Source organism: Burkholderia sp. Bp9142 (assembly GCF_003853415.1).
Taxonomy (GTDB): Bacteria; Pseudomonadota; Gammaproteobacteria; order Burkholderiales; family Burkholderiaceae; genus Burkholderia.
The window spans coordinates 171,759-229,429 of the sequence record NZ_QTPP01000002.1 but is presented as its reverse complement, the minus strand read 5'-3'; the positions used below and the strand labels follow the sequence as shown (position 1 = coordinate 229,429).

The following is a 57,671-nucleotide window of genomic DNA, read 5'->3' as shown; positions in this document are numbered from 1 at the left end:
TCAAGCGCACGCCGATTTCGACCGAAGCGCAGTACCTGCTGATGAAATACGCGTTCGACACGCTCGGCTACCGGCGCTACGAATGGAAGTGCGACGACCGCAACGAGCCGTCGCGCAAGGCCGCCGCCCGCCTCGGCTTCCGTTACGAAGGCACGTTCCGGCAGGCGATCGTCTACAAGGGCCGCAATCGCGACACCGCCTGGTTCTCGATCGTCGACGGCGAATGGCCGGCCGTGCGCGCCGCGTTCGAAGCATGGCTCGCACCGGAGAACTTCGATGCGAAGGGTGCGCAGCGCGAGTCGCTCGTCGCGATCCGCCACGCGCAGGCGCGTGCGTGCGAAGCGGCCGGCCGTGCGAACGACGCGACGCGCGTCGCGGTCCGGCCGCTCGTCGCCGCCGACGAAGCCGCATGGCGCCCGCTGTGGCAGGGTTATCAGCAGTTCTACGAGACCGCGCTGAGCGATGCCGTGTTCGCGACGACGTGGACGCGGCTGATGGATCCCGCCGAACCGATGTTCGTGCTCGGCGCATTCGACGCGTCGGATACGCTGGTCGGCATCGTGCATGCGATCTACCACCGCTCGTGCTGGACCGAAGGGCCGTACTGCTACCTGCAGGATCTGTTCACGGCGGCCGACGCACGCGGACAAGGCGCCGGCGGCGCGCTGATCGAGGCCGTGTACGAGCGGGCGCGCGAAGCCGGTGCGAGCCGCGTGTACTGGCTCACGCACGAAACCAATACGACGGCGCGCGCGCTGTACGACAAGCTCGCGAACAACGCGGGGTTCATCCAGTACCGGAAGGATCTCAAGTAACGCGCGGGTGCAACCGGTCGCGCTCAGCCAAGGGCGTCGACCGGATCCGCCGCCTCGCCGCGGGCGGGCGCGACGTGACACCCGGCGCCGGCCGCGCCCGGCACCGACGCCGGGCGGATCATCTCGTCGCCGTTGACGGGCACCGGCCGCCGCACCGGCCGGTACACCGGCTCGCCCGGCGCGATCGCCTGGCCCGAGATCGCGCAGCGGCCCGCCTGCAACGCGACGCGCAAGCGCCAGCGCTGCTCGCCGTAATGGCAGCGCCCGCTTTCGCTCCAGCGCACCAGCAAGCCGTCGTCACCAGCCTCCAGGACCGTCACGAACAGTTGCGGTCGCAACGGTGAAACGCCCGGTGCGACCGGCTCCGGAACCGGCGCGCGAGCGGCGCTCGCCGACGGCCGGACCATCCCGGCCTCTGCCGGCGACGGCATCGCGCTCCGCTCGTCGGCCACCAGCATGTGGTACGACACGTATTCGCAGATCAGGCTTTCGATGAAGTTCGACATGCTTGACGACATTCCGTGAAGATTGAAACGGGCCGGCGGCGCGGCGAGCGTGCCCGCGACGGACGATCCGGTCATGCTCCGCCACCGGTGACGCCGCCACGCACGGCACGCGATCGGACTGTCGCAGATGATACAAATTGAAGTTAACTTCAAGTAAAGAGGCAGCGTGCGCAATGATGCGTTTCACGGATCGGCACAATGGGCTGGCACGACGGCGGCGACGGCGACGCCGATCGAGCCACGCGTCTCGCGTTTCGTCTCAAACGGCCGAGACGAATGTCTCGGCGTCTCACCCGAACCACGTCATCGCAGTTGCAGCAAATTCCGCGCGCGATTCACGCGACACCGCCTGATGCCGATGCAAGGCGCCCTGCTGCACCGCACACCGCCCGCGCGACTCGGCCGCCACGCGACCGCCCATTCGAGCTGGCCCCGTTCCTGCGTGTCGGTCGCTCGCGCAATCGCGCGACGGACGCCCCGGCTGCTTGCCGCGCGTCCGACGACAACCTGACGGAGACAGCAACGTGAGTACACCGGCAACGAACACCGCACCCAGCATGAAGGCCGCCGTCTGGCACGGCCGCCACGACATCCGCGTCGAAGAGGTTCCCGTTCCGGCGCATCCGCCGGCCGGCTGGGTCCAGATCCGCGTGCACTGGTGCGGCATCTGCGGCTCCGACCTGCACGAATACATCGCCGGGCCCGTGTTCATCCCCGTCGACGCGCCGCACCCGCTGACGGGCCTGAAGGGCCAGTGCATCCTCGGCCACGAGTTCAGCGGCGAAATCGCGGCGCTCGGCGCGGGCGTGACGGGTTTCGCTGTCGGCGAACGCGTGACGGCCGACGCGTGCCAGCATTGCGGCACCTGCTGGTATTGCAGGCACGGGCTGTACAACATCTGCGAGAACCTCGCGTTCACCGGGCTGATGAACAACGGTGCATTCGCCGAATACGTGAACGTGCCGGCCGAGCTGCTGTACAAGCTCCCCGACCACTTCCCGACCGAGGCCGGCGCACTGATCGAACCGCTCGCGGTCGGGCTGCACGCGGTGAAGAAGGCCGGCAACATCGTCGGCCAGACCGTCGTCGTGGTCGGCGCCGGCACGATCGGCCTGTGCACGATCATGTGCGCGAAGGCCGCGGGCGCCGGGCGCGTGATCGCGCTGGAAATGTCGGCCGCGCGCAAGCAGAAGGCGCTGGAGGTCGGCGCAACGGTCGTGATCGACCCGAAGGCGTCGGACGCGATCGCGGAAGTCAAGGCGCTGACGGGCGGCTACGGCGCCGACGTATCGTTCGAGTGCATCGGGCACACGGCCACCGCGCAGCTCGCGATCGACGTGATCCGCAAGGCCGGCAAGTCGGTGATGGTCGGCATCTTCGAGGAGCCGACATCGTTCAACTTCTTCGACATCGTGTCGACCGAGAAGGAAGTGATCGGCTCGCTCGCATATAACGGCGAATTCGCGGACGTGATCCGCTTCATCGCGGACGGCCGCATCGACGTGCAGCCGCTGATCACCGGGCGGATCACGCTCGGCGACATCGTCACGCACGGCTTCGAGGAACTGGTCAACCACAAGGACCGGAACGTGAAGATCATCGTCCAGCCCGCGACGGCCTGACGAACCCGTGACCGGGCGATGACCGCCGCGCGACCTCCGGACGCGGCGCCGGGCGGCCCCGCGGCGGCCCTGGCGCGGCCCGCCGTCCGGCCGGCGCGCGTTCCCGCCCGTGTCCGGTGCGCGCACAACGGCGCCGGACGAGGCGCGCGGGGTCGGACTTCGATATACTCGAAGCGACATCACCGCCCCGCGCGCCACCCGCGCGCCCGCTTCCGTGAAACCACGAGCCGGCCTGATCCTCGAACTCGTCGTCAACCTGCTGCTGCCCTGGGTCGCATACCGGGTCGCGCACCCGTATTTCGGGGAAACCGGCGCGCTGTACGCGTCCGCGATCCCGCCCATCGTCTGGTCCATCGTCGAATTCATCCGCTCGCGCCGCATCGACGCAGTGGCCGCCATCGTGCTGCTCGGCATCGCGCTGTCGATCGCCGGCATGGCGCTCGGCGGCAGCGCGCGCACGCTGCTGATGCGCGAATCGCTCGCGTCCGGCGCGATCGGCATCGTGTTCCTGCTGTCGTTGTTCCGCGATCGCCCGCTGATCTTCTACCTGACCCGCGCAACGGTCGCCCGCGAGATGGCCGGCGGCGCCGCGCGTTTCGAGACGGTGTGGGCCGAGCAGGCGGGGCTGCGCCAGATGCTCCGGCTGATGACCTTCGTATGGGGCGCGTGCATGACGCTGGAGATGCTGCTGCGCCTGTGGATGGTCGTCACCTGGCCCGTCGAGCGCGTGCTCGTCGTGTCGCCGATCATGGGCTACACGGTCTTCGGCACGCTGCTGCTGTGGACCTTCTGGTACCGGCGGCGGATGCGCGAGCGCAACAGCGTCGACATCCCGACCCGCGACGGCGTCACCGAGATCGCCGGCCGCTGACCGCCCGCCCCGCGCGGCGGGCCCGGCGGCACGTCACGGTCGCTGGGGTATGATGCGCGGCGTCTCGTCCGACCCTGCATCGCCCCATGTCCCTCTCGCTTCTCCCGTGTGCCACCATCTGGCTCGCGCTGTTCGCTGCCGCCGCGTTCGCATGGCAGCGCCCGCTGCACGGCCTGAGCATCGCCCTTGCCGCGCTCGGCTATGCCGGCGCGCTGGCATTCGGCAAGCTCGAGCCGATCGTGCTCGCGCCGTTCGCGTTGCTCGCGGCCGCCGCCTGGGGCGTCGCGCCGGGCCGTCCAGTCGCGGTGCGGATCGTCGCGCACGTCGTGTTTGCCGCGCTCGCGATCGCACTGAGCCTGCACCTGATTCCCGGTTTCCACAATCCGCGCGTGATCGAGCCGACCCGGTTCACGCCGGATGCCGTGCCGTTCACGATGTACCTGAATTTCGACAAGCCGCTCGCCGGCCTGTGGCTGCTGTGGACGCTGCCGTGGGTGGCGCCTGACGTCCCGCCGGCGCGCGCGCTGCGCACGGGAGCCGTGGCCGGCGTCGCAACGGCGGCGGCCTGCCTGGCCGGCGCGCTCGCGTTCGGCATGGTCGGCTGGGTGCCGAAATGGCCGGCGTCGGGCTGGATGTGGCTCGTCAACAATGTGCTGCTCGTCACGCTCGCCGAGGAAGCGCTGTTCCGCGGCTATGTGCAAGGCGGGCTCACGCGCGTGCTCGGCCGGTTCGGCTGGGGGCCGTGGGCCGCGCTCGCGATCGGCGCCGTGCTGTTCGGCGCCGCGCACGCGGCCGGCGGCTGGCACTGGATCGTGCTCGGCACGGTGGCCGGCATCGGCTACGGCCTTGCATGGCGGCGTGGCGGGCTGCTCGCGTCCGCGCTCGCGCACGCGGGACTGAACGTGATTCACTTCGGGCTGTTCACCTACCCGATGCTCGCCGCCGCACGCTGAACGCGGCGTATGGCGGCGGCATCCCGCCGGTTTCGCCCGGCCGAGCTCAGTTGAAGCCGGCCACCGCGTGCGGCACGTACGGACCTTCGAGCGCCGCGATTTCGTCGTCCGTCAGCTTCAGCTGCAGTGCGCCGAGCGCATCGTCCAGATGATGCGGCTTCGAGATGCCGACGATCGGCGCGGTGACGCCGCGCTTGTGCGCGACCCATGCGAGCGCGACCTGCGCACGCGGCACGTTGCGCGCGGCGGCGATCGCCGCGACGGCCTCGACGACCGCGCGATCGGCATCGGCCGTCGCGTCATACATCCGCTGACCGACCTCGTCGCTCTGCTGCCGGCCGGACGACTCATCCCAGTTGCGCGTCAGCCGGCCGCGCGCGAGCGGGCTCCACGGAATCACCGCGATGCCTTCCGCCTCGCACAGCGGCAGCATTTCCCGTTCCTCTTCGCGATACAGCAGGTTCAGGTGGTTCTGCATGCTGACGAAGCGGGCCCAGCCGTTCTGCTTCGACGTATGCAGCGCCTTCGCGAACTGCCACGCGAACATCGACGACGCGCCGATATAGCGCGCCTTGCCGGCCTTCACGACGTCGTGCAGTGCCTCGAGCGTCTCCTCGATCGGCGTGCCGTCATCCCAGCGGTGAATCTGGTACAGGTCGACGTAGTCGGTGCCGAGCCGCTTCAGGCTCTGGTCGATGTCGGTCATGATCGCCTTGCGCGACAGCCCCGCGCCGTTCGGCCCCGGCCGCATCCGGTAGAACACCTTGGTCGCGATCACGACGTCGTCGCGCTTCGCGAAGTCGCGCAGCGCGCGGCCGACGATCTCCTCGGACGTGCCGTCCGAATACATGTTCGCGGTATCGAAGAAATTGATGCCGGCCTCGATCGCACGCTGGATGATCGGGCGGCTTTCCGCTTCCGGCAAGGTCCACGGATGCGTGCCGCGCGACGGCTCGCCGAACGTCATGCAGCCCAGCACCAGCTTCGACACGTCCAGCCCGGTCGACCCGAATTTCACGTATTCCATCGCTCGCCTCGTCATTGAAGTGGGGTTGCGGCCGGATGCGCGGCACGGTTCGGTGCGCCGGGCACGAACGCCGCGCCATGCATCCGCCGGACGTCGCATGGTATCCCGCAGCGCGCAAACGCGTATCGGTGCGCTGCCCGGCGGGGTCGAGCGGGCGAACGCGACCCGCAGCCCGAATGCAGGGCGCCGGGCCGGGTCATGCGCCGAAGGAGGAACGGGTTACTTGATCTGGTCGGCGATCGGCTGCAGGAATTCGGAGAATCCGGTCAGCATGATCTGCACACCGATGCACAGCAGCAGGAACGCCGACACGCGCTTCGCGACCTTGGTACCTTCGCTGCCGAGGTAGCGCGACAGCAGCGCGGAGCGGCTGTAGACCTGCCAGATCACGATCGCAACCAGTACGGAGACGGTAATCGACACGATGCTCGACAGCATGAATTCCGACAGCTTGTGCGTGCGGTTCGCGTTGAGCGCGATCGCGGTCGCGATCGAGCCAGGGCCAACGGTCAGCGGCATGGTCAGCGGGAAGAACGCGCGGGTCATGATCGCGTTCGCATCGATCGGCTTGACCGGCGTATCGCCGCCGCCCGCCGGCCCGTCCGGCTCGTTCAGCATCTGCCAGCCCGCGACGGCGACCGCGAAGCCGCCGCCGATCCGCAGCGCTTCCATCGAGATCCCGAAGAAATGCAGCACCGGCGTGCCGGCGAAGAACGCGACCATCAGCACGATGAACGCGTTGAACGCCACCTTCTTCGCCAGCAGGTTCCGCTCGTGCTCTGTCAGCGCCTCGGTGCGCTCGAGAAACAGGAACGCGATGCCGATCGGATTGATGATGCCGATCAGGCCGGTGAAGCCGAACAGGATCTCGGAGATAAGGCGGTTGACGATCATCGGGCGAGGAAGCGGTCAGGGCTGGGCCGGCGGCGCGCCGGGGGTCACGCATTGTAGAGCAAGCGCCCGCGCCCGAGACGCAAATCGCGGCCCGGTCCCGGCCGGCCGCGCCACGGCCTTATTCGGCGCCCGGCTCCCACGCCGGCGGCCGCTTCGCGAAGAACGCGGCGAAGCCCTCCTTCGCTTCCGGCGTCGCGCGCACGCGGGAGATCGTCCGTGCGGTGAACGCCGCGCGTTCGTCCGACGGCGGATACTCGCCGATCGCGTCGAAAAAGCGCTTGATCTCCATCAGCGCGTGCGGGCCATTGCGGCTCAGCTCGGCGAGCGTCTTGTCGAGCGCTTCATCGAGTGCCTCGAGCGGCACGGCCTGGTGGATCAGCCCGATCGCGACGGCTTCGCCGGCCGCGAGCTGTGTCGCGGTCAGCGCGAGCCGGCGCGCCTGGCGCTGGCCGACCGCCTCGACCAGATACGGGCCGATCACCGACGGCAGGATCCCGAACCGGGCCTCGCTGACCGAAAAGCGCGCGTGATCGCTCGCGATCACGATGTCGCAGGCCGCGCACAGGCCGACGCCGCCGCCGAACGCGTGGCCCTGCACGCGGGCAACCGTCGGCTTCGGGCACTGCCGGATCACACGCATCATCGCGGCGAACCGCTCGGCGTCGCGCAGGTTCGCGGCCGCGTCGTTCGCGCTCGCGCGCTGCATCCACTGCAGGTCCGCGCCCGCGCAGAACGCGCGGCCGTCCGAGCGCAGCACGATCGCGCGCACGTCGTCGCGCGCGCCGAGCGCAGTGAACGCGTCGGTCAGCTCGGCGATCATCGTCTCGTCGAATGCGTTGAGCACGTCGCCGCGCTGCAGCGCGACGGTCGCGATGCCGCGCGTATCGACGGCGACGGCCAGGGTCTTCAATCCATCCATCGAACAGGTTTCCTCGGGGTAGAACAGGGAATGGCGAAACTCGGTGGCGAAGTTCAGGCGGCCTGCCGGCGGTCGATCACGCGCCGGGCCTTGCCGGTCGCGCTCGCGGGAATGCCGCCCGCGGCCAGCACGGTCACGCCGGCCGACACGCCGATCATCGTCTTGATCCGGTGCTGCAGCTCGCGCGCGATCGCCGCGCGCTCGCCGTCGGTCACGCACGCGGCGGCCTCGGAGCGCAGTTCGACCGCGAGATCGAGCCGGTCCATGTGGCCGTCGCGCGAGATCGTGATCTGGAACTGCCCCGACAGCTTCGTCTGCGCGACGACGATTTCCTCGATCTGGCTCGGGAACACGTTCACACCGCGCACGATCAGCATGTCGTCCGAGCGGCCCGTGATCTTCGCGAGCCGGCGCATCGCGCGCGCGGTCGGCGGCAGCAGCGCGGTGAGGTCGCGCGTGCGGTAGCGGATCACCGGCATCGCCTCCTTCGTCAGCGACGTGAACACGAGCTCGCCCTCGCTGCCGTCCGGCAGCACTTCGCCGGTCGCGGGATCGATGATCTCCGGATAGAAGTGGTCTTCCCAGATCACCGGGCCGTCCTTCGTCTCGACGCATTCGCACGCGACGCCGGGGCCCATCACTTCCGACAGCCCGTAGATGTCGAGCGCGTCGATGCCCACGCGCGTCTCCACTTCCTCGCGCAGCGCCTGCGTCCACGGTTCCGCGCCGAAGATGCCGATCTTCAACGACGACTTGGCCGGGTCCATTCCCTGCCGCACCATCTCGTCGATCAGGTTCAGCATGTACGACGGCGTGACCAGGATGATCTTCGGCTCGAAATCGCGGATCAGCTGCACCTGCTTCTCGGTCTGCCCGCCCGACATCGGCACGACCATGCAGCCGAGCCGCTCCGCGCCGTAGTGAATCCCGAGGCCGCCCGTGAAGAGCCCGTAGCCGAACGCGTTGTGCAGCGTGTCGCCGGGGCGGCCGCCGGCCGCGCGGATCGAACGCGCGGTCACGTTCGCCCACGTGTCGATGTCGCGCGCCGTGTAGCCGACCACCGTCGGCTTGCCGGTCGTGCCGCTCGACGCATGCACGCGCACGACCTGCTCGCGCGGCACCGCGAACAGCCCGAACGGATAGTTGTCGCGCAGGTCGTTCTTGGTCGAGAACGGGAATTTCGCGAGATCGGCGAGCGTCGTCAGGTCGTCCGGGTGCACGCCCGCCGCGTCGAACGTCCGGCGATAGTGCGGGACGTTGTCGTACGCGTGGCGCAGCGACCACTTGAGGCGCTCGAGCTGCAGCGCCTGCAGTTCGTCGCGGCTGGCGGTCTCGATCGGATCGAGGGCGGCGGCGGGGTGCGTCGGGTGAGTCATCGGGGTGCTCCTCCAATGGAGTGATGTCGTTATCGTGATCGGGGTAATGGGGCCAGCGGCTAGCGGAACGTGCGGCCGGCGGCGTGCAGCGCGGCGATGCGCGGCGACACGCGGTAGCGGTCCTCGCCGTAGCTCGCCGCCAGGTTCGACAGCACGCGCTGCACGCGGCCGATGCCGATCGCATCGGCCCACGCGAGCGGGCCGCACGGGTAGTTCACGCCCTTCTCCATCGCGAGATCGAGATCGGCGGGCGAGCACACGCCCTGGTTGACCGTGTCGGCCGCCTCGTTCGCGAGCATCGCGACGGTGCGCATCGCAACCATGCCCGGCACGTCGGCGACGCCGACGACGCGGAAACCGGCGTGCTGGAACAGCCCGACCGCCTCCGCGTAGGCGGCGTCGCTGCACTGCAGCGCGCGCGTCAGCGCGACGAGCCCGGCCTGCGCGTAATCGCGCGCGAGGTCGACGAGCACGAGATCTGTCACGCCGGTTTGCGCGGCGCGCACCGTCGCGGTGCGGCCATCCGTCAGCGCGATCGACGCGCGGCCGGCCACGGCAAGCAGTTCGTCGGCATGCGCGCCGTCGTGCCGCGCACCCGCGATGCGTTCGGCGAAGCGTGCATGCAGCGCGGCGGCCGGACCGTCCTGCGCAAACAGCGCGACGTCGGCCGGCGCGGCACGCGGCGCTTCGAGCTCGGGCGCGGGTGGCGCCGCGCCGTCCGCATACGAATAGAAGCCGCGTCCCGACTTGCGACCGAGAAAGCCTGCGTTCACGAGCTCCTGCTGGATCAGCGACGGCGTGTAGCGCGGATCGTTGAAGTACGCGCGAAATACCGACTCGGTCACCGCGAAGTTCACGTCGTGGCCGATCAGGTCCATCAGCTCGAACGGCCCCATCCGGAAGCCGCCGGCCTCGCGCATCACCGCGTCGATCGAGGCCGGCGTGCCGCCCTGCTCGTTCAGCACGCGCAGCGCCTCCGCGTAATACGGCCGCGCGACGCGGTTCACGATGAAGCCCGGCGTCGATTTCGCCAGCACCGGCCGCTTGCCCCACGCGGCGGCCGTGTCGTACAGCGCCTGCGCGACTTCCGGCGCGGTCGCAAGCCCGCTGACCACCTCGACGAGCGCCATCAGCGGCGCCGGATTGAAGAAATGCAGGCCGGCCACGCGCTGCGGCGCGCGCAGCCCGGCCGCGATCGACGTGATCGAGATCGACGACGTGTTGGTCGCCAGCATGCAGGTATCGTCGACATGACGTTCGAGCGTCGCGAAGATCTCGCGCTTCACGTCGAGCCGCTCGGCCGCCGCCTCGACGATCAGCGCGGCGCCGGCGAAATCGGCCAGCGCGCGCACCGCGCGGATCCGGCTGCCGGCCGCGTCGGCCTGCGCCGGGTCCATCCGGCCCTTCTCCGCGAGCCGCGCGAACTGCGCGCGGATGCCGGCGAGCGCCTTGTCGCACGCCGCCTCGTTCAGGTCGTACAGCAGCACCGCATGACCGGCCGCTGCCGCGACCTGCGCGATGCCCGCGCCCATCGCGCCCGCGCCGATCACGCCGACGGCCGCCGTCGGCGCCAGCGCGCCCGAATTCACCGAATGTGCAGAAGAAACAGCCATCGCTTGCGATCCGTCATGAAGTGGAAGTGCGAGCTATTATAAACCGACCGGTCGGTAGATTTATGTCAGGGCGAGCCCGAATTTGTCGTGCAAGAGACCATTACGAAATCTGCAAAAGCAAAAAAATCGGATGATCGGGGCACTTTTTGTAAACCGAAAGGTCAATGAAAGTGTTCGAATATGGGATAGCGACCCCCGAACGCCTGATAAAATTCGACAAACCGCCGGATTTCAGGGGGAAACCGCGTGTCACGCCGCCGCTGCCGCCCTTCGCACGCCGCCCTTGCGGGGTCGGTTCCGGACTGCCGGGCCGCCTGCCGCCACATCCACGTGCGCCGCCATCGGCACCCGGTCGCATCGAACCGTTTCATCCAGCGACGGGCTTCGGCCCGCCCGCGCCCCTCGCCGCCTCATGGCGGCGAACCCGAGGCAGCACCATTGCGCGCTGCCGCCCGTCAGCTTCATCGTTCTCGTTCGGCGGATTATCCGGCCGGACTTCGTCAACCCGTGACGGCGCGTCGCGCGCCGCCACTCGCATAGGGAAACCGTCCATGCCGCTCTCGTCCAACCAGCTCCCGCGCTGGACCCTCTGGGCCCCGCTTGCCGCCTGGCTGGTACTCGCGCTGTCGCGCGTCGTGCCGGCCGAAGGCCTCGTCATCGCAGTGTTCGCCGCCGCGCTCGCCGGCGCCGTGTTCGCCGCCGTCCATCATGCCGAAGTCGTCGCGCACCGCGTCGGCGAGCCATTCGGCACGCTCGTGCTCGCGGTCGCCGTGACCGTCATCGAAGTCGCGCTGATCGTGTCGGTGATGCTCGGCGCCGGCCCCGAGAAATCGGGCCTCGCGCGCGATACCGTGTTCGCCGCCGTGATGATCATCTGCAACGGCATCGTCGGCCTCTGCCTGCTGGTCGGTGCATGGAAGCACGGCGAACAGGATTTCCAGGGGCGCGGCGCGAGCAAGGCGCTCGCGGTGCTCGCGTCGCTGTCGGTGCTGTCGCTCGTGATGCCGAACTACCTCAACGCGGCGCCGGGCCCGTTCTTCTCGAAATCGCAGCTCGCGTTCGCCGGCGCATCGTCGCTCGTGCTGTACGGCGCATTCGTATTCGTGCAGACCGTGCGCCACCGCGACTACTTCCTCACCGAGCACGACAGCGCGAACGAATCGGTGCACGCGGCGCCGCCGAGCGGCCGCACCGCGTTGATCAGCCTCGTGCTGCTGTTCGCGAGCCTCGTCGCGGTCGTGCTGCTCGCGAAGCTGCTGTCGCCGGCCGTCGAGCATGCAGTGAGGAAGCTCGGCGCGCCCGAAGCGGCGGTCGGCATCGTGATCGCCGCGCTCGTGCTGCTGCCCGAAGGGCTCGCGGCCGTCACCGCCGCGCGCGCGAACCGCCTGCAGACCAGCATGAACCTGGCGCTCGGTTCGGCGCTCGCGAGCATCGGGCTCACGATCCCGACCGTCGCGGCCGTGTTCATCTGGGTCGGCCAGCCGCTCACGCTCGGCATCGGCGCGATGGAAACCGTGCTGCTGTCGCTCACGCTGCTCGTCAGCACGCTGACGCTCAGCCAGGGACGCACGACGGTGCTGCACGGCGTCGTGCACCTGTCGCTGTTCGCGGCCTACCTGTTCCTGTCGATCACCCACTGATGTCCATCAACGCGCGGCACGACGGATCGTTTCCGCCGTGCCGCGCGCATCACTTCACCTGCACGGCCACACCTTCCCTGCTTCACGCCGCGGCTAGCGGACCGGAATCACCAGATGCTGGCCGGCCAGGATCAGGTTCGGGTTCGCGAGGTTGTTGCGGCGCTGGATCTCGCGATAGCGCTGGCCGCTGCCGAGCTTGCTCGCCGCGATCATGTTCAGCGTATCGCCCGCCTTCACCACGTACGTGTGCTCGCCCGACGCGGCTGCGGTCGTCATCGTCTGGTCGCTGACGAAATACTTGCGCAGCAGGTCGAGATACTGCGGCGACTGCTTGAGCTTCGCGATCGCGGCGTTCAGGTAGATCAGCAGATCCTGGTCGTCGGCGCGCACGCCGATCTTGTAAGCGATGTTCGAGCCGTCGAGCTTGGTCACCGCGAACTTCAGGTCGGTGCCCTTGATCGAACTGACCGCGAACGGGTAGTCGTAGATGAACGCGTCGACCGCATGGCCGTCGAGGCTCTTCGCGATGAATGCCGGATCGGAATCGTCGACCTCGACGAACCGGACGTTCGGATACTGACGCGTGACGAACGCACGCACATCCGGGTCGCCCTTCAGGATGCCGACCGTCTTGCCGACCAGGTCGTCGGCCGAGCGGATCGCGGCGCCTTGCCGCACGATCAGCGAATAGCCGAAATCGTCGACGTACGGCACCGAGTAGACAACGCCCGCCGGCGTGTTGTCCGGGAACGTCAGCCCGTCCATCGCGACGTCGACGACATGATTGCCCTTCGCGTCGGTGTCGAGCAGTTGCTTCGGCACGCCCGGGTACGTGTCGACTTCGTGACGCGTATCGACGACGACCGGCTTGCCGCCGTGCGAGAACGACGGATCCGCGAACAGCAGCCGCGCGAACTCGACGTTGAAGCCGCGCGGCGCGCCCTTGTCCTCGCCGAAGAACGGCTCGCTCGGATTCTGCACCGAGATCCGCACGATGCCGTTTTCGGCGATCGATTTCAGCGTGCTGGCCTGCGGCGTGAAGCCGGCCGGCACCACGTTGCCCGATGCCGACGGCTGCGCCGGCTGGCCCGCGTCGGCCGACTGCGCGGACGTCGCGCCCGGAGCCGTGTCGTGGTCGTGCGCGGGAATCAGTGTCGACAGGCCGCCCTGATGGACGATCCAGACGCCGACGAGCACCACCAGAAACGCGATTGCACCGAGAAGTTTTTTCATGGTTGCGTGCCTGCAGGAAGTTATCGTTGCTTCGACGGCAATGCGGCTGTGTGTGCCGCATCGGGGCCGGGCACGGGGGCGGGCGCGCCGTTCATCACCGCCTGCTGCTGCGCCTGCTTGACCTCGGGGTTATCCAGCAGCGACGTCTCCATTTCGGAGAACGCCTTGTTGACCGAGCGCATCACCGAATCGACGGCCACGTCGGTCTTGATCTGCTCGAACGTGTCGGCCGTCTGCCGGCCCGCGAGCTTGTTCATCTGCTGCGCCGCCTGCGACATGTCCCACATTGCCTTCGCGCGGTCGATCGCCGCCGCGAAATTCTTCAGTTCGGCCTGCACCTGCTTGTAGCGGCCTTCGCGGAACGCGAGCAGCTGCTTCATCGTGTCGAGCTGCGCGCGAAAGCGAGGCGCATCGTCCGGATACTGCTTCTCGAACAGCTCGGTCTTGTTCTCGAAGTTCTTCACCTCGGTGCGGAACGCGGTGATGCTGTCCGCGAATTTCTGCGCCGCCTGGCGCTTTTCCGCGAGCTGGTTGATCAGCGTCTCGATCGGATTCGACTGCGCTTCGTCGACGATCATATTCACCTTCTGGTTCGCGAACTTCATCGCGACGACCGGCGCGAAATAGATCGCGCCGAGGCCGATCACGGCCGCCGTGATCAGCGCGACCATCCCCTTCAGGATGAACAGCGCGGCCGGTGCCGCGATCGCGACGCCGGCGATGATGATCGCCCATTTGATCAGCCTTGCCTTGCCACTCCCCGAACTGCCGTTTGCTTCATTCGAAAGCTGCGACATGAGTTTCTCTCCTTGAACCTCGAACTGAACTGCGTGCGTGTGCTGCGCCATGCTCGATCGAAATGCTTCGGACTCCGGCGCCGCCGCGCGTGCGGGACAGGCGGCGGCGCGATGCGTGGACGGGCGCCGGCGGCGTCACGAGACGCCGGTGTAGCGTCATGTGCGATACGGTATTCGGGCGCGGCAGGCTGCCGCGCGACGCGGCGGTGCCGATCGGCGCCGTTCGTCGTCGCTGCCAGCGCGCGGACGGGAAAGTGTACCGATGCACGGTACGAAACGGGATGACGGATACGTGACGCGACGGGCGTCGGGAGGATCGTTGCTCCGGCGCGCCGATGAATGCGGCGCCTGGATTCCGGTACGAGTGCGTGAAGGCTCATCGTTGTTCTTTTGCGCGTCGCGGATGCAGGAACGCGCGGCCGGCGCGTCCCGCTCCAAATGCACGGACGTATCGTGCGCCGACCGGCATGCAGCGTCAAGCGGTCGACGCGGTGCAGCGAACCGCTGCGTTCGTGCGTTGGGAAGCAGGCATCGAAGCCGCTTTCAGGATCGCAAGCATTCGCCGGCTGCGACCTGTCTCGCTCGCTCAGGATCGCTTGGCATCGGATACGGCAAGCTTCCGGATTGAAAGCTTGTCACATCGTGCTGGCGTATCAAGTAGACGCGCCAGCCTGCTCCCGCGCGAGAAACTGCTCGACCATCGCGTTGAACACCGGCAGCGCCGGATTGTCGTTGTCCGCGCGCCACGCAAGATACAGCTCGGCCGCCACGTCGACGCCCGCGAGCGGACGGAACACCACGCCGTCGACGTGCAGCTCGCGCGCCGACGCCGGCACCATCGCGGCACCCAGCCCGGCGCGCACCAGGCCGAGGATCGTATGCGTCTGCCCGACGTAATGCAGGTAGTTCGGCAAGCGCCCGGCGCCGGCGAACATCCCCGAGATCATGTCGTGAAAGTACTTTCCCTCGTTCGGCGAATACGCGATGAACGGCTGCCGGTCGAGTTCGTCCGGGCCGATCCGTTCGCACGCGGCGAGCGGTGCGCCCTGCGCGACCGCGACGAGCATCGGCTCGCGCTGCACGAGCCGGTATTCGAGCGGATGGCGCGCGGCGCGCTGGCGCACGAAGCCCGCATCGAGCATGCGCGACGCGAGCGCGTCGATCTGCACGGTCGACACCATTTCGCGCAATTCGACATCGACGTCCGGCAGCGCGTGCGCCGCATGCGCGAGCAGCACCGGAATCATCCGGTACGCGCTCACGGCCGTGAAGCCGAGCGTGATGCGGCCGGCCCCGCCGTGCGCGACGCGCTGCGCGGCCTGTTCGGCTCGCGCGGAAAACTCGAGGATATGCCGCGCATCGCGCAGAAAGCGCTCGCCGGCCGCGGTCAGCCTGACTTGCCGGCTGCTGCGTTCGAGCAGCGCGATGCCGAGCGCGTGCTCGAGCAGCTGGATCTGCCGGCTGAGCGGCGGCTGCGTCATGAAGAGCCGCTTGGCCGCGCGCCCGAAATGCAGTTCCTCGGCGACGGCGACGAAGCAGCGAAGCTGGTTCAGTTCAATCATTCAATTCTTGAATCAATCAATAGTCTTTTGATGTTAGACCAACATCGATCCGATTCCTATACTCGGTTGCACCTGATGTGCGGCGCGCGCCGCGCACGACGACCGAGACCTTCATGACCATCGACATCCTGCTCACCCAGCCGCTTCCCGGCGCCATCGATGCCGAACTGTCCGCCCGCTACGCAGTGCATCGGCTGTATGCGGCCGACCGGCCCGACGCACTGCTCGATCGCGTCGCGCCGCGCATCCGCGGCGTCGTCACGGGCGGCGCGAACGGGCTGTCGGCGGCGTGGATGGACCGGCTGGGCGCGCTCGAAATCATCGCGATCAGCGGCATCGGCACCGACGCCGTCGATCTCGACCGCGCCCGCGCACGCGGCATCCACGTGACGACGACGCCCGACGTGCTGACCGACGACGTCGCCGACATGGCGATGGGGCTGATCCTGATGACGCTGCGCGACCTCGGCGCCGGCGAGCGCATCGTGCGCGCCGGCCGCTGGGGCAAGGTCGCGCAGCCGCTCGCGACGCAGGTGACGGGCAAGCGGCTCGGCATCGTCGGCCTCGGCCGCGTCGGACGCGCGATCGCGCAGCGCGCGCAGGCGTTCCGGATGCCCGTCAGCTATTTCGGTCCGCGCGAACACCGCGACAGCGGCTACCGCTACGTGCCCGACCTGGTCGCGCTCGCCCGCGACAGCGATGTGCTCGTGCTCGCGGCGTCGGCCGATCACGGCAACGTGCTCGTGACCGCCGACGTGCTCGCCGCGCTCGGCAACCAAGGATTCCTGATCAATGTCGCGCGCGGCAAGCTCGTCGACGAAGCCGCGCTCGTGCGCGCGCTCGCGGCCGGCACGATCGCCGGTGCCGGCCTCGACGTGTTCATCGACGAACCGCACGTGCCGGCCGCGCTGCTCGAACTGGAGCGTGTCGTCGTGCAGCCGCACCGCGCGAGCGCCACGCACGAGACGCGCGAAGCCATGGGCCGGATCGTGCTCGCCAACCTCGCCACGTGCTTCGCGGGACAGCGCCCGCCGACCAGCGTCACGAGCTAAGCGACGCACACCCGCCCCCGACTACGACACCAAACGAAACGCCTCCGCACGACGGAGGCCAGGAGACTCGCATGCCCAATCGACCCAGCGGCGGCGCAACCGTCGCCGCCTCGCCCGCCTCATCCACCGCATCGCGCACGATCGGCCGCGTCCGCTACACGGTCCTCGCGCTGATCTTCGCGGTCACCGTCGTCAACTATGCGGATCGCGCGACGATGTCGATCGCCGGCACCGGCGTCGCGCACGACCTCGGGCTGACGCCCGTGCAGCTCGGCATCGTCTTTTCCGCGTTCGCGTGGGCCTATGCGATCGACCAGGTCCCGGGCGGCTGGCTGCTCGACCGCTTCGGCGCACGCCGCGTGTACGGCCTGAGCCTGCTGCTGTGGTCGGTCTTCACGATGCTGCAGGGCACGGTCGGCTGGTTCGCCGTGCAGGGCGCGGCCGCGACGCTCGCGCTGTTCGCGATGCGCTTCATGCTCGGCCTGGTCGAATCGCCGGCATTCCCGGCCAATTCGCGGATCGTCGCGTGCTGGTTCCCGACCGCCGAGCGCGGCACCGCATCGGCGCTGTTCAATTCCGCGCAGTACATGGCCGTCGTGCTGTTCACACCCGCGATGGCGTGGCTCACGCATGCGCTCGGCTGGGAACACGTGTTCCTGTGGATGGGGATGCTCGGCGTCGCGCTGTCGGCGCTCTGGTTCGCGTGGTATCGCGAGCCGCACGGCCATCCGCGCGTGAGCGACGCCGAGCGCGACTACCTGCGTGCGCACGGCGCGCTCGTCGATCTCGAGGCGAACCGCGTCCGGCACCGGCAGCGCGTCTCGTGGCGCGACGCGTCGCAGCTGTTCCGCCACCGGAACCTGTGGGCGATCTATATCGGCCAGTACTGCATCACGGCGCTCACCTATTTCTTCATCACGTGGTTCCCGATCTACCTGATCAAGGGACGCGGGATGACGATCATGGAGGCCGGCTGGGTCGCCGCGCTGCCGGCGCTCTGCGGCTTCACGGGAGGGGTGCTCGGCGGCGTGCTGTCGGACTGGCTGATCCGGCGCGGCGTGCATGCGTCGCGCGCACGCAAGGCGCCGTTCGTCGCGGGAATGGCGATGGCGACGCTGCTCGTGCTCGCGAACGGCGCGTCGTCGAACGCCGTCGTGATCGCGCTGATGACGATCGCGTTCTTCGGCAAGGGGCTCGCGGCGGTCGGCTGGGCCGTGCTCGCCGACACCGCGCCGGAAGGCATGGTCGGCCTGAGCGGCGGCGTGTTCAACGGCCTCGGCAACATCGCGGGGATCGTCACGCCGCTCGTGATCGGCTACTTCGTCGCGCACACGGGCTCGTTTGCGGGCGCGCTGTGGTTCGTCGCCGCGCACGGGCTGATCGGCATCGCCGCCTATGCGTGGCTCGCCGGCCGCTTCGAGCGGATTCGCGTCACGCCGGCCGTATGACGCCCGGCGCCGCCGGGCCCGCGACCGCCCGCGGCGTCACGCGCGCTGGCGGCTGCCCGGCGCCTGCCCGACCGCGAGCCGGTCGAGCTCGCGCAGGTCGTTCTCCAGCGCGGGGGTGAGCGTCGTGCGCAGATGGTCGAGGAAGGTGCGGATCTTCGCGTCGAGATAGCGGCGCGTCGCATAGACCGCGTACACGCTGACCGTCTGCAGCCGGTACTCGGGCAGCACGCGGATCAGCCGCCCCTCGCGGATGTCGTCGAGCACGGTGTACAGCGCGACGCACGCGATGCCGCGCCCGGCCCGCACCGCGACGCACAGCGCATCCGGCACGTTGACCTGGAACGGCGCCGGCTGCAGTTCATAGACCGTCTCCTCGTCGTCGCCGCGCTCGAGCCGCCACTCGCTGGCCGGCGATGCGGGCGTATCGAGCCGCAGGCACACATGGTTCGGCAGGTCGTCCGGCGTCTTCGGCGTGCCGTGCCGCGCCAGGTACTCGCGCGATGCGACCAGCACGCTGCAACTGGTGCCGCAGGTCTGCGCGACGTAGCCGGAATCGGGCAGTTGCGATGCGGTCACGATCGACACGTCGTAGCCTTCCTCGACGAGGTTCGGCATGCGCTGCGCGAGCGTCAGCTCGACCGACACGTCCGGGTTGTCTTCCTGGTAGCGCACGATCGACGACACGACGTGACTTTGCCCGAGCCCCGTCATTGCATGGATGCGCATCTTGCCGCTCGGCCGCAGCAGCGCGTTGCGCGCCTCGGCATTCGCGTAGTCGAACTCGGCGAGGATCGACTTCGCACGCTCGAAGTAGCGCTCGCCGCTTTCGGTGAGGCCGAGATGGCGCGTCGTGCGATGCAGCAGGCGCGTCTGTACGTGGGCTTCGAGATTCGACACCGCGCGCGAGACCTGCGCGGTGGTCGCATCGATTTCTTTGGCGACCGCGGTGAAACTGCCGGCTTCGACAACGCGCACGAACAGGCGCATGTTTTCGAGCATGTCCATTGAATTGGCTTGGGGAGTGTCGGGGAGGAAACGTCGGCGGCGCTCGCGTCAGACGGGAATCGGGGCGTGCGCGCGAACCATGTGCAAGCGATCACCGTGCCGGAGGAAAGGCTGGAGAGCAGGCATCGCGAGCGTGGTTGTGGCATGGGGGGAATTCGGTGGCCCGAATTGTACGCCGCCGCAGGCAAATTTGCGCGCTCGCGGCGCCGCAGGCTTTCATCTCATGAAAGGTTTTTGCAAGCCACACGCGTCGCGCGCCTGCAACGCGCTGATGCAGCGCGACGATTTGTATCACAACGCGATATAATTTCGCCTTTTCTTGCGCTGCATCATCCGCGCCGTCATTTTTACCGCTTACCATCCATGTCGTCAGGCTCCTCCCCGTCGCGCCGCACATTCCGGCAATGGCTGCACAGCTTCATTCCCCATCCGATGACACTCGGCTGGCGCGAGCGCATGCGCTCGTGCACGGGCGCGCTCGTCGGCATCGCGACGGTCGGCGTCACGATGCGGCTGCTGCCCGGCGTGCCGGGCCTCGTGCCGCTGCTCGTCGCGCCGATGGGGGCGTCGGCCGTGCTGCTGTTCGCGGTGCCGGCGAGTCCGCTTGCGCAACCGTGGTCGATCATCGGCGGCAATCTGGTGGCGGCGACCGTCGGCGTCGCCTGCGCGCAGTGGATCGCCGATCCGATCACGGCCGCCGCGGTTGCGGTCGCCCTCGCCATCGGCGGCATGTTCGCGCTGCGCTGCGTGCACCCGCCGTCGGGCGCGGTCGCCCTGACGGCCGTGCTCGGCGGCCCGGCGATCCACGCGCTCGGCTTCGGCTTCGTGGTCGAGCCGATCGCGCTGCAATCGGCCATCCTGCTGTCGGCCGCGCTCGTGTATCACGCGCTGACGGGGCACCGCTATCCGCACGGCAGCGTGCGTCCCGACGCGAAGCCGCAAGGCAGCGGCGCCGCACCCGCACGCGGTGGCTTCACGCGAGCCGATCTCGACGCGGTGCTGAAGCGCCGCAGCGAATGGCTCGACGTCGATCCGGACGACCTCGAAATGCTGCTGCGCGAAACCGAGATGCAGGCGTATGCGCGCACGTTCGGCCAGCTCACGTGCGCCGACCTGATGACGAAGAACGCGATCGAAGTCGCGCCGTCGACGTCGGTGACGGCCGCGCTGACGCTGCTCGACCGCCATCGCGTGAAGGCGCTGCCGGTCGTCGACGGCGACGATCGCCTGGTCGGCATCGTCACGCGCGCCGACCTCACGCGCCCGCCGCGCCGCCCGGCTGCGCTGTGGCAGCGGCTGTCCGCGCGGCTGCCGCAGTCGTTCGGCGGCCAGCCGCCGAGCGTCGCCACCGTGATGACCCGCGACGTCGCGTCCGTGCCGCAGGCCCTGCCGATCACCGCGCTGGTGCCGCTGTTTACGCACTCCGGCCACCATCACATTCCGGTCGTCGACGCATCGCGCCGGCTCGTCGGGATCATTACGCAGACGGATCTCGTCACGGGCCTGTACCGGCAGACGCAGATGCTCGAGGCAGCGTAACCCGACTAACCCGACTAACCGCGCCGACAAACAACCCCGACGAACAGCGGGATGCGGGGCATTCCGCTGAAAATCCGCCATTTATATCATATTGTGATATATTTTGCGCTACCGAAACCGACTGCCCGACCGACCGCAATGACCGATACCCGACGCGCGCTGACCAAAAGCGATTTCCAGCAACTGTCCGAGTTCCGCTACCAGATGCGCTGTTTCGAGCGCTTCTCCGAACGCGCCGCGCAAAGCGAAGGCGTGACGCCGCTGCAATATCTGCTGCTGCTGCACATCAAGGGTTACCCGCATCGCGAATGGGCCACCATCGGCGAACTCGCGGAACGCCTGCAGGCGCAGCATCACGGCGTCGTCGCGCTGGTGACGCGCTGCGAGGCGCTCGGGCTCGTGAAGCGCAAGACGAGCGAAGCGGATCGCCGGCAGGTCGAGGTACACCTCGAAGAAGCCGGCGAAACGCTGCTCGCGCGCCTCGCGGCCATGCATCGTGCCGAGCTGAAATCGCTCAAGGGCACGTTCCAGGTTCCGCAGATCGATTATTGACCCGAGCTTTACCGACCTCTCCCCGCTCCGATGAACGCACCACACAAACGCGATTTCTCGACCAACGAACGCCTGCCCAGGATCGCATCGCTAGCCGCCGGAATCGGCGTGCTCAGCACGCTGGCGGCGTTCGTGCTGTTGAGCCTGATTCACCTGTTCACGAACCTGTTCTTCTTCCAGCAGTTTTCGTTCGCCGACCGCTCGCCCGCCAACCATACGCTCGGCGCGTGGGTGATCGTCGTGCCGGTCATCGGCGGGCTGATCGTCGGGTTGATGGCGCGCTTCGGTTCGGAGAAGATCCGCGGCCACGGCATTCCCGAGGCGATCGAGGCGATCCTGTTCGGCAAGAGCCGCATGTCGCCGAAGGTCGCGGTGCTCAAGCCGCTGTCGTCCGGCGTCGTGATCGGCAGCGGCGGCCCGTTCGGTGCGGAAGGCCCGATCATCATGACGGGCGGTGCGCTCGGCTCGCTGATCGCGCAATGCGTGCACGTGACCGCCGCGGAGCGCAAGACGCTGCTCGTCGCGGGCGCGGCCGCCGGCATGACCGCCGTGTTCGGCACGCCGGTCGCGGCCGTGCTGCTCGCGGTCGAACTGCTGCTGTTCGAATGGCGTCCGCGCAGTTTCCTGCCGGTCGCGCTCGCCTGCGCGGTGGCCGGTTTCGCACGTGCCGTGTTCTTCGGCGTCGAGCCGCTGTTTCCGCTGACCACTGCGTCGCCGACGCCCGTCGCGCTGCTGTCGTGCATCGTCGCGGGCCTGCTGTCGGGCATGCTCGCGTGCGGCCTGTCGGCTGCGCTGTACCGCGTGGAGGACGGCTTCGCGAAGCTGCCGGTGCACTGGATGTGGTGGCCGGCGCTCGGCGCGGTCGTGATCGGCGTCGGCGGCTGGCTCGAACCGCGCGCGCTCGGCGTCGGCTATGACGTGATCGGCGACCTGCTGCACCAGCACATCGCGCTGAAGATCGCGCTGGCGCTGCTGATCGTGAAGGCCGTGATGTGGGTGATCGCGCTCGGCTCCGGCACGTCCGGCGGTGTGCTCGCCCCGCTGCTGATGCTCGGTGCGGGCCTCGGCACCGTGCTGTCGCCGGTGCTGCCCGGCGGCGATCCTGCGCTGTGGCCGCTCGTCTGCATGGCCGCGACGCTCGGCGCCACGCTCGGCGCGCCGCTCACCGCGATCGTGTTCGCGTTCGGCCTCACGCACGACGCAAACGCGCTGCTGCCGCTGCTCGCGGCGACGCTCGTCGCGCACGGCTTCGCGACCGTCGTGATGAAGCGCTCGATCATGACGGAGAAGATCGCGCGCCGCGGCTATCACATCTACCGCGAATACGGCGTCGACCCGCTCGAACGCCATGACGTGGCCGAGGTGATGACGCCCGCCGACGCGCTCGTCGCCATCGACTGCGCCACGACGCTCGACGCCGTCGAGTCGCAGTACTTCGGCGCGAAGCAGACGCACCGTGCGTACCCGGTCGTGCAGGACGGCCGCCTGCTCGGCCTCGTCGATCGCGCGACGCTCGATGCGCAACGCGCGCAAGCCGGGCCCGGCGCGACGCTCGCGAGCGCGTTCGCCGAGCGCACACCGGCCGTCGCGCAGGCGCACGAGACCTGCCGCGTGGTCGCGTCGCGGCTCGCGATGCTCGGCCTCGAACGCCTGCCGGTCGTCGACGATGCGCAATCGCTGCGCCTCACCGGCATCGTGTCACGCAGCGACCTGATCAAGCCCGCGCTCCAGCACTTCGACGACGAACAGAAGCGCGAGCGCTTCCGTCCGATCGTGCCGGCCAACCTGCGCGACGCCGGCGCCCGCAAGGCCGGCTGACCGTTGCAGCGTGCGCGGCGCCCCGGCCGCGCACCGCTCTCATCCTCTTCCCCCGCCCTCCGAAACGGTGCGCACCATGCGCGCCGTTCCGCATTCCGCTGTGAGTGTCGGCGTTTAAACTTCGTTGACAATTCCTCGGACGAAAGTTTGTCATCATGGTGCTCATGCGACGGGGCCACCATTCAGCCATTCCACTTCGTCATCCAATAAAGAAGCGTCGCGGCGCGACATGCAGACACATGCAGCACGCCGCGGCCGTCAATCCGCCACACCACCGGGCAGCGAGCCGACCTCACGGCGCATGACGTCGTGCGCGTCCCCGTCTCGATACGGGCCGCACGCGACGCATGCCGCAGCGCCGCAGAACTCACAGCATCCGGGTTGCCGTTTGGCAAGCGCGTTAACAACTTGTTTCGGAATCGCCGGAACCGCACTTGTCCGATGCAATCTCACAGGAACGCAGTTCTGCTGCGCATCCCACTCAATCAATCACGACTCGAGGGAGATAAAACGTGAACTTGAAATTCTTACCGCTCATCGCATTGACCGTGGCGATTTCTGCACATGCAGCCGATCCGGCCATGCAGAACGTGGGACAAAGCCAGAAATCCGCCCAGGACGTCTCGGCGTGCATCGCCAAGACCTGGGCCGACAAGTCGCAACAACAGGTGGTCTCGCAGAACGTGCTCGCCAACGGCCTCGCGACCGATGTCTACGTGCCGGGCCAGCAACCGCCGAACGGCGCGGCCGCGATGGTTCGCCCGGCGTCGAAGCCGGGCGCGAAGACGTGGGTCGGCATGCGCGGCGACGCCGCTTCCGCCGGCGACATCAACGCCTGCCTGTAAGCCCGCACCGGACGGCATTGCGCCGTCCGCATGCGACGAGCCCCGCTTCGGCGGGGCTCTTTGTTTGGGCGCGTCGGCCGCGCGCACGCGCTGCGGCCGATGCCTGCGCGCTTACAGGTAGCTGCAGACGTAGTCGAGCGTCTCGAGCACTTCGATGTCGAAGCGGCTCTTGCCCGGCACCGAGAACGATTCGCCGGCGCCGTAGGTTTGCCATTCGCTGCTGCCGTCGAGCTTCACGCGGCACTTGCCGGCCTGCACTTCCATCAATTCGGGCGCGTCCGTGCCGAAATTGAGCGCGCACGGCAGGATCACGCCGAGCGTCTTGCGCGTGCCGTCCGGGAAAAGCACGGTATGCGACACGCACTTGCCGTCGAAATAGACGTTCGCGCGCTTGACGACCGATACGTTGTCGAATTGGGTTGCACTGGTCATGTGATGCCTCTGATTGCTGGATGCCGGATGGCGTGTTGTCGGAAGCCGGCCGGGGCGGCAGGCCGGCCGCTATGATACCGGCTCGCGGCGAGTGCGCCGAAAGCGGGATTTTTCGAGGATACGCGACAGATAGTCAGGATCACTACTTGATTCGTTGCGAGACGCCGAGACGCTGCATGCACCGCCTCACCTGAGCCCCTTGCGTCGCGCGGAATCGCGCAGGCAGTCGAGCAGCATCGCAGCGGCCGGTGTGAGCGGGCTGTCGCGGCGCGTGACGACCTGCACGGACACGCCCGGCAGCCGCTCGCGGATCGGCAGCACCGCGAGCTGGTCGCGCGCCCACTCGCCCTGCAGCAGCTGTTCGGGCATCGACGCGATCAGGTCGCAGCCCGTCATCAGGCTGTGCGCGAGCCCGAAGCTCGGGCATTCGACGACCCGCTGCGGCACCGGCAGCCCGTACGCGACGAACGAATTGAACAGCACCTGGGTCGAGCTTTCCGGAGACGGATTCATCAGCCAGTCGGCCTCGACGAGATCGGCGAGCGACGTGGCCGACGCGAGCGGATGCCCCTTGCGCGCGACGATCAGCGATCGGCTCGCATAGAGTTCCGCGTGATCGAACTCGGCCGCCAGCAGTTCGGGCACGACGACGGCCACTGCGAAATCGAGCGAGCCGTCGTGCAGCCGCGGCAGCGCGACGCCCGGAAACCCTTCGATCAGGTTGACGCGCGCGACCGGAAAGCGCCGCCGGAACGCGCGAAACGCATCGGGCAGGATCGTCACTGCCGCGGCCGGCGTGATCGCGGCCGCAACCGAGCCCGTCATCGCGCCCTGCGCCTGCTCGATGTCGTCGCGCGCACGCTGCATCTCGGCGACGATCAGCCGCGCGCGCACCTGCAGCTGCTGGCCGAACGCGGTGAGCTGCACGCCGCGCGCGGTGCGCACGACGAGCGACACGCCGAGCGCGATCTCCAACTCCTTGACCGCCTTCGTCAGCGCCGCCGGCGACACGTTCAGGCGCCGCGCGGCCGCGCGGATGCTCCCTTCGTCCGCGACGGTAACGAACGCTTTCAGCTGATGGTATTTCATGGCGGCATGCGTGATTCGAGGAAACCCTGTGCGACGCGGCGCATGCCGGCTCAGGGTATTCCCGAGCGGCAACCGGTGGTGTGCACCAAAGCAATTTAGCAGCTTCTGGTACGCAAAAGAAATTTATATGCTTCCACGTCATATGCGCGTCAAACGCCCCACCTGCCCCACAGGAGACACCATGCTGCAAGTCGTGAACCCCGTCATCCCCGGCATCGCCGAGATCGCTCCCGACCTGATCGAGGTGCGCCGCCGCATCCACGCGCACCCGGAACTCGCGTTCGAGGAAACGCTGACGAGCGATCTCGTCGCCGAGCTGCTCACGGGCTGGGGCTATGAAGTGCATCGCGGGATCGGCAAGACGGGCGTCGTCGGCGTGCTGCGCGAAGGACAAGGCACGCGCACGGTCGGCCTGCGCGCCGACATGGACGCGCTGCCGCTCGCGGAAACCACTGGCCTGCCGCATGCGAGCCGCCATGCGAACAAGATGCATGCATGCGGCCACGACGGCCACACCGCGATGCTGCTGTGCGCGGCGCGTCACCTGGCCGCCACGCGACAATTCTCCGGCACGCTGAACCTGATCTTCCAGCCGGCCGAGGAAAATTTCGGTGGCGCGAAATCGATGATGGACGACGGCCTGTTCGACCGCTTCCCGTGCGACGCGATCTTCGCGATCCACAACATGCCGGGCCGCGCCGCCGGCGACATGGCCTTCCGCACCGGTGCCGCGATGGCGTCGGCCGACCGCGTGACGATCACGCTGCGCGGCGTCGGCGGTCACGGCGCGATGCCGCACTTCGCGCGCGACCCGATGTCGGCCGCGGGCAGCATCATGGTCGCGCTGCAGACGATCGTCGCGCGCGAGGTCGATGCGCAGCATGCGGCCGTGATCACCGTCGGCAGCGTGCAAGCCGGCGAGACGTTCAACATCATTCCGGAAACCGTCGTGATGAAGCTGTCGGTGCGGGCGCTGAACGCCGACGTGCGCGCGCTGCTCGCGCGCCGCATCGAAGCGCTCGCGAAAGGCCAGGCGGAAAGCTTCGGCGTCACCGCGGAAGTCGATTACGACTACGGCTACCCAGTGCTCGTCAATCATCCTGAGCCGACCGCGTTCGCGGCCGACATCGCACGCCAGATGCTCGGCGCCGAGCATGTCGAAACCGAGGCCGCGCCGCTGATGGGCAGCGAGGATTTCGCGTTCATGCTCGAGGCACGCCCCGGCTGCTACGCGTTCATCGGCAACGGGATCGGCAGCAAGGGCGGCTGCATGGTGCACAACCCCGGCTACGACTTCAACGACGACATCCTCGCGATCGGCGCGAGTTACTGGGTTCGCGTCGCCGAAGCCTGGCTCGCGGCCTGACGGCCCTTCATCACGCAGTTCCGCGCCTTAGCAGGGGAACCCCATGGAAACGTCCGCCCTTTCGTTCGCCGGCTCGCCGGCCGATGCCCGCGCCGCCGCGAAGAAACGCCGCCTGATCGCGGCCGCCGCGGTCGGCAACGCGCTCGAGTTCTACGACTTCACGGTCTACAGCTTCTTCGCGATCCTGATCGGCAAGCTGTTCTTTCCGGTGCACTCGTCGTTCGGGCAGTTGATGCTCGCGGTCGCGAGCTTCGGCGTCGGCTTCGTCACGCGCCCGCTCGGCGGGCTCGTCATCGGCATGTACGCCGATCGTGCCGGCCGCAAGAAGGCGATGATCCTGACACTGCTGCTGATGGCGCTCGGCACCGCGACGATCGCGGTCGCGCCCACCTTCGCGCAGATCGGCTTCGCCGCGCCGCTGCTGCTCGTGCTCGCGCGGCTGCTGCAGGGGTTTGCATCGGGCGGCGAAGTCGGCGCGTCGACGACGCTGCTGCTCGAACAGGCGCCGCAGCATCGTCGCGGCTTCTATGCGTCGTTCCAGTTCTCGAGCCAGGGGCTCGCCGCGCTCGCGGGCGCGCTGACCGGCGTCGCGCTGACGTCGACGCTGAGCGCCGCGCAACTCGAAAGCTGGGGCTGGCGCGTGCCGTTCATCATCGGCACGCTGTTCGTGCCGATCGGCTACTGGCTGCGCCGCACCGTCGAGGAAGTCCCGGCTGCCGCGCCTGCTGCCGCTGCCACGCACGACGAACCTGTCGCGTCGCTGCCGCTCGCCGACGTGCTGCGCCATCACGGCAAGGCCGTGTTCGCGGGCCTCGGCGTAACGATCGGCGGCACGTCGATCCACTACATCATCGTGTTCTACATGGCGATCTACGGCGTGCAGGTGCTGCACTTGCCGACCTGGCTGTCGATGATGGCCGGCTGTGTCGCCGGTGCGATCCTGATGCTCGTGACGCCGATCGGCGGCCACCTGTCCGACGTCTACGGACGCAACCGGATCGTCTGGTGGACGCGCATCGTGCTGATGGCCGCGATCTATCCCGCGTTCATCGCGCTGAACCGCTGGCCGGGCGCCGCGTCGCTGCTGTCGATCATCGCCGCGCTGTCGATCGTGCACGCGATCAACATCGGCGCGACCGGCGCGATGCTCGGCGAGCTGTTCCCGCGTGCGGTGCGTGCCACCGGCGGCGCACTCGTGTACAGCGTCGGGGTCGCGATCTTCGGCGGCTTCGCGCAGTTCTTCGTGACGTGGTTGATCGCGGCGACCGGCAATCCGAACGCGCCTGCGTGGTATGCGATCGGCTGCGGCGTGCTGACGCTGCTCGCCATACGCTGCATGGACGAGAAGGCCGGGAAGGCGCTCGATTGATCGGTGGGCGGGGCGCGTGCGTGATTGACGCGGCGCACGCGCATCGGGCATGATCGCTTCCATGCATAACGCCACGACCACCCTTTCGACGAGCACGCGCACGACCGCCTTCGGCGGGTCCGTGCGGCGAGTGCGCGCAAGATCGTAGCGTCACCGATTCCCACAGGCCCCGCCGGTTCCGGACGGGGTTTCGTTGTTTCTCCGTCCGCATCGGCCCTTCAGGAGAAACGCAATGTCCGAAGCCCCTACCCCGAAACGTGCGCTGCTCGTCATCGACATGCAGGTCGGGCTGTTCCATGGCCCCGATCGTCCGCATGACGGCGAACGCGTGCTGGCCAACGTCAACCAATTGATTCGGTGTGCACACGAAGCCGGTGCGCCCGTGTTCGCCGTGCGTCACACCGGTTCGGCCGGCTCGCCGATCGCGCCCGACGCGCCGCTGGCCGCGCTGCTGCCGGAGCTCGCGATCGATTCAACGCGCGACGTCGTGTTCGACAAGACCCGGCCGAGCTGCTTCGCGGGCACGCGACTGGCCGAATGGCTGCACGCGGCCGGGATCGGCGAGATCGTGATTGCCGGAATGAAGACGCAGTACTGCATCGACACGGCATGCCGCGCGGCCGCCGATCTCGGGTTTCGCGCGGTGCTCGTCGCCGATGCGCACACCTGCATGGACACGCCGGCACTGCCGGCCGAGCGAATCGTCGCGCATCACAACGCGACGCTTGGCGGTCCGTTTGCGACGCTGACGACGACTGAGGTCTGCGTGTTCTGACCGCCAATACATACGGCGCGCGACGCGACTGCCGTCCGTAAACGAAACAAGGCACGGGCCACCCTCACCCGTGCCTTGCGTGCGCGCTTCCCGCTCAGAACGTATGCATCATCCCCACATACGCGCCCGTCTGCGACTCGCCCGTCATCGGGCTCGTGCCCGACGTCGCGTCGCGCGGCGACGCGAGCAGCGAGAAGTTCGAATTCCCGCCATTCCGCACATACGCGACCGTTCCATACAGGAACGTGCGCTTCGACAGGTTGTACGTGGTACCGAGCACGTACATGATCGCGTGCCCCGACGGATCGTGCGACGCATCGGCGCCACCGTCGCCCACCTTCACGTAATACCCGCCGCCCGTCACGGCCCACTGCGGCGTGGCTGTATAGGTCGCGCCGAGCCAGTAGTGATCGGCGCGATCGGCGACACCGGCCGGGCTGTCCGGCGCCTGGTAGTGCGTATACGCGCCCTGGATCTTGAACTTCGACACCTTCACGTTCGCGCCGACGAAATACTCGCGCGATGCGGTGAAGATATTGCTGAACTTGCCGTTGTTGTCGCGCAGCTCGTCGTAGATGCCGCGCACGTCGAGCACCGGCGAGTGATACGAGATCATGATCCCGTCCGAGCGGCCGAAGTCGTCCGCGGCGCCGTAGTTGAAGCCGCGCGACTGGTTGCCGAACGCATACTGCGCCTGCACGTCGAAGCCGCCGATCACCGGGCTGTGATATTCGATGTTGTTGCTGCTCTGCTGCCAGTTGCGGCCGCGCACGAGCGATGCGGACGAAAACGCCTGCTGGACGAACGGATCGAATTCCCACACGCCGTCGCTGTCGATGAACAGGTTGCGGCCGGCCTGCAGCTGGCCCCACGTATCGCTCTTCAGCCCGACGTACGCGCGCCGCGACCACATGCGTCCGCCGCCCGTCGTGCCGTTCATCACCTGGAACGCGGTTTCCAGGTTGAAGACCGTCGACATCCCGCCGCCGAGATCCTCGAAGCCCTTCAGGCCGAACATGCTGGTGCCCCAGTCGCCGCCTTCCGCGCTCCAGCGCGTCGAACTGCCGTTCGGCGTCGCGATGTGGTTCAGGTATTCGATGCCGCCGTCGATACGGCCGTACAGCGTCACGCTGGTCTGTGCGAATGCGGCCGCCGGCGCGGCGGCCGCGATCAGCCATGCGAAGTGTTTGAGTCGCAAAATGATGCCCCCTCGGAGTCTCGACCGTCCGACCCGCGCCCCATGCGCGCGCCGGCGGTCCGTTCACCCGCGATCGATCGAGAAACGCCCGGGGCCGGCCGCGCAGAGCGCGAACAAGCCGCCCGAGATCGCGATGTTCTTGTAGAAATGAATCATGTTGTTGATCTGCTCGCCGCCCGTCATCGTCCAGTAGTGATGGCCGATGATGCCGGTGCCGATCGTATACAGCGCAAGCAGCAGCGCGAGCGGCCGCGTCTGAAAACCGACGAGGATCGCGATGCCGGCGAACAGCTCCATCACGACGGCGATCGCCGCCGAGATGATCGGCGCGGGCGCACCTTCGCTCCCCATGAACGCGATCGTACCGGAGAAGTCGGCGATCTTCTTCCAGCCGAACATCACGAACAGGATCACGAGCAGGATTCGGGACAGCAGCAGCAGCACATCGCGCTGGGACGCGAGAAACGGTTGATTCGGTGTCATGGTGTGATCAACGAAAGCGATGCGCGAACCGCGCGCACCGGATTGCCAACGAACCAGGACGGGCGGCGGCCAGTGCCGCCCGTCCTGCTCTGCAACAACCGGCATCGGGCCCGCCCGATGTGCTGTGCTCCTCCTCTTGTCAGTGTCGCCCTGCTTCGCGTCCTGCCGCGCAGGCGTCAACGCGCCTTCGCGACGTCCTGCTCGGTCACCTTCGCGGCCGGGTTGCCGAACTGCCCCGTCAGGTAGTTCGCGAGCGCGGCGATCTGCGCATCCGACAGCTCGTTGCGGAACGCGGGCATCCCGACGTCCTCGCTGCCGGCCTTGCGCTGCACGCCGTTCAGGATCACCTGCACGAGGTTCGCCGGATTCGACGCGCCGACCGTCGAGTTGTGGAACAGCGACGGGTAATAGCCGTCCGGCGTGCCCTTGCCCTGCATCTGGTGGCACGTCGCGCAATTGCCGAGATACAGCCGCGCCGGATCGATGCCCGACGACGCGAGCGGCACGCCGCGCAGCTTCAGGCCGTCTTCCGCCGGTTTGCCCCACGCCGAACGCGACTGCTTCGCGTCGCCGTTTGCGACTGCCGGCACCGTGCGGATGTACGTCGCGATCGCGCCGATGTCGGCGTCGCTCATCTTCGAGAAGCTGTGCTCGACCGCCTCGGCCATCGGCCCGGCCGCCTGCGCGACGCCCGGCACGCTGCCGGTACGCAGGTACTGGACGAGCTGCTGCTGCGTCCAGCCACCGATCCCCGCGTTCGGGTCGGACGTGATGTTGTAGCCGTCCCAGCCCGCCAGCACCGAGCCCGACAGGAAGCTGCCGCCCGTCTCGTCGAGCGACTTCTCCTGCATCGCGATGCCGCGCGGCGTGTGGCACGTGCTGCAGTGCGCGAGGCCCTGCACCAGGTACGCACCGCGGTTCCACTCGGCGCTCTGCGCCGGCTTCGGCTGGTACGCGCCGTCCTTCAGGAACAGCCAGTTCCAGATCTTCAGCGGCCAGCGCATGCTCAGCAGCGTGGGGATCTCGTTCTTCGGCGGCGTCTGCCTGACCGGCTCGACGCCGTGCATGAAGTACGCGTACAACGCCCGCATGTCGTCGTCGTTGATCTTCGCGTATGACACGTACGGCATCGCCGGGTACAGGTTGTCGCCGTTCTTCGACACGCCGTGACGCACCGCGCGCTCGAAGTCGTCGAACGTCCAGTTGCCGATGCCCGTGTCGGGATCCGGCGTGATGTTGCTCGTGTAGATCTTGCCGAGCATCGGCACCGGCATCCCGAGGCCACCGGCGAACGGCTTGCCGCCCTTCGCGGTGTGGCAGGCCATGCAGTCGCCCGCGACCGCGAGATATTGGCCACGCTTGATCTGCGCGGGGTCGGCCGAGTCGGCCGCGCGCACGAGACCGGGCAGTGCGAGGCAACCGGCGAGGAGGAAGGTGAGAGTAGATTTTCGCACGGTCAGACTTCCTTCTTCAGCGTGTCCGACATCCGCAGCGCCAGCGCCGCGATCGTCAGCGTCACGTTCACCGTACCGACGGTCGGCATCGTCGAGCTGCTCGAGATGAACAGGTTCGGATGGTCGAACGTGCGGCAGTCCTTGTCGACGACCGAGTCGCGTGCATCCGCGCCCATGATCGTCGCGCCCGTGATGTGGTTGTTCGGCGCGAACTCGTCGTTGAACACGACCTCCGTGCCGCCCAGCACCTTCGCGGCGGTCGCATAGACCTCGCGCGTATGCACGGCGCCGCGCTTCACGTAGTCGTCGATCGCGTAGGTGATTTCCGGGCGCGGAATGCCGATCGCGTCGGTGGCCGTCTTGCTCGGCACGATGCGGTTCTCGGGCTGCGGCAGGATTTCGTGGAAGCAGTCGAACTGCACGTAGCGCGCGGAACGATCGCGGATCTGCGCGTCGAGCTCGTCGGACTTCATCAGCTTGCCGGCCTTGAAGATCTTCTGCGTCTCCTGGTTGATGCGCGACATGTTCGACAGGTGGATCTTCTTCGCGGCTTCGGTCGCACGGAACGGGCCATCGCGGAAACCGATCAGCGACGTCATCTCCTGCGGGCCGCGGCCCGGCCACAGCTTGTCGCTCGCGTAGAACGACACGCCGGTGCCCGGGTGGTCCATCAGGTTACGCCCGACCATGTCGGAGCTGTTCGCGACGCCGTTCGGGAAATCGCGGTTCGCGGACATCAGCAGGATCTTCGGCGTCTCGATGCCGTTCGCGGCAATCACGAAGTACTTGCCTTCGACGCGATGGTCGGCGCCCGTCTTGTCCTTGTAGATCGCGGCGACGATGCGCTTGCCCGGACCGGTCTCGAGCTTGTGGACGACCGCGCTGTCGATCAGCTTCGCGCCGGCCTGCTCGGCCTTCTCGACGTGCACGATGCCGTTGTACATCGCGCCGATCGGGCAGATCGGCATGCAGTTGTTGTTCCCGCAACAGGTCGGCCGGCCGTCGTACGGACGGCTGTTGCGCGCAACCGGCTCGGTCACGACGTGGAACTTCGGGTCATGGCCGTTGAGCGCGCGCTTGATCGTCTGCTCGTTGAACGACAACGGCAGCGGCGGCATCGGATACGGCTCCTTGCGCGGCGAGTACAGGTCTTCCTCGGGGCCGGGGCCCCACACGCCGAGCTCTTCCTCCGCGCGCTGGTAGTAATGCTCGAGGTCGTCGTACTGGATCGGCCAGTCGCGGCCGACGCCGTACACCGTCTTCATCTTGAAGTCGTTCGGGATGAAGCGCCACGCCGACGCGGCCCAGTGCCACGTCGTGCCGCCCACCGCACGGATGTACTGCGAGTTGAACTTGTGCTCGCCCTTCAGGATCAGGTAGTCGTTCGGCGGGCCGTATTCCGGATGCGGCGCCCAAGCGCTCGATGGGTACGGCGCCATGAAGTCCGTCTTGTCTGGCTGGTTGCGGAAGCGTTCGACGATTTCCCAGCGCGGCATGCGTGGGCCTGCCTCGAGCAGGATCACCGACTTGCCTGCCATCGCGAGCTGGTGCGCAACGATCGCGCCTGCGACACCGGATCCGACGACCACGACGTCGGCTTTTTGCGTATCGGTATCGGCCATCAGGCTTGCCTCTCGATCGGTTTTTCGGCCCAGAAGCCGGGTTTGTTGGGGCAATACGACGGAATCACGAGCGTATCGGACACGACGCTGAACATTAATGCTTCCTCGTACGTAATCACGACGTTGTCGACGATGCCGAGATACCACGCTTCGAGAATCGACAGCGCGGAGGCCTGCTGATCGGGATTCAATGAACCGGACGCGAGCGCGCCGGCGAGTTGCGACAGACCGTCGGCCGTCTTGAACGAGCCCTTCTGCAACGCCTGCAGGAAGCGTTCGCCGAGCACGCGGCTCAGCCCTTTCTTGCCTGTCAGCGCTTCGGAGAGCGTCATGAACGTATCGAGCGGCGCGGTGCCGGGGTTATCGGCCAGGGCCCGCAACGCCAGCGAGCCCGTGAGGCCCGCCGCCGTCAGCGCCAGTGCGCCCTGCAGCCATTGACGCCGCGTGATGCCTGTTGCGGCTGCGTCGCTTTCGCGACGCGAGTGGGGAGTGTTGTCGTTGTGCATGTTTCCTTCTCTCGAACACCGGATTCGGGAAAACCACGCTTGATATTTCTCAAACTTTCGCGCGGCCCTGAAATGTACGCGCACAATTCGGATTGAACAATGCTTTTATAGTCCATTAATTGTTCCGCAATCCGAGACAACCGACATTTCGCTGCAATTTTGTGTCGTCGACGCGACAATTGCGCACTGGGAAGCAGTGTATGTCGCAAGCCGACGACACGCCGCTTCCCGTCATCCGCTCACCTGCCCGTCGGTTAGAATCCCGTGCAATCAAACAGAAAGCTTCCCTCCGAGGGCATCGAGCGATGGAGCAGCACGACAAACACAACAACACGCATCAATCCAACCACACGACACGGCTGCTCTGGCGCATCGGCGCGGTCGCCGCACTCGGGGGCGCCGCGGCACTCTCGCTGCACGCACTCGCGGCACGCACGGTGAGCGTATCGCCGCAAGGCACCGTCACCGAAGTCCGGCAGAGCGTCGTCAAGTTCGACGAACCGATGGTCGCGTTCGGCTCGGCATCCGCGCCGCCACCCGCGCGCATGACCTGCAACGATTCCACCGCCGCACGCGGCCAGGGCCACTGGCTCGACGACAAGACGTGGGTCTACGATTTCGAGAACGACCTGCCGCCGGGCGTGCGCTGCTCGGTCGCGCTCAACGACACGCTGCGCTCGGTCGCCGGCAATGCGGTCAGCGGCCCGCGCCGCTTCACGTTTCAAACCGGCGGCCCGTTCCCGGTGACGGTGCGCCCCGGCTCGCGCGAGATCGAGGAGCGCCAGGTCTTCGTGCTCAAGCTGAACGGCCCGGCCGAGCCGCGCTCCGCGCTCGCGAACATCTGGTGCGAAGCGGCCGGCATCGGCAACCGTATCCCCGTCACGGCCGCCGACGACGATGCGCGCAACGCGCTGCTCGACCACTTCGGGCTGAAGAAGGACGCCGCGCGCGTGCTGACGCTGTCGTGCGCGCAGGCACTGCCCGCGAGCGCGAAGATGCAGCTCGTTTACGGCAAGGGCGTCGCGAGCCCGAGCGGCATCGCGAACGACACCGAGCGCCGCTTCGACTTCACCGTGCGCGCACCGTTCGCCGCGAGTTTCTCGTGCGAGCGCGAGAACGCGAAGGCGCCCTGCACGCCGCTGCGGCCGCTGACGCTGTCGTTCAATGCGCCGATCTCGCGCAAGAACGCCGAGGCGATCAAGCTGCGCGGCCCTGACGGTTCGCTTTCACCGACCTTCGCGGCCGACGACCACAGCGACGAAGTGACGACCGTCACGTTCAACCCGCCGCTGCCCGCGCAGGCGAACCTGACGATCGAGCTGCCGTCGGGCCTGCGCGACGTGACCGACCGCTCGCTCGCGAACGCCGACCTGTTCCCGCTGGCGACGCGCACCGCGCCGATGCCCCCGCTCGCGAAATTCTCGTCGGGCACCTTCGGGATCGTCGAGCGCTTCGCCGAACCCGATACGCCCGCGCTCGTGCCCGTCACGCTGCGCAACGTCGAGGCCGACCTGCACATCGCGGGCCTCAACACGCGCGGCGCGCAATTCTCGAACCTGAAGGTCGACGACGACACCGCGATCCGTCAATGGATGCGCACCGTCGAGCGCTTCGACAACTGGTCGATGACGGCCGGCACGATCGACGAGCGCATGCCGGGCCTGCTCCGGCGCAAGGGCCAGCACCCCGTCTACGTGCCGCTCGAGGCCGGCGAGAAGATGCCCGCGCCGCAGAACCGCCGCATCGACGTGCGCTCGCTGTCGCTGCTCACCGGCGAACCGGGTGCGCAGGCGCTGACGCTGCCGAAGGCCGATCCGAAGACGCTGCGCCCGTTCGAGGTCGTCGGCGTGCCGATCGACAAGCCCGGCTTCTACGTGCTTGAACTCGCGTCGCCCGCGCTCGGCCGCTCGCTGCTCGCGAAGCCGTCGAGCATGTACGTGCGCACCACCGTGCTCGTCACGAACCTCGGCGTGCACCTGAAACAGGGCCGCGAGAACAACCTCGTGTGGGTCACGACGCTCGACAAGGGCAAGCCGGTGCCGAATGCGCGGATCCGCGTGTCGGATTGCAACGGCGACGAGATCGCGTCCGGCAAGACCGATGCGCAAGGCCTGCTGAAGATCGACGGCCCATTCGAGCCGAAGCACGAATGCAGCCAGTCGGAACGCTTCGACGACTACTTCGTGTCGGCGCGCGTCGACGATCCGAAGACGGGCCCCGACATGGCGTTCGTCAGCTCGAACTGGAACCGCGGGATCGAGTCGTGGCGCTTCAACGTGCCGACCGACACCGACAGCGCGCCGACCGTGCGTGCGCACACCGTGTTCGACCGCACGCTCTTGCGTGCCGGCGAAACCGTGTCGATGAAGCACTTCCTGCGCACCGAGACACTGCAGAGCCTCGCGTTCCCGGCGCAATACCCGACGCGCGTGACGATCCGCCATCTCGGCTCGGACCAGACCTACAAGCTGCCGCTCACGTGGTCGGCCGACCACAGCGCGGACACGCAGTTCACGCTGCCGCCCGCGGCGAAGCTCGGCGAATACAGCGTCTCGCTCGAAGGCGGCCCGGACGATGCGCCGACCGCCAGTTACTACAGCGGCAGCTTCCGCGCCGAGGCGTTCCGCCTGCCGGTGCTCAAAGGGACGATCAGCGCGCGCGACGCGCAGAAGAGCCCGCTCGTCGCGGTCAAGGAAGCACCGCTCGCGGTGCAGATCGACTACGTGTCGGGCGGCGGCGCATCGAACCTGCCCGTGCAGGTGTCGGCGCTGATGAAATGGGCATCGCCCCCGTTCGCGGATCGCTTCGAGGATTTCAGCTTCACGCCCTATCGTCCTGAGCGGAGCGACGGCAACGCCGACGACGATTCGCAGGACGGCGACAACGCATCGGCCGCGAACAACGACCCGGACGCAACCAAGCTGATCGCGGACAAGCTGCCGCTGACGCTCGACCGCAACGGCGCGGGTTCCGTCACGCTCAAGGGCCTGCCCGATGTCGACGCGCCGAAGCGCATCGCGCTCGAGGCGACGTTCGCCGACCCGAACGGCGAGGTGCAGACGATCCGCGGCGACACGATCCTGTGGCCGGCCGCGGTCGTGGCCGGCATCAAGGCAGGCCGCTGGGTGTCGGTCGGCCAGCGCGTGCCGGTGCAGGCGCTCGCGGTCGACCTGCAGGGCAAGGCGCGCGCGTCGGTGCCGATCGAGATCAAGGGCGTCGCGCACGTCACGACGTCGTCGCGCAAGCGGATGGTCGGCGGCTTCTACGCGTACGACAACAAGAGCGACACGCGCGACCTCGGCGTGCTGTGCTCGGGCAAGACCGACGACAAGGGCCGCATGGCCTGCGACGCGACGCTCGAACAGGCCGGCAACGTGCAGTTGATCGCGGTCGCGAAGGACGGCGACGGCCGCACGTCGAACGCGTCGACGTCGGTCTGGGTCACGCGCGAGGATCAACTCTGGTTCGGCGGCGACAACACCGACCGGATCGACGTGATTCCGGAGAAAACGTCCTACGAGCCGGGCGAGACGGCCCGCTTCCAGGTGCGCATGCCGTTCCGCTACGCAACCGCCCTTGTCGCGGTCGAACGCGGCGGCGTGATGGAGACGCACATCGTCGAACTGAACGGCAAGAACCCGACCGTCGACCTGAAGGTCGGCGAATCGTGGGGGCCGAACGTGTACGTGTCGGTGCTCGCGTTGCGCGGCCGGATTCGCGAGGTGCCGTGGTACTCGTTCTTCACGTGGGGCTGGAAGGCGCCGGTCGAATGGGCGCGCGCATTCTGGCGCGAAGGCCGTCACCATGAAGCGCCGACCGCGTTCGTCGACCTGTCGAAGCCCGCGTTCCGCTACGGCCTCGGCGAGATCAAGGTCGGCACGGGCGTGCATCGTCTCGGCGTGACCGTGACGACCGACGCGACGCGCTACACGGTGCGCGGCAAGGCCCAGGCGCACGTGAAGGTCACGCTGCCGAACGGCCAGCCCGCGCCCGCCGGCACGCAGATCGCGGTCGCCGCCGTCGACGAGGCGCTGCTCGAACTGATGCCGAACCACAGCTGGGACCTGCTCGACGCGATGCTGCAGCGCCGTGCATACGGCGTCGAAACGGCCACCGCGCAGATGGAAATCGTCGGCCGCCGCCACTTCGGCCGCAAGGCCGTACCGGCCGGCGGCGGCGGCGGCAGCGCGCCGACGCGCGAGCTGTTCGACACGCTGCTGCTGTGGAATCCGCGCGTGACGCTCGACGCGAACGGCAGCGCGACCGTCGCGGTGCCGCTGAACGACGCGCTCACGCGCTTCCGGATCGTCGCGATCGCGGCGGTCGGCCCCGACCGCTTCGGCACCGGCAGCACGTCGATTCGCAGCACGCAGGACCTGCAACTGATCTCCGGCCTGCCGCCGCTCGTGCGCGAAGGCGATGCGTTCCGCGCACAGGTCACGCTGCGCAACACGACCGACCGCGCGATGCAGGTCGTCGTGACGCCGCGCGTGACGGGCCTCGAGGTCGCGCCGCAGACCGTGTCGCTCGCGGCCAATGCGGCGGCCGAGGTCGCGTGGACGATCACCGTGCCCGAGCAGGCGCTCGACGCGGCCGGCGCGCTGAACTGGCGCATCGAGGCGGCCGAGCAAGGCGGCAAGCGCGCGTCCGATGCGCTGGCCGTCGCGCAGAAGGTCGTGCCCGCGCTGCCGGTGACCGTGCAGCAGGCCACGCTCGCGCAGGTCGACGGCACGCTGACGGTGCCCGTGTCGGCCCCGGCCGGCGCCGTCAGCAACGCGCAGGGCGCGCCGCGCGGCGGCATCGCCGTGTCGCTGCAGTCGAAGCTCGCGGACGGGCTGCCTGGCGTGCGACGCTGGTTCGAGCGCTATCCGTACCGCTGCCTCGAACAGCAGACGTCACGCGCGATCGGCCTGCACGACGCAGCGCAATGGCAGGCGCTGGTTGCGCGCATGCCCGTCTACCTCGACAGCGACGGGCTCGCGAGCTACTTCCCGCCGTCGTCCGACGATGCGCACTACGGCAGCCCGACGCTGTCGTCGTACCTGCTCGTGGTCGCCGACGAGGCCAGCCGCCTCGACCCGCGCTTCGCGCTGCCGGAAGACCTGCGCACGCAGCTCGAGGCCGGGCTCGCGCGCTTCGTCGACGGCCGCATCGAGCGCAACGCGTGGGCGCCGCGCCAGGATCGCGATTTGCGCAAGCTCGCCGCGATCGAGGCGCTGTCGCGTTACGGTGCAGCACAAGGCCGCATGCTCGGTTCGATCGAGATCGCGCCGAACCAGTGGCCGACGTCGGCGGTGATCGACTACCACGCGGTCCTCACGCGCGTGAAGGACATCCCGCAGCGCGACGCGAAGCGCGCGCTGGTCGAGCAGATCCTGCGTGCGCGCCTCACGTACCAGGGCACGCAGCTCGTGTTCTCGACCGCGCGCGACGACGACCTGTGGTGGCTGATGACGAGCAACGAGACCAACGCCGCACGCCTCGCGCTGGAATTCGCGGGCGACCCGGCGTGGAAGGACGAGATGCCGCGCGTGACGGCCGGCCTGCTCGCGCTGCAACGCCAGGGCGCATGGCAGACCACGACCTCGAACGCACTCGGCCAGCTCGCGATCGAGCGCTTCTCGCGCACCTACGAGAGCACGCCGGTCGCCGGCACGACGAAGGTCGCGCTCGGCGGCAACGAGCGCGCGATTGCGTGGTCGCAGGCGCCGGCGCCCGCCGACGCCCCCGCATCGGCCACCGCCGCGACGCGCGCCGCCGCCGCGCGCAGCGTGCTGATGCCGTGGCCGCGTGCGTCGCAGGCGCCGGCCACGCTGTCCGTCACGCAGGACGGCACCGGCCGCCCGTGGGCGACCGTCGAGAGCCTCGCGGCCGTGCCGCTGCGCGCGGCGTTCGCGGCCGGCTACCGGATCACGAAGACCGTCACGCCCGTGTCGCCCGCCGTCAAGGGCGTGCTGACGCGCGGCGACGTCGTGCGCGTGCACCTCGACATCGATGCGCAGAGCGACATGACGTGGGTCGTCGTCAACGATCCGATCCCGGCGGGCGCGACGATTCTCGGCTCGGGCCTTGGCCGCGATTCGGAAGCCGCGACGCAGGACGAAAAGCGGCCCGACGGCGCGTGGCCCGCGTTCATCGAGCGCGACTTCGACGGCTACCGCGCGTATTACGACTATCTGCCGAAGGGCAAATTCTCGGTCGAGTACACGGTGCGGCTCAACAACGTCGGCACGTTCGGGCTGCCGCCGACGCGCGTCGAGGCGCTGTACGCACCGTCCGTGTATGGCCTGTGGCCGAACCCGCCGATGACCGTGAAGCCGGCCGACGCGGGCAAGTCGTGAGCACGCGATGATCGATCGGGTCTTGCCGCGGCCGGCGCGTTTCGCCGGCCGCGTATTCGTCGCCGTCGTACTGGCCGCGCCGCTCGTCGCGCACGCGCTGCCCGGCTACGACGACGTGCGGCGCAACTGGCGCAGTTCCGACTGGGTGCTGCTCGCGCGCGACGGCACACCGCTGCAGCGCACGCGCGTCGACCTCGGCGAACGGCGCGGCGACTGGGTGTCGCTCGCCGACGTGTCACCCGCGTTCCGCGAGGCGATCGTCGTGTCGGAGGACAAGCGCTTCTACGAACACAGCGGCGTCGACTGGCGCGGGATCGCCGGCGCGGCGTGGGGCAACCTGTGGAACGAGCGCACGCGCGGCGCGTCGACCGTGACCATGCAGCTCGCCGGGCTGCTCAGCGATTCGCCGCGCCGCTCGGGCCAGCGCTCGCTGCCGCAGAAGGCCACGCAGGCAATGAACGCGCTGCTGCTCGAACGCGGCTGGCGCAAGGACCAGATCCTCGAGGCCTACCTGAATCTCGTGCCGTTCCGCGGCGAGACGGTCGGGCTCGCCGCACTGTCGCAGGTGCTGTTCGGCAAGGCGCCGTCCGGCCTCGACGCGCGCGAGGCCGCGATCGCTGCGGCGCTGGTGCGCGCGCCCAACGCGGCACCCACGAAGGTCGCCGAGCGAGCGTGCCGGATCCTGCGCGACATGCATGCGGAACAGGCCTGCGCGTCGCTCGACGGCTACGTGCAGCTCGTGATCGCCCGCCCGGCCAACGCCGCGCGCGACGACGGTGCCGCCCTCGCGCCGCACTTCGCGCGCCGCATCGCGGCCGAGGTCAAGCCGGCGGCCGGCGCGCAGGTGCGCACGACGCTCGATGCGCCGCTGCAGCGCTTCGCGCGCGACACGCTGACGCGCGCGCTGACCGAGCTCAACGCGCCCGCGCACCGGCGCAACGTGCAGGACGGCGCGGTCGTCGTGATTGACAACGCGACCGGCGAGATTCGCGCATGGGTCGGTTCGTCGGGTGCGTTGTCCAGCGCGCGCGACGTCGACGCCGTGCTCGCGCCGCGCCAGGCCGGCTCGACGCTCAAGCCGTTCCTCTACGCGCAGGCGATCGACGAGAAGCGGCTGACCGCCGCGTCGCTGCTCGACGACGCGCCGATCAACCTCGCGGCCGGCGGCGGTCTCTACATTCCGCAGAACTACGACAAGGACTTCAAGGGCTGGGTGAGCGTGCGCAGCGCGCTCGGCGGCTCGCTGAACGTGCCGGCCGTGCGCACGCTCGTGCTCGTCACGCCGCACCGCTTCGCGCGCACGCTGACCGCGCTCGGGCTGCCGCTCGCGCAGGAAGGCGACTACTACGGCTTCAGCCTCGCACTCGGCAGCGCGGACGTCACGCTGCTGTCGCTGACCAATGCGTATCGCGCGCTCGCGAACGGCGGCGTCGCGCGCAAGGTCGTCGACCTGCCTGCGTCGGTGACTGCTTCCGGCGCGTCGACACCCGGGCGGGCGGACCACGGCACGCGCGTATTCAGCGCAGCGGCCAGCTTCGTCGTCACCGACATCCTCTCCGACAACAACGCGCGCGTGCGCACGTTCGGCTTCGACAACCCGCTCGCGACGCGCTTCTTTTCGGCGGTCAAGACCGGCACGAGCAAGGACATGCGCGACAACTGGACCGTCGGCTTCACGTCGCGCTATACGGTCGGCGTGTGGGTCGGCAATGCGGACGGCTCGCCGATGTGGGACGTGTCGGGGGTGACGGGTGCGTCGCCGGTATGGTCGGCCGTCGTCGGCTACCTGCACCGCGACCTGCCGAGCCGTGCGCCGCAGCCGCCGGCCGGCGTCGAAACGCGTCGCATCGCGTTCGAGCGCGACGTCGAACCGTCGCGCAACGAGTGGTTCGTCGCGGGCACGGCGCTCGACACGATCCGGCTCGCGGCGCCCGTCACGCCGGGCAAGGACGGCGCGCGCGCGCCGCTGACGATCGGCGCGCCGACCGACGGCACGATCTTCGCGATCGATCCGGACATTCCGCCGAAGAATCAGCGGATCTGGTTCGAGCGCTCGTCCGGACATGCCGCGCGGTTCGCGTGGCGGCTCGACGACAAGGTGATCGGCCATGCCGACCGCATCGCGTGGATGCCGTGGCCGGGCCGGCACCGGCTGGAACTCGTCGATGCGCGCGGCAACGTCGCGGATGCGATCGGCTTCGAGGTGCGCGGCGCGTTCGCGAAGACGGCAGCGCGCAAGCCGTGAGTGGCCGGGCCAGACGCTTACTGGCCGGCTGCGTTGGCGTTCGGCTTCTGCTCCGACCGGCAGTGCCTCCCCCGGGCACAAGCGGGCACAAGCGGGCACAAACGGGCCAAACGGGCAAGCAGCGCGCCGATTCGGGACATAAAATATGAGCGGCGCCGCACCTCCTGCGCCCACCGGTTGCCCCACTATCTCAAAGGCCCGCGACCATGAACCCTTGCCATCCGCGCTTCCTCCGCCCCGCGCTGGGCGCCGCCTGCGTCACCGCCGTCGCGGCACTTGCGGGCTGCAACGGCGAAGCCTGCTTCGGCGTCGACGTCTGCTTCAACGACAACACGCAAACCGTCGCGCTGTCCGGCACGGCCGCCACCGGCACCGCACTCGCGAGCGCATCGGTGACGGTGAGTTGCGCGCAAGGCTCGGCGACGACACTGACCGACGGCGGCGGCAACTACCGCGTGACGGTCAACGCCGTGCTGCCGTGCGTGATCACCGTTGCGTCGGGCGGCACGAGCCTGCATTCGCTCGCCTATGCGGGCGGCACCTTCAACACGACGCCCGAGACCGATCTGATGCTCGTCTATCTCGCCGCGCAGCTCGGCACCAACACGGCCGGGTTGATCGGCAATTTTCAGGGGAATGCGCACTTCCAGAGGGTGATGGGCAGCCCGGGTACGGTGCAGGCCGCGCAATCGGCGGTGGTGACGAATCTGCAGCAGCGCTATTCGGTCACACTGTCGACACCGGCCTTCCTGACGACGCCGTTCGTGGTCGGGCAACCGGGCGTCGACAGCGATCTCGACGCGCTGGCCAAGGCCGGCGCGATCGATTCGAACGGAATGCCGGACCCGGCCGCGGTTGCGCTGCTGGCGCAGGCAGGCGCGGCGCAGCCACTGTGAGCGGCCGGCGTGCCGTTGCGGCACGCACTCTCATGCAGCCTGCTCGGCTTACGCCGCCTCCCCGCTTCCGCAAGCAACGCTCGCGGCCTGCTGCTGCGTCAGGTAGCGCAGCAGCTTCGTCACCATCCACACGACGATGAACGACAATGCGACGAAGAACACCGCGAGCGGCGTCAGCACCTGCACCGACACGAAGCCGGCGAGGCCCATCATCGCGGATGACACGAGCAGCAGCGCGCACCCGAGGATCGCGCTCGTCAGCCCGGCGATATGCGGAAACAGCGAATTGCCCTTGGCCATCAGCGTCGGATACATCGCGCCCGCGCAGAAGCCCATCACGAGCACCGGCGTCGCGAGCGTCCATACGCGCAGGCCGACGGTCAGCGCCAGCACGAGCATCACGACCGCCGCGGCCGCCATCACGCGCGCGCCGATGCGCAAGCGCTGCTCGGCGCTCGGCAGCCCGCGCCCGTGCATCCGGTTCGACAGCCCGCCGAGGAAATACATCAGCCCGATCCCGAGCGCGAGATAACCGAAGAAGGTCGGTGGCTTGTGCAGCGTGGTCTGCACCATGAACGGTCCGACAATATTGAACACCAGCAGGATGCTGTAGCACAGCCCCTGTGCGAGGAAGCAGCTCTGGAACACCGGGCTCGCGAGCACCTTGCCCGCGTTCGCCATCAGCGTGCGCGGCTCGAGACGGACCGGTTTCGGCAAGGTTTCCCGGTAGTGCCACAACAGCGCCCACATCACCAGCGAATACACCAGCAGGAACACGAGGCACGCGCGCCAGCCGAACCATTCCTGCAGGTGCGCGCCGATCACCGGCGCGATGATCGGCGCGAGCCCCCATGCGATCGACATGTAGGTGAACGCATGCATCAGCGCCTGGCCCGAGAACGAGTCGGTGATGATCGCCTTCGCGAGCAGGTTGGTGGTCGCGATCCCGAAGCCCTGCAGGCAGCGCGCCAGCACGAACGTCTCCAGGTTCGGCGCGCCGAGCGACAGCAGGCACCCGATCGTGTAGATGACGAGCCCGAACGCGAGCACGCGCTTGCGTCCGTACGCATCCGCGACCGGGCCGAAGATCAGCTGGCCGAGCGCATAGGCGGCCATGTAGCCGGACACGCTCGACTGGATCGCCTGCGGCGTGGTCGCGAACGAACGCGCCATGTCGGGCAGCGCGGGCACGTAGATGTCGATCGCGAGCTGGCCGGCGGAGGCGAACAGGCAGATCAGGAACAACAGGAAGCGCGGCGAGTTCGATTCGCGCGCGGGAGTGAGCGAGGCGTTCATGACAACCGGGAAGGATTCGGACGGCGGCGACACGCGCCAGCTTGTTCGAATGACGAACAACGGTGCGTGGCGAAGCGCATATTGTGCCTGTTGTTGCGCGGCGCGACAGGAATCCCATGGCGCGGGCGAGGTTGAATGCCGATTGCGGCACATTCCGAACCGCGCCGGGTGCCCGTTTACGTTCCTCGCCAAGCCGCCCCGAGCACCCGGCACAGCTCCGTCCAACGGGCAGGCGGTGCCCGTGGAGGCCGAGACGCGCGTCGTCCGGACGTCCGTCGGCGCGATGCAGGTCGGCACGGGGAGCTGGCACAGCCCCCATGGCGGCGCGAGCGTCGAGAGGCAGGCTTCGTCGTCGGGCGGCATGCCGCCGGCGGCCGCGCGCGGGCCGGAAATCAAGGGCTGATGCCCGGCTCCGTCGCGCGAGCGACCGGGCCGGAAACCGAAACCGCCGGCATGTGCCGGCGGTTCCTTATTTGCGATGCAATCCCGCTTCGAAGCTTCGATCAGTACTGCGCCTGATCCGTCGGATTCCTGAACAGCTGCTTCATCTCCGGCGACAGCGGATAGTTGAGGCTCACGCCCTTCGGCGGAATCGGCTGCATGAACCACTGGTCGTAGAGCTTCTCGGCCGCGCCCGAGGTCTGCATCTTCGCGATCACGCCATCGACCACGTGCTTGAACGCCGGATCGTCCTTGCGCATCATGCACGCGTAGTTTTCATGCACGAGCGGCGTGCCCGCCACCGTGTACGCGCCCGGGTTGCGGTCCTTCGCGATCTCGCCGTACAGCAGCGGCTCGTCCATCACGAACGCGACCGCGCGCCCCGTCGTGACGTTCATGAACGCTTCGGCGTGGTCCTTCGCGCTGATGATCGTCATGTTCATCCCCTTCTCCTCGTTGAGCTTGCGCAGCAGGCGCTCGTCCGACGTGCCGGCCGTCGTCGCGACCGTCTTGCCGGCCAGGTCCGGGAAGTCCTTCACGCCCGACTCCTTGCGCGTGCTGAAGCGGATCCCGTAGAGGAAGATGCTGTTCGAGAACGCGGCCTGCTTCTGCCGCTCCAGCGTGTTGGTCGTCGACCCGCACTCGAAGTCGATCGTGCCGTTCTGCAACAGCGGAATCCGGTTCTGCGACGTGATCGGGATTTCCTTCACCGTCAGGTTCGGCGCCTTCAGCTCCGTCTTGAGCGCGTCGATGATGCGCGCCGCGATGTCGCGCGAGTAACCGATGTTCTTCTGCTGGTTGTCCGAATACGAGAACGGCACCGACGATTCGCGGATACCCAGCGACACGATGCCCGTGTCCTTGATCTTCTTCAGCGTGCCGGTGAGGGCCTGCGCGTGCGCGGTGCCCGCCAGCGCGCAGGTCAGCGCGACGGCCAGCCAACGGAAGCGGCGATCCATGCTCTTCTCCTGACGAAACGTTGATCGAATCGCGATCGTACGCCCGACAAAATTTGCACCGTATCAGGGAAAGCGTCAGGCGCCCGCCGCGAGCGGTCGCTTTCCGTGGTGCGCAAGAAGCGTATTGCGCCCGACCGGTCGTCCGCGGTCTCGTCCCCGCGCGTTCGGTCATCCGTTCCAAACGCACGTTCGCGCTGCGGCGCAGCACCGCAATCGTTTGCGTCCCGCCCTTCTTTCGTACAAAACATATTCAAGAAGCCGCCAAAGCAGCCGTTACCCAATGCATGTCGCGTCGCGGAAACCCCGCACGCGCCAGAGAAAAAACGAGGTCCGGTTTGAGCCGGACCGGGCACCACCGCCGGCACGACGGTTATCTCCGAGGATCGACTTTCAACATGAAAGCCAAACGCTTCAATTTCGCGCTGGCCCATTCCGCCCATGCGCGCATGCTCGCCGGCATGCTGTCCGCCGCGGCCCTGCTCCCGATCGCCGGCTGCGGAGGCGGCGGCGGCGACGGCAGCAACCCGTCGCCGACCAACTCGGCACCGGCCCCGGCGCCGGCCCCGACGACTCCGCCCCCCGCCTCCGGCAGCAACGCGTGCACGTCCCAGCAGGCCGCCGTGCAGATGGCCGCCCAGACGACCACGCCGGCCGAGCCGCCGGTCGATCATCTGATCGTCAAGCTGAAGACGCTGACGGCCACGCGTGCGATGGCCGCCCTCGACACCGGCACGCGGCTCGACGCGGTGATCCAGCGCTCGATGACGCGCTGGACGGCGCCGACGACAGCCAGCGCCGCACGTGCGTATGCGGCCGTGACGACGTCGCAGGCATCGCTGAACGTGCTGGTCGAGCGGACCCTGTCGGACGGCACGGCCGTGCTGTCGATCGGCCAGCGCATCGAATCGGCCGACGCGGCAGCGCTCGCGCAGGCATTCGCGGCCGACGGCGACGTCGACTACGCGGAACCGGATCACCCGATGCGGATCCGCGACACGCCGAGCGACCCCGCCTACAGCCAGCAGTGGTATCTGTCCGATGCGAGCGTCGGCATCAATACGCCGCCGGCCTGGACGCGGACCAAGGGTTCGCCGACCGTCGTCACGGCCGTGCTCGACACCGGCTATCGGCCGCACCCCGACCTCGTCGGCAACCTGCTGCCCGGCTACAGCTTCATCTCGAACGTCAACACCAGCAACAACGGCCAGACGCGCGGCACCGATGCGGCCGATCCGGGCGACTGGGTCACGCAGCAGGAACTCGACGATTCCAGCGGCCCGTACCATCACTGCGCGAGCGAACCGAGCAGCAGCAGCTGGCACGGCACGCGCGTGATGGGCGTGATCGGCGCGACGGCCAACAATGGTATGGGCGTCGCCGGCGTGGCGTGGCTCGGCCGGATCCTGCCGGTGCGCGTGCTCGGCAAGTGCGGCGGCACGACGAGCGACATCGCCGACGCGATGCGCTGGGCGGCCGGCATTCCGGTCGCCGGCGTGCCGACGAACCCGAATCCCGCGAAGGTCATCAACCTGAGCCTGGGCGGCGTCGGCGCGTGCAGCGCGACCTTCCAGCAGGCGATCGACGACGTGAACGCAAAGGGCGTGACCGTGGTCGTCGCGGCCGGCAACGACGGCCTGTCGACCGCGCTCGACCAGCCCGCGAACTGCCGCGGCGTGATCACCGTCGGCGCGACCGACGCGACCGGTCGCCGCGCATCGTTCAGCAACTTCGGCTCCGACGTCGCGCTGAGCGCACCGGGCGTCAACATCCTGTCGACGGCCAACAGCGGCACGACGACGCCGGGCACGGACACGTACGGCACGGCGAGCGGCACGAGCCTCGCCACGCCGCAGGTGACGGGCATCGTCGGGCTGATGCTGTCGGTGAACGGCAATCTCACGCCCGCGCAGATCCAGCAGAAGCTGCAGGGCGGCGCGCGTGCGGCGATGCTGCCGGCCAGCACGTCGTGCACCGCACTGCCGGCCGGCTCCGGCATCGCCGATGCAGGTGCGGCCGTCACGGCGGCCCCGCAATAACCGGCGCGCTGCCTCGACGCAACCGCGCGCACGCCTGCACGGCATGCGCGCGGTTTTTGTCATCCGTGGAGCCGGCATCCCCGCGCTAACGTTCTGCAAGAATTGCCTGAAAAAAAGGGCGGAAAAAAGGGTTGACGCTTCGCACGACGACCCATTACCATCGCCCCCGTCTGATTACATGGAGTGTTCTGTGAACACCGATGCGAGTTGTAGTTGGTCCTCGACCAACTTGACTGCTGCCTGAGGAAACCGCGCAGAGCCTCGTCTTCTGCCGCATCCCGGGAAGCAGGATGCGGCGCCCTTCCGGCCTGACCGGCCAGAATCCCCCGCCGAATTTTTCGATATCGCCGAATGCCCGCGCCGCGCAACGGTACGCTGCCGCGCGCGTGCGTTCGTGCTGCGCGCAGCGCGAGCTGCGCGCGTGTTCCGTTCGCGTGCCATCCGGCCGCGCACCTTCGTGCGTGCGCGGTTGCCGATCGCCCGTGCCCGCTACCCGCAACCGACAGGAGTGCAGATGAACCCAGACGACAGTAGTCGATTACCGCTCGCCGGTGCGACGCTGCGCATCGCCCCTCCGACCGCACTGCGCGCGCCGGCGAGCGTTCCCCTCTTCACCGATCCACAGCCGATCGCGCCTGACGCGACGCGGCGGAGAGCGCTCGTGCGTCGATAACGTCACCGTCGCTCCCCGCCCGCCGCCTCGTGCGCAAGGAGCGACACATGACACAACGCAATACCTCGCAAAAGAAACAGCGCGGCTTCATCAACGCCGGCCCCGGACAGCAGAACGAGCCGCCCATCATGCGCGCCGCGCAGGAAGCAGCCCGCCCGCTCGAAGAAACCTTCAAGTCGCTGCGCACCGGCACGCGCGGCCTCACCTACGACCAGGCCGCCGATCGTCTGCAGCACAACGGTCCGAACGAAATCGCGCACGACAAGCCGCCGCACTGGACGCGACAGCTGCTGCACGCGTTCCACAATCCGTTCGTCTACGTGCTGCTGGTGCTGGCCGCGATCAGCTTCTGCACCGACGTCTACTTCGCGGCGCCCGACGATCGCGACTACGTCGGCATGACGATCCTGCTGACGATGGTCACGATCAGCGCGCTGCTGCGCTTCGTGCAGGAATTCCGTTCGCTGCGTGCGGCCGAGAAGCTCAAGGCGATGGTTCGCACGACGGCGACCGTGCAGCGCGCGGTGACCGACACGTCCGAGCCGGCGCGCCGCGAGGTGCCGATGCGCGAAGTGGTGGTCGGCGACATCGTGCACCTGTCGGCCGGCGACATGATCCCCGCCGACGTGCGCCTGCTCGCGTCGCGCGACCTGTTCATCAGCCAGGCCGTGCTGACCGGCGAAGCGCTGCCGGTCGAGAAGTACGACACGCTCGGCGCGGTCGCCGGCAAGTCGGCTGACACGGGCATGGCGGGGAAAACCGGCGCGGCGAACGGCGCATCGACGTCGCTGCTCGATCTCGAGAACGTGTGCTTCATGGGCACCAACGTGGTCAGCGGCACCGCGACGGCCGTCGTCGTCGCGACCGGCGAGGACACCTACTTCGGTTCGCTCGCGCGCAACGTCGTGAGCCACAAGCGCATCGAGACGAGCTTCGATCGCGGCGTCGCGAGCGTGAGCTGGCTGCTGATCAAGTTCATGTTCGTGATGGTGCCGATCGTGTTCATGATCAACGGCCTGACCAAGGGCGACTGGCTCAGCGCGCTCACGTTCGCGCTCGCGGTGGCCGTCGGCCTCACGCCCGAGATGCTGCCGATGATCGTCAGCGCGAACCTCGCGCGCGGCGCGATCGCGATGGCGCGCCGCAAGGTCGTCGTGAAGCGGCTGAACTCCGTGCAGAACTTCGGCGCGATGGACGTGCTGTGCACCGACAAGACCGGCACGCTCACGCAGGACAAGATCATCCTCGAACACCATCTCGACCTGTCCGGCCACAAGAACGAGGACATCCTGCGGCTCGGCTGGCTGAACAGCTTTCATCAGAGCGGCCAGAAGAACCTGATCGATATCGCCGTCGTCGCGCGCGCCGACGAGATCGGCGACCGTGTGAAGCCGCAGGGCTACAAGAAGATCGACGAACTGCCGTTCGATTTCGTGCGTCGCCGCCTGTCGGTCGTCGTCGAGGACACGCACGGCACGCACCTGCTGATCTGCAAGGGCGCGGTCGAGGAAATGCTCGCGGTGTCGACCCACGTGCAGGACGAGGACGGCGTGCACCCGCTCGACTTCGTCGCGCGCAAGCGGCTGCTCGAACAGGCAAACGCGTACAACGAGGACGGCTTCCGCGTGCTGGTGCTCGCGACGCGCATGATCCCGCGCGGCGACGAACGCGAACAGTACCGCACCGCCGACGAGCGCGACCTCGTCGTGCGCGGCTTCCTGACCTTCCTCGATCCGCCGAAGGAGTCGGCCGCGCCGGCGCTCGCCGCGCTGCGCGAGAATGGCGTGGCGGTGAAGGTGCTGACGGGCGACAACCCGACCGTCACGATGAAGGTCTGCCGCCAGGTCGGCCTCGAACCGGGCAAGCCGATGCTCGGCGCCGAAATCGAGGCGCTCGACGACGCGACGCTCGCGCAGGTCGTCGAACGCACGACGGTGTTCGCGAAGCTCACGCCGCTGCAGAAAGCGCGCATCGTGAAGGCGCTGCAGGCGAACGGCCACACGGTCGGCTTCCTCGGCGACGGCATCAACGACGCCCCCGCGCTGCGCGACGCCGACGTCGGCATTTCGGTCGACAGCGGCGCCGACATCGCGAAGGAAACCGCCGACATCATCCTGCTCGAAAAGAGCCTGATGGTGCTCGAGGAAGGCGTGATCAAGGGCCGCGAGACGTTCGGCAACATCCTGAAGTACCTGAACATGACCGCCAGCTCGAACTTCGGCAACGTGTTCTCGGTGCTCGTCGCCAGCGCGTTCCTGCCGTGGGAGCCGATGCTCGCGACCCAGCTGCTCGTGCTGAACCTGATCTACGACACGTCGCAGATGCTGCTGCCGTGGGACCGGATGGATCCCGAGTTCCTGAAGAAGCCGCGCAAGTGGGAAGCCGGCAACATCAGCCGCTTCATGCTGTGGGTCGGGCCGACCTCGTCGGTGTTCGACATCACGACTTACGTGCTGATGTGGACCGTGTTCGGCGCGGGTGCGATGTATCACCTGCACGGCGGCTCGGGCGGCCAGATCGTGATGAACTCGGGCTGGTTCATCGAGAGCCTCGTGTCGCAGACGCTCGTCGTGCACCTGCTGCGCACGCAGAAGATCCCGTTCCTGCAGAGCACGGCCGCGCTGCCGGTGCTGCTGTCGACGTTCACCGCGATCGCGATCGGCTGCTGGCTGCCGTTCTCGCCGTTCGCCGATTCGCTCGGCTTCATGCACCTGCCGGGCACCTACTGGCTGTGGCTCGCGGCGACGATGGTCGGCTACATCCTGCTCGCGCAGATCGTCAAGACGATCTATGTGCGTCGCTACAAGCAGTGGTTCTGATTGCTTCCGAACGGTGGCGGCCGGCCCGCGCGGGCAGGCCGCCCACGACGCATCATGGGTGACTTCATGAAAAGAATGCTTCCGCTCGCGGCCGCGAGCGCCCTCCTCGCGCCGCTGGATGCGTACGCAGCCCATCCGCTCGTCAGCGACGACACGGGTACGCAGGGCAATGCGAACTGGCAGGTCGAGTTCAACGGCGAGGAAACCTCGAAACAGGACGAAAACGGCCGCCATCAGTTGTGGAACGCGACGCTCACGCGCGGGTTCGGCGAACACGTCGATCTCTACGTGAACGCGCCTTATACGCATCTGCAAACGCGGACCGACGACAACGGCGCGGGCATCGGCGATGTCGAGATCGGCATGAAATGGCGCTTCGTCGAACGCGGGCCGCTGTCGCTCGCGCTGAAACCGAAGGTGACGCTGCCGACCGGCAACGACGATCACGGGCTCGGCACGGGCCGCGTCGGCACCGGCGCGACGCTGCTCGCGCAAGCCGACGTCGCGCGCTTCTCGCTGCTCGCGAATGCGGGCCTCGCCTACCAGCCGAACCGCCAGGGCGACCTGCGTTCGGTCTGGGCCGTGTCGGCCGCAGCGCTCTACAAGGCGACCGACAAGGTACAGCTCGTGGCCGACATCGGCATGTCGCGCAACACCGAAAGCACGGCCGGCGCGAATCCGGCGTTCGTGATCGCGGGCGCGATCTACTCGCCGAAGCGCTGGCTCGATCTCGACATCGGCTACCGGCGCGGGCTGAACGACCAGACCTACCGTCACTCCGTCATGGGCGGGGTGACGGCGCGATGGTGATGCCGTGATGATGCGGCCGACGCCGCATGTCGAACCGCCTTGCGACGGGTCGCCTTCGGGCGGCCCGTTGTTTCATCGGGCGTCGCGCGCGCCGAACAGTTGCGCGCACACGGCGCGTCCCTCTTCGGTCAATGCGGCGCTGCCGGTGCCGTCTTCGTTCAGCGTCGTCGCGCTCAGGCCGGCGGCGTCGAGCTGGGTCAGCACGCGGCGCAGCGTGCTCATCGGCAATTGCGTGCGCTTCGCGATCTTCGGCAGCGACCATGCCTTGCCGGACGGATCGGTCGCGGCTTCGTGCAGCGTCGCGAGCGTCGCAACGAGCGCGGGATCGAGCGGAGAGTCGTCGGGTTCGGAAGTCATCGTTTCGGGTTCGTGAGCCAGCGCCGGGCCGGGATTCGGGAAGGCTGCAATCGCGGACACTATACGCCGCGTCATGCGCCCTTGAGCGCCGCGCGCATGAACGACACGAAACGCGTGGTCACGGGATCGTCGCGGCCGGACAGCCACGCGAGCCCGACGCGCCATTTCGCGTCCCTGCCGTCGAGCGGCAGGACGGTCGCGTCGCGCAGCAGGTACTGCGCGCGCGACGGAATGAACGCGACGCCAACCCCGGCCGCGACCGACGTGAGCACCGATTGCACGTCCTCCGCCTGCTGCGTGACCTGCGGCACGAAGCGCCGCTCGACACACCACCGGTCGATCTGTGCGGCGAGCCCGGGGCCGCGTGCGCGCTGCAGCGCGATGAAGCCGATCTCGTTGAGCACGTCGAGATCGGCCGGCACGCGCTTGAAGCCGAGATGCGGCGGCACCGCGAGCGCGAGCCCCTCGTCGATCACCTTGAACGACGACAGCCCTTCATCGGACGGCAAACGCAGGAAACCGGCGTCGAGCTTGCCGGCGCGCAGCCGGCGTGTCTGTTCGGACGACGACAGGTCGCTCAGCGTGACCGCGATACCCGGATTGCGGCGCCGGAACTCCGCGACGAGTTTCGGCACGAGCGTCAGCACGGACAGGCAGATGCCTAGCCGCAGATGCCCGCGTTGTCCGCTGGTCGCCTCCCGCGCACGCGCGAGGATCTCGTCCGCATCGCGCACGAGCGCCTGTGCGTCGGGCAGGAAGCGTTCGCCGAACGGCGTCAGCTCCGCACCGTGGCGCCCGCGCTCGAACAGCTTGCCGCCGAGGCTCGCCTCGAGCGCACCGATCTGCTTGCTCAGCGCCGGCTGGCTCATGTGCAGCACGTCGGCCGCGCGGCTGAAATGGCTGAGCTCGGTGACCGTCAGGAAGGTTCGCAGCAGTTTCAATTCCATTCTTTAAAGGAATCATATCGATCGAAACATTCATTTTACTGATCGAACGGCATGACGTTCAATACGGACATGCCCCTCCCGGAATTCACTGTCATGCCCTTTGATCATGCGGCCGAGTGCCTGACCGATATGTCGTGCGACACGGTGGTCGCCGGCGAAAGCGGTGCCGAGTCCGACGCGCCGGTGCCCGAACGTCGTGCCGCGCGCGTCGACGGACGCAGCCGCCGCTTCCGCTTCGGCGATGCGCTGGACGACGCGCCGCCGCGCGCCGTCACGGGTTCGATCGCACTCAGCTTCGCGGTCGTGTCGCGGCGGAACTGGCCGCGCTGAGCCTTCGTCTCAAGCGCATTCCGTCGAATGCGCACCTTCGACGATCCGCAAAAAAACAGCAGGAATCCGCCCGCATCACGCACCATTGCGCACACATCGATCGTCATCGCCACGCGATCGACCTTATAATTTCCCGCACCCGCTGACCGCCCACGCGTTTCGCGCCGCCGCAACGCGCGTGAAAAGGAGACTTTCGCTTGACCGGCCTCATCGCGCGCCTGCCTCGCGCCCGGACCACCCTGATCATCGCCCTCTCGTTCCTGACACTCGCGTTCGCAACGAACGCGTCCGCGCAGCGCGCGCAGCCGCATCGCACCGCGTCGCCGCAAGCGCATGCGAACGTCGTCAAGAAGAAGCCCGCCCACCGCAAGAACAAGGCCGTCAAGCACCGCCGCCCGCGCGTCAAGCATCATGCGGTCAGGCATCGCGCGGCACCCGCGCCGCAGCACCGGCGCGCGAAACGCACGGACGCGGTTCGCCCGCGCCCCGCCGCGGAGCCGCGCCTGCTCGCGAGCTGCGGCTACAGCCCGCGCGCGGTGCGCTCGCTGCACTCACGCGCGGCCTACGTGCTCGACGTCGACTCCGGCACGCCGCTGCTGGCGCGCAACGCACGCACCGTGCGGCCGATCGCGTCGATCTCGAAGCTGATGACCGCCGTCGTCGCGCGCGACGCGGACCGGCCGCTGAACGGCGTGCTGCGCGTCACCTCACGTGATCGCGATACGATCAAGTTCACCGGTTCGCGGCTGCCGATCGGCGCCGAACTGTCGCGCCGCCAGATGTTCCATATCGCGCTGATGTCGTCGGAGAATCGCGCGGCCGCCGCGCTGAGCCGCGACTATCCGGGCGGGCGCGCCGCGTTCGTGAAGGCGATGAACCGCGAAGCGCGCCGGCTCGGGATGCGTCATACGCATTTCCGCGAACCGACCGGGCTGTCGCCGCACAACGTGTCGACCGCCGAGGATCTCGCGCGGCTCGTCGGCGCGGCCGCGCAGGATCCGCTGATCCGCTATTTCTCGACGGACACGTCGACCACCGTGCAGGCCGGTGACGGCGAACTGCTGTATGTGAACTCCGATCCGCTCGTCCGCCATGGCCGCCTGCCGATCCGGCTGCAGAAAACCGGCTTCATCAACGAATCGGGGCACGGCGTCGTGATGCGCATGCGCGTGAACGGCCGCCGCGAAACGGTCGTGCTGCTCGGCGCACCGACGCGCGCCGGCGTGTCGAGCGACGCGCTGAAGATCCATCGCTGGCTGGCCTGCTCGATCCAGTAAACCCGACGCGCGCGGCCGGCGCGCTCATCGACGAAGGAGCGAAGCCATGCAGGACGAATACCGTTTCAACGCGTTCGGACGCCCGCTCGCCGTCGTGCGTACGAACGGCCGCTGGGCGGTGTTCGATCTCGGCACCGAAGGCAAGCGGCGGCCGGCCAACCTGCAGATTCCGCCCGCGCTCGCCGCGGACGAACTCGCGCAATATCTCGGCGACCTGCTGCACGAGGATGCATCGCCGACGTACAACGACGTCGTGCGGGTTCCGTCGCCGCGCCGCGCGTAGCGCCCCGCCGCACACCGCCGGCATCTCGCAAGCCGGCGGTTGCGCGCCACCGGCAGCTGTTCCGCTCACCCGATCGCACCGACGAACCGACTAACCGACGAGTCGCACGTCGCACATCACCGCCCAACTAGACAGTTAAACTTGCAAGCTTAGCTGTCATATTCTATGATCCTCCGCATGACACCACCCCGCACATCCGGCGTTTCCGCCGACACCGTCGCCGCCGATCTGACCCTCGCGGTCGGTCAACTGATCCGCCGGCTGCGCTCCGAGATCGAGTCCGAAGGGCTCGGCATGTCGCAGATGAGCGCGCTCGCGCGGCTCGAACGACAGGGCCCGATGACGACCGCCGATCTCGCCCGCGCGGAGGCGATGAAGCCGCAGTCGATGAAGGCGATTCTCGCGAGCCTCGAGGAAGACGGGCTCGTCGAACGTGAGCCGCACCCGACCGACGGCCGCCAGATCCTGTTCCTGCTGACCGCGGCCGGCCTGGAAGCACAGCGCAAGCGCAACACCGCAAAGCACAAGTGGCTCGGCGCCGCGATCGGGCAGCTCGACCCCGAAGACATCCGCACGCTCGCTGCCGCGATTCCGCTGATCCGGCGCATCGGAGAGCAATGACCTCCGCCGGCGTGCGATGCGGCATCCACGCGCACGCTTCCCTTTGCCCAATTCACGGAGCATCGACACCATGAGCCCAACCCGTCTCGACACCCGCACGGCGCTCGTCGTCATTGACCTGCAAAAAGGCATCGTCGCACTGCCCACTTCCCACCCGGTCGCTCCGGTGGTCGAGCGCACGCGCGCACTGCTCGACGCATTCCGCGGCCGCGGCCTGCCGGTCGTACTCGTCAATGTCGACGGCGGCGCGCCGGGCCGTACGCACAAGCAAGCGCGCCTGGATGCCCTTCCCGCCGACTGGGCCGACCTCGTGCCCGAACTGAACCGCCAGCCGGGCGACCACGCCGTGACGAAGCAAACCTGGGGCGCGTTCACCGGCACCGATCTCGACGCCTACCTGAAAGCGGCCGGTGTCACGCAGATCGTGCTGACCGGCATCGCGACCAGCATCGGCGTCGAATCGACGGCCCGGCAGGCGCACGAACTCGGCTACAACGTGACGCTCGCGGTAGACGCGATGACCGACCTCGACGCGGACGCGCACACGAACAGCGTCGAACGGCTGTTCCCGCGTCTCGGCGAGACGGGTTCGACGCAAGAGATCCTCGCGCTGCTCGACCGGTGCGGCGCGTGAGCGACAAGTGCGCTCGGCGGATGCCTGGCCCTGCGGCCGGCCGGCTCGATCCGTCGATCTGGAAAGTCTGCGCGGTCGCGACGCTCGGCTCGCTGCTGTCGCAGCTCGACGCGACGATCGTCAACGTGTCGCTGTCGAGCCTCGCGACCGACCTGCACGCGAGCCTGTCGACGATCCAGTGGGTGACGAGCGGCTACCTGCTCGCGCTCACGCTGGTGTTGCCGCTGAACGGCTGGCTGGTCGACCGCATCGGCGCGAAGGCGCTGTACCTGTGGAGTCTGTCCGGGTTCACGCTGACGTCGGCGCTGTGCGGGTTTGCGTGGTC

47 protein-coding genes and 1 pseudogene (2 of these 48 cut by a window edge) are annotated in these 57,671 nt (G+C 68.2%); 27 read left to right on the top strand and 21 right to left on the bottom strand.

Annotated features, from left to right (window positions below):
• Positions 1–815: the 3' portion of a GNAT family N-acetyltransferase gene (locus DIE22_RS03770; RefSeq protein ID WP_124604558.1), read on the top strand. Its footprint begins 385 nt before the window's first position; only the last 815 of its 1,200 coding nucleotides appear in the window; the start codon falls outside the window, past its left edge; the stop codon is at positions 813–815.
• 23 nt (positions 816–838) lie between these two features.
• Here DIE22_RS03770 and DIE22_RS03765 read toward each other — a convergent pair whose 3' ends face one another.
• Positions 839–1,321, bottom strand: coding sequence for a DUF3331 domain-containing protein (locus tag DIE22_RS03765; RefSeq protein WP_124604597.1), 483 nt, complete (start codon positions 1,319–1,321; stop codon positions 839–841).
• Between the two features lie 557 nt (positions 1,322–1,878).
• On the opposite strand from DIE22_RS03765, the gene DIE22_RS03760 reads away from it, so the two are divergent.
• The 3 genes from DIE22_RS03760 to DIE22_RS03750 all read left to right on the top strand — a co-directional run bounded on the left by DIE22_RS03760 (position 1,879) and on the right by DIE22_RS03750 (position 4,767).
• On the top strand, positions 1,879–2,943 hold the full coding sequence (locus DIE22_RS03760) for a 2,3-butanediol dehydrogenase (protein ID WP_124604596.1): 1,065 nt from the start codon (positions 1,879–1,881) through the stop codon (positions 2,941–2,943).
• A gap of 214 nt (positions 2,944–3,157) precedes the next feature.
• Complete coding sequence (locus DIE22_RS03755; RefSeq protein WP_124496334.1) at positions 3,158–3,814, top strand: VC0807 family protein; 657 nt, start codon at positions 3,158–3,160, stop codon at positions 3,812–3,814.
• Positions 3,815–3,900: 86 nt separating this feature from the next.
• Positions 3,901–4,767 carry a CPBP family intramembrane glutamic endopeptidase gene (locus DIE22_RS03750; RefSeq protein ID WP_124604557.1) on the top strand — a complete coding sequence of 289 codons (867 nt, stop codon included), beginning with the start codon at positions 3,901–3,903 and terminating at the stop codon, positions 4,765–4,767.
• A gap of 46 nt (positions 4,768–4,813) precedes the next feature.
• On the opposite strand, the gene DIE22_RS03745 is transcribed toward DIE22_RS03750, so the two are convergent.
• The 5 genes from DIE22_RS03745 to DIE22_RS03725 all read right to left on the bottom strand — a co-directional run bounded on the left by DIE22_RS03745 (position 4,814) and on the right by DIE22_RS03725 (position 10,596).
• Complete coding sequence (locus tag DIE22_RS03745; RefSeq protein ID WP_124496337.1) at positions 4,814–5,794, bottom strand: aldo/keto reductase; 981 nt, start codon at positions 5,792–5,794, stop codon at positions 4,814–4,816.
• 219 nt (positions 5,795–6,013) lie between these two features.
• Positions 6,014–6,688 (bottom strand): MarC family protein, encoded by a 675-nt coding sequence (locus tag DIE22_RS03740; RefSeq protein ID WP_124496339.1) that lies wholly within the window; start codon positions 6,686–6,688, stop codon positions 6,014–6,016.
• A gap of 118 nt (positions 6,689–6,806) precedes the next feature.
• Positions 6,807–7,607 (bottom strand): enoyl-CoA hydratase-related protein, encoded by an 801-nt coding sequence (locus DIE22_RS03735; protein WP_124604556.1) that lies wholly within the window; start codon positions 7,605–7,607, stop codon positions 6,807–6,809.
• A gap of 53 nt (positions 7,608–7,660) precedes the next feature.
• Entirely contained in the window at positions 7,661–8,983 is a 1,323-nt protein-coding gene (paaK, locus tag DIE22_RS03730; protein WP_124496343.1) for a phenylacetate--CoA ligase PaaK, read from the bottom strand.
• 59 nt (positions 8,984–9,042) lie between these two features.
• Complete coding sequence (locus DIE22_RS03725) at positions 9,043–10,596, bottom strand: 3-hydroxyacyl-CoA dehydrogenase (protein ID WP_124604555.1); 1,554 nt, start codon at positions 10,594–10,596, stop codon at positions 9,043–9,045.
• Between the two features lie 551 nt (positions 10,597–11,147).
• Between DIE22_RS03725 and DIE22_RS03715 the strand changes: the two genes are divergently transcribed.
• On the top strand, positions 11,148–12,236 hold the full coding sequence (locus DIE22_RS03715; RefSeq protein WP_124496349.1) for a calcium:proton antiporter: 1,089 nt from the start codon (positions 11,148–11,150) through the stop codon (positions 12,234–12,236).
• Between the two features lie 93 nt (positions 12,237–12,329).
• Here the strand turns inward: DIE22_RS03715 and DIE22_RS03710 are convergent, their stop codons facing one another.
• From DIE22_RS03710 to DIE22_RS03700, 3 genes are all read right to left on the bottom strand, one after another.
• Entirely contained in the window at positions 12,330–13,469 is a 1,140-nt protein-coding gene (locus tag DIE22_RS03710; protein WP_124604553.1) for a LysM peptidoglycan-binding domain-containing protein, read from the bottom strand.
• Positions 13,470–13,489: 20 nt separating this feature from the next.
• Positions 13,490–14,266, bottom strand: a complete 777-nt coding sequence (locus DIE22_RS03705) for a hypothetical protein (protein WP_124496353.1) — start codon at positions 14,264–14,266, stop codon at positions 13,490–13,492.
• 653 nt (positions 14,267–14,919) lie between these two features.
• Entirely contained in the window at positions 14,920–15,828 is a 909-nt protein-coding gene (locus DIE22_RS03700) for a LysR substrate-binding domain-containing protein (protein ID WP_124496355.1), read from the bottom strand.
• Between the two features lie 113 nt (positions 15,829–15,941).
• Here DIE22_RS03700 and DIE22_RS03695 point away from each other — a divergent pair, with 113 nt between their 5' ends.
• Positions 15,942–16,880: a 2-hydroxyacid dehydrogenase gene (locus tag DIE22_RS03695; protein WP_124604552.1), complete on the top strand. Its 939-nt coding sequence runs from the start codon at positions 15,942–15,944 to the stop codon at positions 16,878–16,880.
• A 71-nt stretch (positions 16,881–16,951) separates the two neighbouring features.
• The gene (locus DIE22_RS03690) at positions 16,952–18,328 is read left to right on the top strand and encodes an MFS transporter (protein ID WP_124604551.1); all 1,377 of its coding nucleotides are present in this window, start codon (positions 16,952–16,954) and stop codon (positions 18,326–18,328) included.
• 36 nt (positions 18,329–18,364) lie between these two features.
• On the opposite strand, the gene DIE22_RS03685 is transcribed toward DIE22_RS03690, so the two are convergent.
• The gene (locus DIE22_RS03685) at positions 18,365–19,333 is read right to left on the bottom strand and encodes a LysR family transcriptional regulator (RefSeq protein WP_124496361.1); all 969 of its coding nucleotides are present in this window, start codon (positions 19,331–19,333) and stop codon (positions 18,365–18,367) included.
• A gap of 363 nt (positions 19,334–19,696) precedes the next feature.
• Between DIE22_RS03685 and DIE22_RS03680 the strand changes: the two genes are divergently transcribed.
• From DIE22_RS03680 to DIE22_RS03665, 4 genes are all read left to right on the top strand, one after another.
• Complete coding sequence (locus DIE22_RS03680) at positions 19,697–20,872, top strand: HPP family protein (protein WP_124604550.1); 1,176 nt, start codon at positions 19,697–19,699, stop codon at positions 20,870–20,872.
• Positions 20,873–21,010: 138 nt separating this feature from the next.
• Positions 21,011–21,424 (top strand): MarR family winged helix-turn-helix transcriptional regulator, encoded by a 414-nt coding sequence (locus DIE22_RS03675; RefSeq protein WP_124496365.1) that lies wholly within the window; start codon positions 21,011–21,013, stop codon positions 21,422–21,424.
• Between the two features lie 30 nt (positions 21,425–21,454).
• Positions 21,455–23,242: a chloride channel protein gene (locus DIE22_RS03670; RefSeq protein ID WP_124604549.1), complete on the top strand. Its 1,788-nt coding sequence runs from the start codon at positions 21,455–21,457 to the stop codon at positions 23,240–23,242.
• Between the two features lie 512 nt (positions 23,243–23,754).
• Positions 23,755–24,087: a hypothetical protein gene (locus DIE22_RS03665; protein ID WP_185640534.1), complete on the top strand. Its 333-nt coding sequence runs from the start codon at positions 23,755–23,757 to the stop codon at positions 24,085–24,087.
• Positions 24,088–24,198: 111 nt separating this feature from the next.
• Here the strand turns inward: DIE22_RS03665 and DIE22_RS03660 are convergent, their stop codons facing one another.
• Entirely contained in the window at positions 24,199–24,519 is a 321-nt protein-coding gene (locus DIE22_RS03660; protein ID WP_006478890.1) for a pyrimidine/purine nucleoside phosphorylase, read from the bottom strand.
• A gap of 186 nt (positions 24,520–24,705) precedes the next feature.
• Complete coding sequence (locus DIE22_RS03655; protein ID WP_124496369.1) at positions 24,706–25,608, bottom strand: LysR substrate-binding domain-containing protein; 903 nt, start codon at positions 25,606–25,608, stop codon at positions 24,706–24,708.
• A gap of 181 nt (positions 25,609–25,789) precedes the next feature.
• On the opposite strand from DIE22_RS03655, the gene DIE22_RS03650 reads away from it, so the two are divergent.
• The 3 genes from DIE22_RS03650 (at position 25,790) to DIE22_RS03640 (ending at position 29,118) form a co-directional block, all read left to right on the top strand.
• Positions 25,790–26,974 carry a M20 aminoacylase family protein gene (locus DIE22_RS03650; RefSeq protein ID WP_124604548.1) on the top strand — a complete coding sequence of 395 codons (1,185 nt, stop codon included), beginning with the start codon at positions 25,790–25,792 and terminating at the stop codon, positions 26,972–26,974.
• 43 nt (positions 26,975–27,017) lie between these two features.
• Positions 27,018–28,343 (top strand): MFS transporter, encoded by a 1,326-nt coding sequence (locus DIE22_RS03645; RefSeq protein WP_124604547.1) that lies wholly within the window; start codon positions 27,018–27,020, stop codon positions 28,341–28,343.
• Positions 28,344–28,575: 232 nt separating this feature from the next.
• Positions 28,576–29,118 (top strand): cysteine hydrolase family protein, encoded by a 543-nt coding sequence (locus DIE22_RS03640; RefSeq protein ID WP_124604546.1) that lies wholly within the window; start codon positions 28,576–28,578, stop codon positions 29,116–29,118.
• Between the two features lie 94 nt (positions 29,119–29,212).
• On the opposite strand, the gene DIE22_RS03635 is transcribed toward DIE22_RS03640, so the two are convergent.
• The 5 genes from DIE22_RS03635 to DIE22_RS03615 form a co-directional block, all read right to left on the bottom strand.
• Entirely contained in the window at positions 29,213–30,316 is a 1,104-nt protein-coding gene (locus DIE22_RS03635; RefSeq protein ID WP_124496374.1) for a porin, read from the bottom strand.
• Positions 30,317–30,379: 63 nt separating this feature from the next.
• Positions 30,380–30,799 (bottom strand): DoxX family protein, encoded by a 420-nt coding sequence (locus DIE22_RS03630; RefSeq protein ID WP_124496376.1) that lies wholly within the window; start codon positions 30,797–30,799, stop codon positions 30,380–30,382.
• A 176-nt stretch (positions 30,800–30,975) separates the two neighbouring features.
• A complete protein-coding gene (locus DIE22_RS03625) occupies positions 30,976–32,253 on the bottom strand; it encodes a cytochrome c (protein ID WP_124496378.1) in 1,278 nt (425 codons plus the stop codon).
• Between the two features lie 2 nt (positions 32,254–32,255).
• Positions 32,256–33,875: a GMC family oxidoreductase gene (locus tag DIE22_RS03620; protein ID WP_124496380.1), complete on the bottom strand. Its 1,620-nt coding sequence runs from the start codon at positions 33,873–33,875 to the stop codon at positions 32,256–32,258.
• Complete coding sequence (locus DIE22_RS03615; RefSeq protein WP_124496382.1) at positions 33,875–34,381, bottom strand: sugar dehydrogenase complex small subunit; 507 nt, start codon at positions 34,379–34,381, stop codon at positions 33,875–33,877. The genes DIE22_RS03620 and DIE22_RS03615 overlap by 1 nt, the downstream gene beginning before the upstream one ends.
• Before the next feature lie 305 nt (positions 34,382–34,686).
• Between DIE22_RS03615 and DIE22_RS03605 the strand changes: the two genes are divergently transcribed.
• From DIE22_RS03605 to DIE22_RS03595, 3 genes are all read left to right on the top strand, one after another.
• Entirely contained in the window at positions 34,687–40,722 is a 6,036-nt protein-coding gene (locus tag DIE22_RS03605) for an alpha-2-macroglobulin (RefSeq protein WP_124604545.1), read from the top strand.
• A gap of 7 nt (positions 40,723–40,729) precedes the next feature.
• The gene (pbpC, locus tag DIE22_RS03600) at positions 40,730–42,967 is read left to right on the top strand and encodes a penicillin-binding protein 1C (RefSeq protein WP_124604544.1); all 2,238 of its coding nucleotides are present in this window, start codon (positions 40,730–40,732) and stop codon (positions 42,965–42,967) included.
• Between the two features lie 206 nt (positions 42,968–43,173).
• Complete coding sequence (locus DIE22_RS03595; RefSeq protein WP_124496388.1) at positions 43,174–43,863, top strand: hypothetical protein; 690 nt, start codon at positions 43,174–43,176, stop codon at positions 43,861–43,863.
• A 48-nt stretch (positions 43,864–43,911) separates the two neighbouring features.
• Here DIE22_RS03595 and DIE22_RS03590 read toward each other — a convergent pair whose 3' ends face one another.
• A complete protein-coding gene (locus tag DIE22_RS03590; protein ID WP_124496390.1) occupies positions 43,912–45,159 on the bottom strand; it encodes a multidrug effflux MFS transporter in 1,248 nt (415 codons plus the stop codon).
• 142 nt (positions 45,160–45,301) lie between these two features.
• Here DIE22_RS03590 and DIE22_RS39285 point away from each other — a divergent pair.
• A pseudogene (locus tag DIE22_RS39285) lies at positions 45,302–45,538 on the top strand (hypothetical protein); the annotation flags it as partial.
• Between the two features lie 124 nt (positions 45,539–45,662).
• Here DIE22_RS39285 and DIE22_RS03580 read toward each other — a convergent pair.
• A complete protein-coding gene (locus DIE22_RS03580; protein WP_124604542.1) occupies positions 45,663–46,559 on the bottom strand; it encodes a glutamate/aspartate ABC transporter substrate-binding protein in 897 nt (298 codons plus the stop codon).
• A 395-nt stretch (positions 46,560–46,954) separates the two neighbouring features.
• On the opposite strand from DIE22_RS03580, the gene DIE22_RS03575 reads away from it, so the two are divergent.
• The 3 genes from DIE22_RS03575 (at position 46,955) to DIE22_RS03555 (ending at position 52,897) form a co-directional block, all read left to right on the top strand.
• A complete protein-coding gene (locus DIE22_RS03575) occupies positions 46,955–48,595 on the top strand; it encodes a S8 family peptidase (protein ID WP_124604541.1) in 1,641 nt (546 codons plus the stop codon).
• A gap of 720 nt (positions 48,596–49,315) precedes the next feature.
• Positions 49,316–52,087: a magnesium-translocating P-type ATPase gene (gene mgtA, locus DIE22_RS03560; RefSeq protein WP_124604540.1), complete on the top strand. Its 2,772-nt coding sequence runs from the start codon at positions 49,316–49,318 to the stop codon at positions 52,085–52,087.
• A 66-nt stretch (positions 52,088–52,153) separates the two neighbouring features.
• On the top strand, positions 52,154–52,897 hold the full coding sequence (locus DIE22_RS03555) for a transporter (protein WP_124604539.1): 744 nt from the start codon (positions 52,154–52,156) through the stop codon (positions 52,895–52,897).
• 72 nt (positions 52,898–52,969) lie between these two features.
• On the opposite strand, the gene DIE22_RS03550 is transcribed toward DIE22_RS03555, so the two are convergent.
• Both DIE22_RS03550 and DIE22_RS03545 read right to left on the bottom strand, forming a co-directional pair.
• Complete coding sequence (locus tag DIE22_RS03550; protein ID WP_124496404.1) at positions 52,970–53,254, bottom strand: transcriptional regulator; 285 nt, start codon at positions 53,252–53,254, stop codon at positions 52,970–52,972.
• Positions 53,255–53,325: 71 nt separating this feature from the next.
• Positions 53,326–54,201 carry a LysR family transcriptional regulator gene (locus tag DIE22_RS03545; protein ID WP_124604538.1) on the bottom strand — a complete coding sequence of 292 codons (876 nt, stop codon included), beginning with the start codon at positions 54,199–54,201 and terminating at the stop codon, positions 53,326–53,328.
• Between the two features lie 93 nt (positions 54,202–54,294).
• Between DIE22_RS03545 and DIE22_RS03540 the strand changes: the two genes are divergently transcribed.
• From DIE22_RS03540 to DIE22_RS03515, 6 genes are all read left to right on the top strand, one after another.
• Positions 54,295–54,531: a hypothetical protein gene (locus DIE22_RS03540; RefSeq protein ID WP_260426603.1), complete on the top strand. Its 237-nt coding sequence runs from the start codon at positions 54,295–54,297 to the stop codon at positions 54,529–54,531.
• A 197-nt stretch (positions 54,532–54,728) separates the two neighbouring features.
• On the top strand, positions 54,729–55,808 hold the full coding sequence (locus tag DIE22_RS03535; protein ID WP_124604536.1) for a serine hydrolase: 1,080 nt from the start codon (positions 54,729–54,731) through the stop codon (positions 55,806–55,808).
• Positions 55,809–55,854: 46 nt separating this feature from the next.
• The gene (locus DIE22_RS03530; RefSeq protein WP_124604535.1) at positions 55,855–56,091 is read left to right on the top strand and encodes a hypothetical protein; all 237 of its coding nucleotides are present in this window, start codon (positions 55,855–55,857) and stop codon (positions 56,089–56,091) included.
• A 165-nt stretch (positions 56,092–56,256) separates the two neighbouring features.
• Positions 56,257–56,712, top strand: a complete 456-nt coding sequence (locus DIE22_RS03525; RefSeq protein WP_124496414.1) for a MarR family winged helix-turn-helix transcriptional regulator — start codon at positions 56,257–56,259, stop codon at positions 56,710–56,712.
• A gap of 70 nt (positions 56,713–56,782) precedes the next feature.
• Positions 56,783–57,346: an isochorismatase family protein gene (locus tag DIE22_RS03520; protein WP_124604534.1), complete on the top strand. Its 564-nt coding sequence runs from the start codon at positions 56,783–56,785 to the stop codon at positions 57,344–57,346.
• A 20-nt stretch (positions 57,347–57,366) separates the two neighbouring features.
• A protein-coding gene (locus DIE22_RS03515) for a DHA2 family efflux MFS transporter permease subunit (RefSeq protein WP_124604533.1) crosses the window boundary here: on the top strand, positions 57,367–57,671 show its start. The gene runs 1,126 nt beyond the window's last position; 305 of the gene's 1,431 nt are visible here — the first part of the coding sequence; it begins with the start codon at positions 57,367–57,369; the stop codon falls past the right edge of the window.

Coding starts and splice junctions, on each gene's coding strand:
- DIE22_RS03765 (WP_124604597.1), bottom strand. CDS start 1,321: ATGTCGAACTTCATCGAAAGCCTGATCTGCGAATACGTGTCGTACCAC.
- DIE22_RS03760 (WP_124604596.1), top strand. CDS start 1,879: ATGAAGGCCGCCGTCTGGCACGGCCGCCACGACATCCGCGTCGAAGAG.
- DIE22_RS03750 (WP_124604557.1), top strand. CDS start 3,901: ATGTCCCTCTCGCTTCTCCCGTGTGCCACCATCTGGCTCGCGCTGTTC.
- DIE22_RS03745 (WP_124496337.1), bottom strand. CDS start 5,794: ATGGAATACGTGAAATTCGGGTCGACCGGGCTGGACGTGTCGAAGCTG.
- DIE22_RS03740 (WP_124496339.1), bottom strand. CDS start 6,688: ATGATCGTCAACCGCCTTATCTCCGAGATCCTGTTCGGCTTCACCGGC.
- DIE22_RS03735 (WP_124604556.1), bottom strand. CDS start 7,607: ATGGATGGATTGAAGACCCTGGCCGTCGCCGTCGATACGCGCGGCATC.
- paaK (WP_124496343.1), bottom strand. CDS start 8,983: ATGACTCACCCGACGCACCCCGCCGCCGCCCTCGATCCGATCGAGACC.
- DIE22_RS03725 (WP_124604555.1), bottom strand. CDS start 10,596: ATGGCTGTTTCTTCTGCACATTCGGTGAATTCGGGCGCGCTGGCGCCG.
- DIE22_RS03715 (WP_124496349.1), top strand. CDS start 11,148: ATGCCGCTCTCGTCCAACCAGCTCCCGCGCTGGACCCTCTGGGCCCCG.
- DIE22_RS03710 (WP_124604553.1), bottom strand. CDS start 13,469: ATGAAAAAACTTCTCGGTGCAATCGCGTTTCTGGTGGTGCTCGTCGGC.
- DIE22_RS03705 (WP_124496353.1), bottom strand. CDS start 14,266: ATGTCGCAGCTTTCGAATGAAGCAAACGGCAGTTCGGGGAGTGGCAAG.
- DIE22_RS03700 (WP_124496355.1), bottom strand. CDS start 15,828: ATGATTGAACTGAACCAGCTTCGCTGCTTCGTCGCCGTCGCCGAGGAA.
- DIE22_RS03695 (WP_124604552.1), top strand. CDS start 15,942: ATGACCATCGACATCCTGCTCACCCAGCCGCTTCCCGGCGCCATCGAT.
- DIE22_RS03690 (WP_124604551.1), top strand. CDS start 16,952: ATGCCCAATCGACCCAGCGGCGGCGCAACCGTCGCCGCCTCGCCCGCC.
- DIE22_RS03685 (WP_124496361.1), bottom strand. CDS start 19,333: ATGGACATGCTCGAAAACATGCGCCTGTTCGTGCGCGTTGTCGAAGCC.
- DIE22_RS03680 (WP_124604550.1), top strand. CDS start 19,697: ATGTCGTCAGGCTCCTCCCCGTCGCGCCGCACATTCCGGCAATGGCTG.
- DIE22_RS03675 (WP_124496365.1), top strand. CDS start 21,011: ATGACCGATACCCGACGCGCGCTGACCAAAAGCGATTTCCAGCAACTG.
- DIE22_RS03670 (WP_124604549.1), top strand. CDS start 21,455: ATGAACGCACCACACAAACGCGATTTCTCGACCAACGAACGCCTGCCC.
- DIE22_RS03660 (WP_006478890.1), bottom strand. CDS start 24,519: ATGACCAGTGCAACCCAATTCGACAACGTATCGGTCGTCAAGCGCGCG.
- DIE22_RS03655 (WP_124496369.1), bottom strand. CDS start 25,608: ATGAAATACCATCAGCTGAAAGCGTTCGTTACCGTCGCGGACGAAGGG.
- DIE22_RS03650 (WP_124604548.1), top strand. CDS start 25,790: ATGCTGCAAGTCGTGAACCCCGTCATCCCCGGCATCGCCGAGATCGCT.
- DIE22_RS03645 (WP_124604547.1), top strand. CDS start 27,018: ATGGAAACGTCCGCCCTTTCGTTCGCCGGCTCGCCGGCCGATGCCCGC.
- DIE22_RS03640 (WP_124604546.1), top strand. CDS start 28,576: ATGTCCGAAGCCCCTACCCCGAAACGTGCGCTGCTCGTCATCGACATG.
- DIE22_RS03630 (WP_124496376.1), bottom strand. CDS start 30,799: ATGACACCGAATCAACCGTTTCTCGCGTCCCAGCGCGATGTGCTGCTG.
- DIE22_RS03620 (WP_124496380.1), bottom strand. CDS start 33,875: ATGGCCGATACCGATACGCAAAAAGCCGACGTCGTGGTCGTCGGATCC.
- DIE22_RS03615 (WP_124496382.1), bottom strand. CDS start 34,381: ATGCACAACGACAACACTCCCCACTCGCGTCGCGAAAGCGACGCAGCC.
- DIE22_RS03605 (WP_124604545.1), top strand. CDS start 34,687: ATGGAGCAGCACGACAAACACAACAACACGCATCAATCCAACCACACG.
- pbpC (WP_124604544.1), top strand. CDS start 40,730: ATGATCGATCGGGTCTTGCCGCGGCCGGCGCGTTTCGCCGGCCGCGTA.
- DIE22_RS03595 (WP_124496388.1), top strand. CDS start 43,174: ATGAACCCTTGCCATCCGCGCTTCCTCCGCCCCGCGCTGGGCGCCGCC.
- DIE22_RS03590 (WP_124496390.1), bottom strand. CDS start 45,159: ATGAACGCCTCGCTCACTCCCGCGCGCGAATCGAACTCGCCGCGCTTC.
- DIE22_RS03580 (WP_124604542.1), bottom strand. CDS start 46,559: ATGGATCGCCGCTTCCGTTGGCTGGCCGTCGCGCTGACCTGCGCGCTG.
- DIE22_RS03575 (WP_124604541.1), top strand. CDS start 46,955: ATGAAAGCCAAACGCTTCAATTTCGCGCTGGCCCATTCCGCCCATGCG.
- mgtA (WP_124604540.1), top strand. CDS start 49,316: ATGACACAACGCAATACCTCGCAAAAGAAACAGCGCGGCTTCATCAAC.
- DIE22_RS03555 (WP_124604539.1), top strand. CDS start 52,154: ATGAAAAGAATGCTTCCGCTCGCGGCCGCGAGCGCCCTCCTCGCGCCG.
- DIE22_RS03550 (WP_124496404.1), bottom strand. CDS start 53,254: ATGACTTCCGAACCCGACGACTCTCCGCTCGATCCCGCGCTCGTTGCG.
- DIE22_RS03545 (WP_124604538.1), bottom strand. CDS start 54,201: ATGGAATTGAAACTGCTGCGAACCTTCCTGACGGTCACCGAGCTCAGC.
- DIE22_RS03540 (WP_260426603.1), top strand. CDS start 54,295: ATGCCCTTTGATCATGCGGCCGAGTGCCTGACCGATATGTCGTGCGAC.
- DIE22_RS03530 (WP_124604535.1), top strand. CDS start 55,855: ATGCAGGACGAATACCGTTTCAACGCGTTCGGACGCCCGCTCGCCGTC.
- DIE22_RS03525 (WP_124496414.1), top strand. CDS start 56,257: ATGATCCTCCGCATGACACCACCCCGCACATCCGGCGTTTCCGCCGAC.
- DIE22_RS03520 (WP_124604534.1), top strand. CDS start 56,783: ATGAGCCCAACCCGTCTCGACACCCGCACGGCGCTCGTCGTCATTGAC.